This is a genomic window from Pseudoalteromonas sp. S2893, from assembly GCF_005887105.1.
Taxonomy (GTDB): domain Bacteria; phylum Pseudomonadota; class Gammaproteobacteria; order Enterobacterales; family Alteromonadaceae; genus Pseudoalteromonas; species Pseudoalteromonas atlantica.
The window spans coordinates 173,014-214,516 of sequence record NZ_PNCY01000029.1 but is presented as its reverse complement, the minus strand read 5'-3'; the positions used below and the strand labels follow the sequence as shown (position 1 = coordinate 214,516).

Sequence of the window (41,503 nt, the reverse complement as noted above, 5' to 3'; positions counted from 1 at the left end):
GACTGCTGCTGGTGGAATAAAAAACAGTTCAAACCAAGTCACCACCTAACTTGAACTGCTTTTTCACACTGACAACATCTTACACACACAATATAAGATTCTTTTCTTACCTTGTTAGAGCTATCACATCTAAAAAGGTTGCATTTATTTGGTGCAAAACAGTAAATAATGTCTAATTAGTAAATACGTTTAGCTGTTTGCTTGCGATGAGTTAACTTTAGAATAATCGTAAAAGTCAGACAAACGATAAAAATAAAACCAATAAGTGAAAAAAATTAAGCTATAGACTTTAGTCTAACCTGCAGTGTTATTTTATTGATTTTAAATATTAAATTTTTATTGATTAGCTTGTAGGGCAAAAACGAATGATTAAATAAAAATATTTAATTAATAATAAATCACTAAACGGTGTTGTTAAGCTGCAAGAAAGTAAAAAAGAAGGAGCTTTACAGTTTACTGTGTGCAGCTTTAGCACTTGCTACGTGCTGCACACATTAAAATTGGCGTTATTAAACCAAAATGTAAATTGCATTTACTAAGGCAACACTAACCTTGAATGTTGCTAAATGTAGATACAACCCATTTAGCAAATAAATCTAGCGCGGGATTTGGCGAATTAGCTTCATGCTGTACTAAATAGTATTTATCTTTGGTGGTAAGGGGCTGTTGAAATAATTTATAAAGCCATTTTTCATCAAACCAGCTTTGGCTAATAGGCAGCGGTATAAGTGAAATGCCAATGCCCTGTTGCGCTGCACGAGCGACCCCAAACATACTATCAATTTGTATAATTTGCGTAGGCGAAAAGTCATCTATACCCGCTTTTTCAGCCCATTGGTGCCATGCCCACGGCCTTGCTTTGTGAAGGATTAATGGTACTTGGTTTAATGCTTGGCAGTGATCGTCTTTCCACTGTTTTAACAGTTTTTCGTTACACGCCGGTATATATTCAAGGTTAAATAGCTCTGTAGTAAGGCCCTCAGTGGGTTTACTTGAGGATAAAACAATCGATAAATCACTGTGGCGGGTTAGCTCTTTACGGGTTTTGAGCGTATCCATTTGTAAATTTATATTAGGGTGCTCAGATGTCCACTCACTTAATTTAGGCATAAGTAGTTCACTGGCAAAAAATTCAGGCAGCGTAATAGTTATATTAGTATTTTGCTGCAATTGACTGAACTCGTTGATGGTGTTTTCAAGCGTATAGATAATAGGCGAAATGGCATCAAAAAAGTTTTTACCCGCAGCCGTTAAACTAATGGATCGGGTTTGGCGTTGAAAGAGTTCAATGCCTAGTTGTTCTTCAAGTTGTTTTATCTGATGGCTTACCGCAGAGGGCGTTAAGTACAGCTCTTTAGCTGCATGTTTAAAACTTAAGCTTTTTGCTGCAAAGCAAAAAGAGCGGAGGCCTCGAATAGGAGTTTGCATGTTTTCCAGAATTGTTTAATTAATTTAAGACGCCTTTAATAGGCAATAATCGAACCAATAATTTAATATAATAATATCAATAGTTTAATTTTAAATATAGCACTAGTTCACAAAAAAGGTGCAGACAATCCACAAATTAGTGCAAATAATATAAGCGCTTACATTAAAAGCTATTTGTATTATAGATAATATTTACTACAACTGTATTAAAACTGAAAAAAAGTTTATGGCAGGCAAAAAAAATCCCTCTTGCGAGGGATTTTGGGTAACTCAGCGCCATTGGCACTGGGAATGAGGTCGGTACATGGTAAAGCGTTAAAAAACCATTTCTGGTACTTCACCGTCAACAAGTAATTTACCTGCTGTTTTACTAATAATTTCATCAACCGATACGCCCGGAGCGCGCTCGAGTAAATGAAATGCGCCGTCTTTAACTTCAAGTACGGCCAAATCTGTTACTATTTTTTTAACGCAATTAACGCCCGTTAGCGGTAATGTGCACGACTCTAATAATTTAGAATCACCATGCTTACTGGCATGGGTCATAGTAACAATAATATTCTTTGCCCCAGCGACTAAATCCATTGCGCCCCCCATGCCTTTTATCAGCTTTTTGGGGATCATCCACGAGGCAATGTTGCCGCTTTGGTCTACTTCAAATGCACCCAGAACGGTTAAGTCTACATGACCACCCCGTATCATGGCAAAACTATCTGCACTATTAAATATGGCTGCACCTGTGGCAGCTGTCACGGTTTCTTTACCCGCGTTTATCATATCTGCGTCTAGCTCGGCTTTTGTTGGGTAGGGACCCATACCTAAAAGCCCATTTTCTGACTGTAACATAACTTCAATACCATCAGGTACATAGTTTGCGACGAGTGTCGGAATTCCTATGCCCAAATTAACGTAAAAGCCGTCTTGTAGTTCCTGTGCAACGCGCATTGCAACTTGTTCACGTGATAATGCCATAACCTATGCTCCTGCTTAATCTCGTGTTGTTACACGTTCAATGCGTTTTTCAAAGTCGCCTTTAATAACGCGATTTACAAAAATGCCGGGGGTATGAATTTGGCTTGGCTCAAGTTCACCGGGCTCTACTATTTCTTCTACTTCGGCAACGGTAATTTTGCCTGCTGTTGCGGCCATTGGGTTAAAGTTCATGGCAGTGTGCCTAAATACTAAATTACCGTATCGGTCGGCTTTCCACGCTTTTACAATGGCAAACTCACCGGTGATCGACTCTTCTAAAATATAAGGGCGACCATCAAACTCTTTTACATCTTTACCCTCTGCAACGGGCGTACCGTAACCTGTAGCGGTATAAAATGCAGGAATACCTGCACCGCCTGCACGCATTTTTTCAGCCAAGGTGCCTTGCGGGGTAAGCTCTACATCTATTTCACCGCTTAGTAATTGCTGCTCAAATAGGGCGTTTTCGCCCACGTAGGAGGCAATTACTTTTTTAATTTGTTTATCTTTAAGTAAAATTCCTAATCCAAAATCATCTACACCACAGTTGTTAGAAACCACGGTTAGCTCTTTGGTGTTCATTGCCTTAATTTGTTTAATTAAGCCCTCAGGAATACCGCATAAGCCAAAGCCGCCAGCAATAACGGTATCGCCGTCTTTCAACCCTGCCATTGCAGCTTCGTAACTAGAAACTACTTTATCAAAACCGGCCATGAGACTCTCCTCATTGTGTTAACTGCCATTTGGCAAGTTAAGCTATTATTTTTGTGTGTTGCCTAATGCAATTGAAACTTTGCTTACAGGCGTTTTGCCAAGTGCTTGTGTAATTTTCCAACCAGCGCTACTTAACCTTTGTAAATCAATTCCATGTTTAATGCCAAGCCCATTGAGTAAGTAAACCACATCTTCGGTGGCAACATTTCCTGACGCCCCTTTGGCATAAGGGCAGCCGCCAAGGCCTGCAACAGCGGCATCAACCGTTGCTATACCTAAGCTTAACGCTGCGTAAATATTTGTGAGCGCTTGCCCGTAGGTATCATGAAAATGCACCGCCAGTTTTGATTTATCAATATGCACAAGCAAAAGTGTTAAAAGCTGGGTAACTTTATTTGCAGTGCCAACACCTATGGTATCGCCAAGGCTTATTTCGTAGCAGCCTAAATCTAAAAGCTTTTGCGAAACGCTAAGTACTTTATGCGGGTCTATTTCTCCCTCATAAGGGCAACCGAGTACACAACTTACATAACCGCGTACACGTATGTTATTGGCTTTTGCAAATGCCATAACGTCGCTAAAACGCTCAATACTCTCATCAATACTGCAATTTATATTTTTTTGACAGAACGATTCGCTTGCCGCGGTAAATATGGCAAATTCTTTTATGCCAACGGCATGGGCTACTTGGGCGCCTTTTAAGTTGGGTGTAAGCGCACTTAAATTTACATGGGGTAAATTAAGCGCTGTTATCACCTCGGCTGAATCGGCCATTTGTGGCACCCATTTAGGCGATACAAAAGCACCGGCTTCAATATTTTTTAAGCCTGCGTCACTGAGTGCATTTATTAATGAAATTTTATCAGCTGCAGTGACTGATTTTTCGTTTTGTAGGCCATCACGCGCGCCTACTTCAACAATTTTAACTTCAGTTGGAAAAGCTGCCATCACGATGCCTCCTGCGCCGTGGTGTCTTCTACAATCGCTAATAAAGCGCCGTGCGAAACTAACTCGCCTTCATCAAAGCAGTAGCTTTGTAAAATACCATCGTGCGGGGCGTTGAGCGTGTATTCCATTTTCATGGCTTCAATAATCACTACGGCATCGCCTTTGGTAATGGTGCTGCCTACATCAACTAAATGCTTAACCACAGTGCCATTAAGTGGCGCCGCAAGGGGCAGGGCGTCGCTTTCATGGCTGCTAATGTAATGTTTAGTGTTTAAAGCAAGCTTAATTTGCAGCGCAGCAAACATCACGCTAATACTATTATCAACGTGGCTAACATGGGCGGTAAACTTTTCCCCATTAATAAACACATTACATACGTTTTGGTTTACAGAGCCTGCTATATCGAACGACTTATCATTATGCGTTACAACATAACCCGTTTTAGTTTTAACGGCGCTTATAGCTAAGTCTGTAAATGGTACATCCACTTTTTGTGGTGCGTTAAGCGTAAAACCACTGAGTTGTTGCCACGGGCTTACGCTTTGCTGAGTTGCCTTTTTAGCACCAAGCGATTCAAGGTAGGCAAAGGCTGCAATTAGTTGTGCTTTTTCAAGCGCGGCGCTATCAACACTTACCAACGCATCGCCTTGATCGGCAATAAAGTGGGTGCTTGGCGCACCTTGAGCAAATGTAGGGTGGCTTGCTAAGTTGTGTAAAAAGCCAATGTTAGTGCTAAAACCCGCTAAGTGAAATTGCTCAAGTGCTTGGCGTAAACGCGATAATGCCTGCTCTCTGGTATCATCATGTACTATAAGCTTTGCAATCATAGGGTCGTAAAACGGGCTTATTTCATCGCCTTGTGCAATACCGGTATCAATACGTACAAACTCACTGTTAAGTGGTGTGCTTAATGCTTCTATTGTGCCCGAGCAGGGAATAAAGTCGTTACTTGGATCTTCTGCGTAAATACGCGCTTCAAAGCTGTGGCCTTGGAGTTGTATATCTGATTGCGTTAACGGCAGTGTTTGCCCAGCGGCAATATTAATTTGCCAATTAACTAAATCTACGCCGGTTACCATTTCGGTTACAGGGTGCTCTACTTGTAGGCGCGTGTTCATTTCCATAAAGAAAAACTCATCGCCACACAGTAAAAACTCAACCGTACCTGCACCTCTGTAGTTTATTGCAAGGGCACAGCGTACTGCGGCTTCACCCATTTCTTTACGTAGTTCGTCAGACAAACCCGGCGCTGGGGCTTCTTCAATTACTTTTTGATGACGGCGCTGCAGGGAACAATCCCGATCACCTAAATAAACACAGTTACCGTGGTTATCGGCAAAAACTTGTACTTCAACATGGCGAGGCTGGTTAACATAGCGCTCAAGCAGTACTAAGTCGTTACCAAAGCCCGCAATTGCTTCGCGTTGTGCGCCTTCAAGCGCACTTATAAAGTCTTTGGCATGCTCAACGACGCGCATGCCTTTACCGCCACCACCAAAGGCCGCTTTAATGAGCACGGGGTAGCCAATTTTTTCAGCCTCAGATTGTAAAAAAGCAGGATCTTGGTTTTCACCGTAATAGCCTGGCACTAATGGTACATTTGCCGCGGCCATAATTTCTTTGGCGCAGGTTTTAGAGCCCATGGCTTCTATGCTGCTTGCAAGAGGGCCAATAAACGCAATGTTGTTAGCTTCACAGGCTTTAGCAAACTCACTGTTTTCAGATAAAAAACCGTACCCAGGGTGTATACAATCGGCACCGCTTGTTCTTGCAACCTGTAAAATTTTATCTGTTACAAGGTATGAGTCTTTACTTGGTGCAGGGCCAATGTGGTAAGCCTCATCAGCCATTTTTACATGTTGTGCGTGTTTGTCGGCCTCAGAGTAAACTGCCACCGTTGTTAAGCCCATTAGCTTTGCACTTCGCATTATACGGCATGCAATTTCACCACGGTTGGCAATGAGTATCTTTTTTAATGTGTGTGTGTTCATAATTAGTCCTACAGTTGCCAAGCGGGAGGGCGTTTATCAAAAAAGGCGCTTAGTCCTTCTTGGCCTTCGTCCGATACCCGAATATTTGCAATACGTTCGGCCGTGAGTTCAATAAGATCATCATTAATAGGCTTATTTGCTACATCGTTAATTAATGATTTAGCGGCTTTTACAGCTACTGGGCCGTTATCGATTAATGTTTGCAGCATGTTATCAAGGGCACAGTCTAAATTACCGGTCACCTGATGAACCAAACCAAGTTGTTTTGCTGTGTGGGCATCAAACACCTCGGCAGTTAAAAAGTAGCGGCGCGCGGCACGCTCACCAATGGCTTTAATTACATACGGGCTAATTACCGCAGGAATAAGCCCTAGCTTTACTTCGCTTAAACAAAACTGCGCATCGTCTTTACTTAGGGCAATATCGCAACATGCAATTAAGCCCAGAGCGCCACCAAATGCAGCGCCTTGTACAGCACATATAGTAGGATGAGGAGAGGCGGCTAGTACCTGCATTAATTTAGCGAGCTGCATAGAATCGGCAAGGTTATCGGCGTAGTTGTTATCAGCCATTGATTTCATCCAGGCTAAATCGGCACCGGCAGAAAAGTGCTTACCCTCAGTTTTTAAAACCAAAGCGCGAATGTCGAGCGTATTTGCATGCTCTATGCACTGAATTAGCTCGTGTATCACTTCACTATTAAATGCGTTACGTTTTTCAACTCGGCTTAAAACAAGTACAGCCACATTAGATTTTGTTATTTGTAGTGTTACTGACATTTTTGCGCTCCGGTTACATTCTAAATACGCCAAACTTAGAGTCTTGCTGTGGTGCATTTTTAGCTGCACTTAAGGCAAGACCTAATACGTTACGGGTATCGGCAGGGTCAATAATGCCGTCGTCCCACAAGCGTGCGCTTGCGTAATACGGATGGCCTTGCTCTTCGTACTGATCAATAATTGGCTTTTTAAAATCGCTAACTTCTTGCTCGCTCATACTATGGCCTTTACGTGCTAAGCCATCTTGCTTAACTTGTGCCATTACACCGGCGGCTTGCTCGCCGCCCATTACCGAAATACGGGCATTGGGCCACATCCACATCATGGTGGGTTCAAATGCGCGACCACACATACCGTAATTACCAGCGCCATAAGAGCCACCAATTAATACAGTAAATTTAGGTACATCGGCACACGAAACCGCCATTACCATTTTAGCGCCATGCTTTGCTATGCCCTCAGCTTCGTATTTTTTACCTACCATAAAGCCGGTAATATTTTGCAAAAACACTAAAGGGATATTGCGCTGTGCACATAGTTGAATAAAGTGCGCGCCTTTTTGCGCCGACTCACTAAATAAAATGCCGTTATTAGCCACTATGCCTACAGGGTTACCGTAAATGCTGGCAAAGCCTGTGACCAGTGTTTCACCAAAGTAGCGTTTAAATTCATCAAACGATGAATCATCCACCGTACGGGCAATAACTTCACGCACATCAAACGGCTTTTTAAGGTCGGTGCCTACAATACCGTAAAGCTCGTTTATATCGTATCGTGGTGGTTTTACATCCTCTAGCTCTTGTTTAAGTAACGGCGCTGTAGGGCGCGTGTAATTAATACGCTCAATACATTGGCGGGCAATAGAAAGCGCATGCTCGTCATTTTCTGCAAAGTGGTCAGCCACCCCCGATGTTTTACAATGCACATCGGCGCCGCCTAATTCTTCGGCGCTGACTACTTCACCCGTCGCTGCTTTTACAAGCGGTGGTCCGGCTAAAAATATAGTGCCTTGTTCTTTTACTATTATGCTTTCATCGGCCATAGCGGGTACGTATGCGCCGCCTGCGGTACATAACCCCATTACCACAGCAATTTGAGGAATACCTTTACCCGACATACGGGCTTGGTTATAAAAAATACGGCCAAAATGTAATTTATCAGGGAATACATCGTCTTGCTCGGGCAGGTTGGCACCGCCCGAATCAACCAAATAAATACACGGTAAGTGGCAGCGCTCGGCTATATCTTGCGCGCGTAAATGCTTTTTAACGGTAAGCGGAAAGTACGTACCGCCTTTTACCGTGGCATCATTTGCAATGATCATGCATTCAATACCTTTAACACGGCCAATACCAGCAACTACACCCGCACAGGCAATTTCTTGTTCGTACACACCAAAGGCTGCAAATTGCGAAATTTCTAAAAACGGTGAGCCTTCATCTAATAAAGTGCTAATACGGTCGCGTACAAATAACTTACCTCGGCCTTCGTGGCGCTCTTTTAACGCAGCGCCGCCGCCTAAGCTTATGGTGGCTACTTTACTATGTAAATCATCAACCAAAGCTGCCATGTTTTTGTGATTTTGCACAAAAGTAGGATCGTGAGGATTAACGCTCGATTTTAATATCGTCATAATTTAATCCTTAACGGCTTTCGGTAAAGAGTTCGCGGCCAATAAGCATGCGGCGTATTTCTGATGTACCAGCACCAATTTCGTATAGTTTGGCATCACGCAATAAGCGCCCTGTGGCGTATTCGTTTATGTAGCCGTTACCCCCTAAAATTTGAATAGCATCAAGCGCCATTTTAGTGGCAAGCTCAGCGGCATATAAAATGGCGCCGGCGGCATCTTTACGGGTGGTTTCGCCGCGGTCACAGGCTTTTGCAACAGTATAAACGTATGAGCGTGCGGCGTTCATTTGCGTATACATGTCGGCTACTTTGCCTTGAATTAACTGAAATTGGCCAATAGGGGTGTCGAACTGTTTACGTTCATGAATGTACGGTACAACAATATCCATACAGGCTTGCATTATGCCAAGCGGGCCTGCAGCAAGTACTACACGTTCGTAATCTAGGCCGCTCATAAGTACCTTAACGCCTTCGTTTAGGTTACCTAAAATGTTTTCTTCTGGTACTTCGCAGTTTTCAAACACCAGTTCACACGTGTTTGAGCCACGCATACCAAGCTTGTCTAGCTTTTGCGCGGTAGAAAAACCAGGGAAGTCTTTTTCAACAATAAATGCGGTAATGCCTTTAGCGCCGGCTTCTAAATCTGTTTTTGCATAAATAACAAATGTGTGTGCATCGGGGCCGTTGGTGATCCACATTTTATTGCCATTTAAAATGTACTTATCGCCTTTTTTTTCAGCTTTAAGTTTCATTGATACCACGTCAGAGCCTGCATTTGGTTCGCTCATGGCAAGGGCACCAATGTGTTCGCCGCTAATAAGCTTTGGTAGGTATTTTTCTTTTTGTGCTTGGTTACCGTTACGGTTAATTTGATTTACACACAAGTTTGAATGCGCACCATAGCTTAAGCCAATTGATGCACTCGCACGGCTAATTTCTTCCATTGCAATTACATGCTCTAAGTAACCTAAGCCTGCACCGCCAAAGTCTTCAGAAACGGTCATGCCTAGTACACCCATTTCGCCCATTTGCGGCCAAAGCTGATTAGGAAACGCGTTATCCATATCGGTTTGTTCAGCCAGTGGCGCAATTTCTTGGCTTGCAAAGCTATTTACGTGGTCGCGGATCATATCGGCGGTTTCGCCAAGGCCAAAGTTCATCTCTTTATAAAGTGAAATAGTGCTCATGATTCATTCCTGTGTGTGTTGTCAGTGTGTTTTTATTATTAAAATAGGCTACTCGTCTATTTTATTAAGTGTGTCTCTGCAGCGTCGCTCCGCTGTCACTAATTCCATAAGCACAACTTTTATGTCGTCCATTTGCTGAGAAAGGTCGGCTTTTTTCTCTGCTATTAAATCGAGCATAGTCACCAGCTGTTTAGCGCTTGATTTATCAGCGTCGTACAGTTCAAACAAACGGCCTGTTTCAGCCAACGTAAAGCCTAAGCGTTTGCCACGCAGTATTAGTTTTAAGCGAACTTTGTCGCGTTTTGAATAAATACGGGTTTGGCCATTGCGCTCAGGGCTTACTAAACCTTGGTCTTCGTAAAAACGAATAGAGCGGGTGGTAATATCAAACTCTTTAGCTAAATCGCTAATACTAAAGGTTTGATCGTTACTGCTTGGCGCTTTTGCAGAACTTGCAAAGTTTGTTTGGTTATCTGGTTTCATAGTTGTGTTTACCTCATTCGAATAACTCCAATATAAGTGAAGTTTACGTAAAGGTAAAGCTTGGTGTGGTATGAAACTATTTATAAAGGAGTGTTGATGTGAAATGTTAAATTATATTATTAATATTCAATAGTTTATTTTTATTAATTGTTCACTTCGCCGTTACTGGAAAATAATGCTTACACTTTTAAAACTAAAAATTAAACGCTTTTTAGTTGACGTTAGCGTAAACGTTAGTATTGTGTAAGGGTGTTAAACAATAAATGAATACTAAATTAATAGAGCAAATATTCTAACAACTATTTGCATATAAATACAACGGAGTTAATTATGACTTTAGAATCAGTGGTAATTGTAGCAGCAAAGCGTACGCCAATGGGCGGGTTTATGGGCGCATTGACCGATGCACAATCTACCGAGCTTGGCGCAACCGCCATTGCAAGTGCGCTTGCACAAACTGGTTTAGCAAATGATGCAATAGATGAAGTAATTATGGGCTGTGTATTGCCAGCGGGCCTTGGTCAAGCGCCAGCACGCCAAGCAATGTTAAAAGCAGGCCTTGCTCTGGGCACCGGTGCTACCACCATTAATAAAGTATGTGGCTCTGGTTTAAAAGCCGCTATGCTCGCAAACGACTTAATTAAAGCGGGCTCAATTAGCAGCGCAATTGCTGGTGGCATGGAAAGCATGAGTAATGCACCGTATTTTATACCTAAAGCACGTGGCGGTATGCGTATGGGCCACGGCGAAATTAAAGATCATATGATGAGCGATGGCCTAGAAGATGCTTACGATAACAAAGTAATGGGCTGTTTTGCACAAGATACTGCCGATGAGTACGGCATTGGCCGTGAGCAAATGGATGAGTTTGCACTTAGCTCGTTAAGTAAAGCCAATGCGGCAATCGAAAACGGCAGCTTTGAAAACGAAATTGCGCCGCACACCATAAAAACCCGCAAGGGCGATGTAACCGTATCGGTTGATGAGCAACCCGGTAATGCCCGCCCAGAAAAAATACCAAGCCTGCGTGCTGCCTTTAAAAAAGACGGCACCATCACTGCGGCTAATTCATCGTCAATTTCTGATGGTGGCGCAGCGCTTATATTAATGAGCGAATCAAAAGCTAAAGAGCAAGGCTTAACACCGCTTTGTAAAATTGTAGCGCACAGCACGCACTCTCAAAAACCAAGTGAATTTACAGTAGCACCTGTGGGCGCTATGAACAGTGTGCTTGAAAAAGCAGGCTGGACTACCGCTGATGTAGACCTGTGGGAAATTAACGAAGCCTTTGCCATGGTTACCATGCTTGCTATTAACGAATTAAAACTTGATGAAAGCAAAGTAAACGTAAACGGTGGGGCGTGTGCACTTGGCCACCCAATTGGTGCCAGCGGCGCGAGAATTTTAGTCACGCTTATTCACGCACTTAAAAACCGTGGCCTTAAAAAAGGAATTGCGTCTTTATGTATTGGTGGCGGCGAAGCTGTAGCCATGGCTGTAGAGGCTTACTAACAAAAAAGTTAATTAACTAACAGCAACTAAAATGCACCGTACTCATACTAATAACAAAACGGTGCCATTTTTTAAAAGAACACACTAACAACAGGATTTACCCATGCACCAAGTTCCACTACTTATAAATGGCGAATTTGTTCAGTCGGCTTCTGAAGAGCTTATTGATGTAATTAACCCAGCAAACCAAGAAGTACTTGCGCAAGTGCCATGCACTACCGACTCAGAAATGGATGCAGCGATTGCCTCGGCCTCAGAAACATTTAAAACATGGAAAGATGTGCCCATTACCGAGCGTGCCCGCATTATGATGAAATACGCGGCGCTGTTAAAAGAGCACCACGATGAGCTTGCGACCATTATTTGCCACGAACTAGGTAAAACGTTTGAAGATGCAAAAGGCGATGTATGGCGCGGTATTGAAGTAGTAGAACAAGCAGCTAACGCACCGTCACTAATGATGGGCGAAACAATGGAAAACGTTGCCCGTAAAATAGATACCTACTCTTACATGCAGCCCCTTGGCGTATGTGCAGGCATTACGCCGTTTAACTTTCCGGCGATGATCCCACTTTGGATGTTTCCGCTAGCTATTGTATGTGGTAACACCTTTATTTTAAAACCCTCTGAGCAAGACCCACTCACTCCAATGCATTTAGCTGAGCTATTTATTGAAGCCGGCGCACCAAAAGGCGTATTACAAGTGGTTCATGGTACAAAACCGCAAGTAGACCGCCTACTAGAAGACAAAGCAGTACGTGCAATTTCGTTTGTGGGCTCGTGTGGTGTAGGTGCATACATTTATTCTAAAGGCACACAAAACCTTAAGCGCGTACAAGCGTGTGTGGGTGCTAAAAATCACATGGTTATTATGCCAGATGCGAGCAAATCGCACGTGGTAAATAACCTAGTTGGCGCATCGGTTGGTGCTGCCGGCCAGCGTTGTATGGGTATTTCGGTGGCTGTGTTTGTAGGCCAAGCAAGTGAGTGGGTAGATGAAATAAAAGCAGGCTTTGAAAACGTACGCCCAGGCGTGTGGGATGACAAAGACGCAGCCTACGGCCCACAAACATCAAAAGCAGCAAAAGAGCGTATTTTATCGCTTATAGCAAGCGGTAAAGAGCAAGGCGCCACCTGTTTAATTGATGGCTCAAACTACACAGTAGAGGGCTTTGATCAAGGTAACTGGGTTGGCCCAACTCTATTTACCGATGTGACAAAAGACATGGACTTATACAAAGAAGAAATCTTTGGCCCTGTGCTTGCCTGTATGTTTGTAGATACGCTTGATGAGGCAATTGCCCTTATTAACGAAAGCCCGTACGGCAACGGTACCTCGTTATTTACCTCAAGTGGCGCTGTGGCTCGTAAATTTCAACATGAAATTGAAGTAGGGCAAGTGGGTATTAATGTGCCTATCCCGGTGCCGCTGCCGTTTTTCTCGTTTACGGGCTGGAAAGGCTCGTTTTACGGCGATACACACACTTATGGTAAGCAAGGTATACGTTTTTACACAGAAACTAAAACCATTACCTCACGTTGGTTTGAAGACGACATCGCTTCAGGTCCAAACATGAGCATTAATTTAAAATAAACACACTCAAAAATAATAATAAAGAAGGGCGCAAAGGCTAAACCCGCTGACAAGCAACTAGAACACACACATCAGCCTTTGCCGCTCTTCACTCATTTACCCTAATGGGACACACTAACAACACAATTAAAGAGGTCTACCATGGACTTTAACTTATCAGAAGATCAACAAGCCTTTGCAGAAACTGCACGCCAATTTGCAGAATCAGAACTTGCTCCACATGCAGCAAAGTGGGATCGCGAGCATATTTTTCCTAAAGATACGATTAAAGCGGCGGGCGAGCTTGGCTTTTGCGGTTTATACACGCCAGAGGAAGCCGGCGGCCTTGGTTTATCACGTTTAGATTCAAGCATTATATTTGAGCAGCTTGCGATGGGCTGTACAGCTACAACGGCCATGCTAACTATTCATAATATGGCCACGTGGATGGTAGCTAGTTTTGGTACAGATGCAGTTAAAGACACATACGTAGAGCAACTAGTAATGGGCGAGCTACTTGCCTCTTATTGTTTAACAGAGCCAGGGGCGGGCTCAGATGCGGCATCACTAAAAACAAAAGCCGTACTTGAAGGTGATGAGTACGTTATTAACGGCTCAAAAATGTTTATATCGGGTGCGGGTGAAACTGAAGTTTTAGTGGTAATGGCGCGTACAGGCGGCGAAGGCGCAGCGGGTATTTCGGCATTTGTAGTCCCGGCCGACGCACAAGGTGTTGAATACGGTAAAGCAGAAGAAAAAATGGGTTGGAACGCACAGCCAACACGCTTAATTAGTTTTGAAGATGTGCGTATTCCGGCGCATAACTTATTAGGTAAAGAGGGGGAAGGCTTTAAATTTGCCATGCAAGGCTTAGATGGCGGGCGTATTAATATTGCCACATGCTCAATTGGTACTGCACAAGCTGCGCTAAACACAGCAAAAGAGTACTTAAAAGAGCGCACTCAATTTGGTAAGCCCTTAGCTGCGTTTCAGGCGTTGCAGTTTAAAATTGCAGATATGAACACCGAACTTGTAGCTGCACGCCAAATGGTAAGGCTTGCGGCATTTAAACTTGATACCGGCGATAGTGAAAAAACTACCTACTGCGCCATGGCTAAACGTTTTGCCACCGATGTTGGCTTTAACGTGTGTAACGAGGCACTGCAAGTACATGGTGGTTACGGTTACATAAAAGAATACCCGCTTGAGCGCCATGTACGTGATGTACGCGTTCATCAAATTTTAGAAGGCACTAACGAAATTATGCGTGTAATTATAGCGCGCCGTATTTTAGCCGAGTCTGCAAGCGACGTTTTATAAGGAGCAAGTTATGTCACAATCTAACCCGAGTATTGAACTGACTACCGAAGGCCATGTTGCTATTTTAACTATGTCTAACCCACCAGCTAATACCTGGACAAAAGACACCTTAATTGATTTAAAAAACAAAGTTAACGAGCTTAATAGCAACAAAAACATTTATGCCTTAGTGCTTACCGGCGAAGGCGAGAAGTTTTTTAGCGCCGGTGCCGATTTAAACGTATTTGCTAGTGGCGATAAAGGCGTTGCCGCTGATATGTCGCGTGTATTTGGCGAAGCATTTGAAGCACTGACTAATTTTACAGGGGTGTCGGTTGCGGCCATTAACGGTTATGCCATGGGCGGCGGGTTAGAAGTAGCGCTTGCGTGTGATATTCGTATAGCAGAAGAGCAGGCACAAATGGCACTGCCAGAGGCAAAAGTGGGTTTATTACCGTGCGCGGGTGGCACACAAAATTTAGCATGGCTTGTAGGCGAAGGCTGGGCAAAACGCATGATTTTATGTGGCGAGCGCTTAAAAGCCGATAAAGCCCTGCAAATTGGTTTAGTAGAGGAAGTAGTCCCACAAGGGGAAAGCTTTGCAGCGGCGTTAAAACTTGCCAATCAAGTAAGCGAACAAAGCCCAAGCTCGGTAGCTGCATGTAAAACACTAATTCAAAAAGGCCGCCATCAACCTATGACAAGCGTATTGCCTCTTGAGCGTGAATTGTTTGTTGGGCTGTTTGATACACAAGATCAACAAGAGGGCGTTAATGCCTTTTTAGAAAAACGCCGCGCAAATTGGGTAAATGGGTAATGAGTAATTTAACGTTATTAAATAATGCCGACGACCCCGTGCTATTTGAAACGGCAAGTGCAGCAAACGGCAGCTTAATTGGGGTTATTACACTCAACGTACCTAAAGCATTAAACGCCCTTAATTTTGACATGATCAAATTACTTGAGCCGCAGCTGCGAGCTTGGCAAAGCGATGATGCAATTGCAATGGTATTGTTAAAAGGCGCAGGGGATAAAGCATTTTGCGCTGGTGGCGATGTAGTGAGTCTTCATCATGCAATGGCGCAAGGAAAACCAACAAGCTTAGTGGAAGACTTTTTTACCCTAGAGTACCAGCTTGACTACCTTATTCATTGCTACGAAAAACCACTTTTAGTATGGGGTAATGGCATTGTTATGGGCGGTGGTTTAGGCCTAATGGCCGGTGCTAGCCACCGCGTAGTAACCGAAACATCGCGCATTGCTATGCCAGAGCAAACCATAGGCTTATACCCAGATGTAGGCGGTAGTTACTTTTTACATAAAATGCCACAAGGTGTGGGGCTATTTTTAGGGCTAACATCGGCCTCTATTAATTGTGAAGATGCACGCTTTGTATCGCTTGCCGATCACTTTATCGACAGCACTAAATATGATGCCATGCTAGCGCAAATTTTAGCGGCTAAGTGGGGCAAAACCGCAAGTTTAAATCATGAGCGTTTGACTAAATTATTAACCGATTTAGATAACCAATCTGCGCGTATGCCCAAAGGCAATATTAAAGCTAACTTAGCAACCATTCAAAAATTAGCTGAACTTAATACGCTACAAGAGCAAGTTGATTATATTTTAGGCCTAGCTACAGACGATAAATGGCTGCAACGCGCCCAAAAGTCACTTAAGCATGGTTGCCCACTAAGTTGCGCGCTAGTAAGTGAGCAGCTAAAAGCCAGTAAAGGAAAAAGCTTACTAGCGTGTTTTAAAATGGAGCTGGGTATGTCGGTACGCGCTGGCGAAGTAGGTGAATTTCAAGAAGGCGTAAGAGCACTATTAATAGATAAAGACGGCGCGCCTAATTGGCAATACAAAACACTGAATGATGTACCACAAGCCATAATAGAGAGCTTTTTTGCTAACCGTTTTGGCGAAAATCACCCACTCAATGGCTTAGACACCCCAACACACATAAAGGAAAGACGATGACTAAACTCAATATTGGTTTTATCGGCTTAGGTAATATGGGCGGCCCTATGGCGGCTAACTTAATTAAAGCCGGCCATAATGTTACAGCATTTGATTTAAACCAGTCGGTCTTAAATGAACTTGCAAGTAAAGGCGCACACGCAGCTGAAAATGCAAATGCATGTGCAACCAATGCCGATATACTTATTAGTATGTTACCTGCGGGCAAACATGTTAAATCACTTTATTTAGGCAATAACGATGATAGCGGCTTAATTAAGGTACTTAGCAAAAACACCTTAGTGATAGATTGCTCAACAATAGATGCAGAGTCGGCCCGTGTGGTTGGCAGCGCACTTGGCGAGCAGGGTATTAGCTTTGTAGATGCACCGGTATCGGGCGGTGTTGCTGGAGCAACCGCAGGCACGCTTACGTTTATTGTTGGTGGTAGTAAAGCCGCGTTTAATACCGCACAACCTGTGCTTAATGATATGGGTAAAAACATATTTCATGCAGGCGATATTGGCGCAGGACAAGTTGCAAAAATATGCAACAACATGCTTCTCAGTATTTTAATGGCAGGTACGAGCGAAGCCCTGCAAATGGGTATTAATAATGGGCTAGATGCAAAAGTACTCAGCGACATTATGACTGCAAGCTCTGGCCGTAACTGGACCCTTGAACTTTACAACCCATGCCCAGGTGTAATGGATGCAGCCCCTGCAAGTAACGATTACAAACCTGGCTTTATGGTCGATTTAATGGCTAAAGATTTAGGGCTTGCCATGGAAGCCGCGCAGCAAAGTAATTCTTCAACCCCAATGGGTTCAATGGCTAAAAATTTATACACTATGCTACAGCACCAAGGTGCTGGCAGTGATGATTTTAGCGCCATTTTTAAACTGTTTTCTAAGTAGGAGCAAGGCGTGGAAATTAAAAATAACACGGTAGTAATAACCGGTGGCGCACAAGGCTTAGGCTTTGCAATGGCGCAAAAATTTGCCCTTATGGGCGCTAACATCGCACTTATAGATATGGCGCAAGAGTTATTAAACACAGCGTGCGAGAAACTAACACAGCTGGAAGGTGTATCTGGCACTATTAAAGGCTACGCCGCAAACGTAACGGTTGAGAGCGAAGTAGAAAACGTATTTAATACCATTAAAAGCGATTTTGGCCACATTGGCGTGCTTATAAACAACGCTGGTATTTTACGCGACGGCATGTTTATAAAAACAAAAGACGGCAAAGTGGTTAAAAAAATGTCACTTGAGCAATTTCAATCAGTGATTGATGTAAATCTCACTGGCGTATTTTTAGCAGGGCGCGAAGCTGCAAGCCACATGATTGAATCAGGCAAAGGCGGCGTAATAGTGAATATGTCGAGCGTAGCGCGCGCAGGTAACATAGGCCAAACAAACTACGCGGCATCAAAAGCAGGCGTAGTGGCACTTACCACCTCGTGGGCTAAAGAGCTTGGCCGTTTTGGTATACGCGTAGGCGCTATTGCACCAGGTGTAATAAGCACCGCTATGACCGACGCCATGAAACCCGAAGCCAAACAACGCATGCTGGCAGTAACACCCGTAGGGCGTTTAGGCGAAAGCGACGAAATTGCCCATACCGCACAATACATAATCGAAAACGACTTTTTTACAGGTCGCGTGGTAGAAATAGACGGCGGTATTCGTTTGTAAACCGAACTAGGTTAAGATTGATTTAAAAAGCATGGCGCTTGTGGGCTGTGCTTTTTTGTTTTAAAAAATACCTAATAAGAGTGGCTTTTGAATCACCTCTTTAAATAATAAGCTCAACGCATTTAAGGCTTGGTTTGAGTGTTAGGAGCCACTTTTTTTGGTTGACTAAGTGATTCAAAATAAGTTCGGCCTCATTATTTCCCATTGTTGTTGGGTGCCTCATAGAGTTAAATCGAATAAACGAAGCTATCCAGTATAAATACGCTTTGATGGTACTTTTAGCATAATGCTTTAGATACATTTGTTCGGCTATCATAGCTAAAAAAGGTGATTTCATGATATGAATCTCTAGCAAAATTTAACTGTATATATAGACAGTGCATATTGTTTTGTCCAATATTACTGATCTCTACCATTTCGGTGTATTTTCGCACTGATTATAAATAATTTTCAGTTAACTAATTGTTTACAGGTGTTTATTTGATGGTTAAGATAAATGCATTGTAATATATGGACATTTGTCGGTTTATAAAACGACAAATGTCGTAGACAAAATTGTTAGCTTTCAAGGATAGTATGCAGTCAAATTTAACCTTCGATGAAGTGAATCAAGAATTAGCTGAAGCCGATATTGCAATTAGCGACTCTGAATTTGAAACCCTGAAAACGTGGGTGAAGTGCAAAATCCAACCTGTGAAATGGAAACAGAAACAATACGATTTTGAACATGACTTTTGGGTTGTAGCGATTTTAAATGGCAGTTGTCTCTACTTTAACTTCGTAGAAGAAGGCTGGGGTTGGGGTAAATTCAGCGAAAGTGGTTCTATTGTAAAATATCACTGGGAACAAGAAGAGTTGGGTGAAGCTTTCATCAGGCGTTACAAAGACCAAACAATTGAAAGCTAACAAGAATTTAAAGCGGGACTGCTAACAGTTTGCTCGGTTTCGCTTCGCTACACATTATAGCAAACAATTATCAGCCCCTTAAATGGGCGTTAGAGCTAAGGAAAGTCATGAATATCACATTGGAAGAGATTACAAGTTCAAATTATGAAGACGTATGTGACTTAGATGTCACGGATGAGCAACAGGAATATGTTGCGAGCAATATGTGGTCTTTGGTTGAATCACATTACTGCCAAGGGCATACCTGCAGAGCTATCTATCAGAACGATAAGCCTGTCGGTTTTTTCATGTGGGTATCTGAAACGCCTGAAAAAGTTTCTATCTGGCGCTTTATGGTGGATCAACGCTATCAACAATCTGGTATTGGCAGAGTTGCACTAAATTTGGCGCTCAATGAAATCAAAGCCAGTGACAAAGTAAAAGAAATAGAAATTTGCTATGACCCTGAAAACCCAGTGGCCAAAAATTTTTATTCAAGTTTTGGCTTTCAGGAAGTGGGGTTGGATGAAGATGGTGAAGATATGTTGGCAGTCATCAAGCTGTGAGCTCTAACAATCGCCTTAAACATCGCGGCCTACGGCCGCTGGACTCGCAACAAGTTGCTCGCCGTTTAGGCGAGCGTTAGGCTACTTTCATATACGGAGTTCAAATGTCAGAGTATTTTGCCAAAATCAATTGGGTTAGAGGTAGCACTGAAAGTTATGTTGATAACAAATATAGCCGAGGCCATGAATGGATTTTTGATGGTGGTGTAACCGTTCAAGCCTCTTCTTCACCTCACGTAGTTCCTTTACCTTATTCCGTTGAAGCAAATGTAGACCCAGAAGAAGCATTTGTTGCGTCTCTTTCTAGTTGCCACATGTTGTTTTTCTTATCAATCGCAGCCAAAAGAAGATATGTTGTAGATTCATATGTAGACGATGCTGTAGGTATTATGGAGAAAGATAGCGATGGTAAAATTTCAATGACTAAAGTTACACTTAGACCACATGTTCAGTTTTCGGGTGATAAAAAACCAACGATGGAGCAACTTGAAAAAATGCACCATCAATCACATGACCAATGTTTTATTGCTAACTCAGTAAAAACTGAAATTGTTACGGAAATCGTAGCCTAACAAGTCATTTCAAAGTACAAAAAACAGTTGGTTTTTGCTCCTGCGTCGCTAATTTTAACCAACTATTTTTTGCCTCTGAATGAGGCGTTAGCAACACACCACAATCCTACGGGGTAGTAATTTGAGAAAAGTATTAATGAGTGCCTGCCTTTTAGGGAGAAAGGTTAGATATGACGGTGGAAGCCTTTCGGTGCATGATCAACTTGTTGAGAAATGGGTATCCGAAGGGTGGGTCGTTCCAGTCTGCCCGGAAGTTGAGGCCGGGATGAGTATCCCCAGGAAACCTGCGGAGATTTTCCGAGGTAACGGTAACATGGTGTTAGATGGTGAAACCGACGTTGTTGAAAAAGGCGGAAATGTCGTCACCGAAGATTTCATTGCAGGTGCCTCTATTGCCTTGGAGCTGTGCAAAAAGTTCAACATTGAGATAGCGGTACTGGCTGAGTCTAGCCCTTCTTGTGGTAGTTCTTTTATCTACGATGGTAGCTTTTCAGGTAACCGGTCTCCGGGTATTGGGGTTACAGTCGCGTTGCTGCGCAGGCATGGAGTTCAAGTGTTTAGCCAACATGAGGTAACGGATGCTAACAAGGCCATCCACGCGACGAGCGCGTGATGGCTGGCGTTAGGCATTTAAAAGGATTTGGCATATGTCGAATAATTACACGGTTAAATTGAAGCATGGGGATATTTCAATTACTCCAGAGCAACTAGCGGACTTTAAAAGCTTACTGAGATTTGATGATGATTTAAAAAGTCGAGTAAGTGAACTCTTTTATTTAGATCTGTATATTTATGCTACTGAGTTTGGTGTTAACCCTATGATGGTTGCTGAAGAAGTGATTAATTTAGAAAATGGGGATGGAACAACTAACACAAAATTAGCGACTAAATTCAGAAAAATGCCTTTAAAAGGTTTGTGGCATAAACTCTGTAAAGGCACATTGTTAACGCAAAAATACATACAAGGCGAGAAGCTAAGTAAAGTTGAGCTCATCTTTTTCAATCAAACGGTAAAACAATACCGAGAACGTTTAGCAAGTATCAGCTGGTTTATGCGCCTATTAAATGAAAATATAGCGCGTAGAGCAAATAAAGAAGATAACTGCACAGGGAGGTTTTGGGAGGGTAGATTCAAATCGCAAGCTTTACTTGATGAAGCCGCAATTGCAGCGTGTATGGCCTATGTCGATTTAAACCCCATTAGAGCCAAGATGGCTAACAAATAAACAAGACACCCATCTTAAATTTTGCTCTTTGCGTACGCCAGATTCAAGGTCGAAGTGCACCACCTTTACTAAACTATAAGTTCAGGAGGTGTGCCATGGGTACCCAATATTCACATTTATCTAACTTTGAACGTTGTCGTTTATTTGAGTGGTATCATTACCAAAAAAAATCAATACGTGAGGTGAGCCGATTACTAAATCGCTCACATAGCACTATTAGCCGAGAGCTAAAGCGTAATAAATATGATTATTACGTACCAACTTATTACCCTCATCCAGCTCAAATGTATTATGAAGTAAGGGTAAGGGAGAGAGCTAAGCGAGTTAAGCTTAAGTCTGTTGAAGCTCAACGCTATGTGGCAGATAAACTCAAACTTGGGTGGAGTCCTGAGATCATAGCTGGACGAATAAAATTTGATAAAACCTTACCCAGCGTATCTCACGAGGCCATTTATCAATATATATACAAGAATGAAACATCACTTATTGTATATTTAGCTAGGCAACATAAAAAGCGTAAGAAAAAATATCCAACCCGTAAAACGAAAACAGTTTGGGGTCAAAGATGTAGTATTTTAGACAGACCAGATGACATTAATCTCAGAAAAAACGTTGGGCATTGGGAAAGTGACTCTGTTGAATCTAGCGACAGAAAATGTGCGCTGAATGTGTTACTTGAACGAGTTTCTAGAGTGTGTCACATCACTAAATTATCATCTAAAAAAGCTCTAGCGACATCGAATGCAATATGTAAAAAACTATCTATTTACCCACCAAGCTCTTGTTTATCGATAACTTATGACAATGGCTCTGAAAATACGGAGTTTAAAAAAGTAGAAGCCATTTTGAAAAATAAATCTTATTTTTGTGAGCCTTATCACAGTTGGGAAAAAGGTGCTGTAGAGCAAATAAATGGGTTAATTAGAAGGTATTATCCGAAGAAAACAAACTTTAGCAAAGTAAGCCATCAGCAATTAAAAAAGGTAGAGGAGCAACTAAATAATCGCCCTAGAAAATGTTTAGGATTTAAAACACCAAATGAAGTCTATAATGAATTAGGTGGTGCACTTCCAATTAGAATCTAGGCATAGTTCAGTTCGCTGATTTATAGTGGGTGTCAAATTTAATAATTCTCTCTCGGAGGGGAGCATGAGTGAGCCAGATTATTCAACATATTCAATGGAAGAGCTTCTTGATTGCCAAGAAATGATCGACCGAGAAAAGTGGCCTGAACGTTACCGAAGCATTAACGCTGCTATAGATGCAAAGATGAGCTCAAGCCCAGAGGAAAAAGCCACAAATAAGCAGATTAGGTTTACTAAATTTTGCTATGAAATATCAGGCGAGCTCTACTGGAGCCTAAGCGACGAATTCCTTGCATTTTGTTCAGCTTTTTCTCGTAAAAGCAGTGGGCAATTACCGAGCGCTGTTGCAGATGAAAAATGCCCAATTTGTCAAGGAAACATTGTCGGCAAAAAAGCATTGTTGGGCTGGATAGTTAGGTGTGAGGCCTGTGAAGTGGCTGGTAGGATCCTTGATTACAGGAAGTACATTTGGTAACGAGAGCTAACAAGCAAATTAACACGACGCTCAGCGCTAAGCCAGTGTGTGCCTGGCTCGCAAGCTCGCAGTTTGGCACACACAGTCAGCGCGCTGTGCGCGCATTATTTGGGCGTAGGCATACAAGGAGGTTCAGTGAAATCTTTAGAGTGTTTACAAAGAGGTTTGAACCATGATGATCCAATGGATTGCTTGAGCAATTGTTGGATGGGCTTCAATAATTTATACAGTGCTCATCAATCAAATTCAGAAATTCAAGCAATCAAACAATTCATTGATGCTAATGTTGATGTGGGTACAGCTCAGAAATTAATCGACAACCACCAAACAGAAATCACATATTTCATGTCTAGACCAATTATAGATATGCGCGGTAACGGAAGAAACTCTCAAAGAGATATAGATAGTTATAATTCTTCAGACTGTCCATTAGCCAAACTTAAATCTATATTGATGTTCATTTATCAAGTACGTTGTAATCTCATGCATGGACAAAAGTCTCCATCTAGAGATCGCGATGTTGAGCTATGTAAGCATTCTTGGCCTTTTGTTGCAGAGCTAGTCGATAAGTATGCCTGACAAGCGCTTCCAGTCTGACGCCAAAACCTCCGCGTTATAGCGATAATGGAGTATGCAATTTGATGCGAAAGTTTGATCCTAAAACTATATCCGATGACTTACTTAAAAGAGCTGGGTTAAAGTATTTATCTCCTATTGCAATTGAAAGGCAAGAATACTCGAAAGAGTTAAATTGCTTAAAAAATACTACAAAGTACATTGAAAATCATGGTGATGAACTTCAGTTTGGTTGGTTAATAACTGTTATAGGTAATGTAGCGATACAACTTACCGCACATGCTTTAGTTAAAAAAAGTGACAACTCTTTTTTATGTGTAACTTTAAATGAAAATAGGAAAAATACTGCTAAGTTTTCTCCTGACAATTCAATAGATCAACTTATTCAAAATGAATATTTGCCTAGCAGGTTCATTCCGTTGGTAGACGATGAAGTTTTAGATAATTACCTAGACCTACATAAAAGACACGATGAGCTTAGGTTAATGGGCTTTGATAATTCATGCTCAGAAATTCAAGATATTAATGGCAGTTGTCAGGCTTTATACCCACAAATCCAAGCACTTGCTGTTAAAAACACAGGGCGCAATGATTATTGCTATTGTGGCTCTAGTAAAAAACATAAAAAATGTTGTGGCTGAAATTGCTATAAAAAGGCGTTTAAACGTAACAAAAACAGTGGGTTATGTTTCGCTTCGATTCGCTACACATTTCAACCCACAATTTTTGTCCGCTTTACGATCTTAGAGTGATTGCTGAAGGTGTTGAAACCGAAGCACAAATGACTTACCTCAAAGAACTTGGTTGTGATTGGGCACAAGGCTACTATTTATCGCGGCCATTACCGTGGGATGACTTTTGCGTGTTACTTAAATCCTAAAATAATTAACTCAACCAGCGCACTTAATTTTAAAATAAGTGCGCTGGTTTTAATTACATAGCTAGTTTTTAAAGCAAGCTTTACTGCACTAATAGCTCTTTTCTTACTATTTCCGCCCCTTTACTCAATGCATTAAGCTTAGCGTTTGCAACTTCGCGCGAAAGCGGGGCCATGCCGCAGTTTGTGCAGGGGTAGAGTTTATCGGCATATACAAACTGCAGGGCTTGGCGTAAAGTAGCGGCTACTTGACGCAACATATTTAGGGACACAGTTCGGTTCGTTAAATTATAGTGGGTGTCGAGTCTAATTTGTGCCTAGAGTCTAATTTGTGCCGCTACAACTTATGAAGTAAATGGTCTCACTTTGGACAACTCAGAATACTTAATAACTGATTCTTAGCATACTCATGCTATTTTTGTAGTTTTAGATGAACGGCTATAAATACATGAAATAAATGGCGCTGCTGCAGTTGGCTTATTTGAGTCATGGTGTTGAAAGAAACAAGAAAGCGTCATAGGTTAGTCTTACACAGAATTCTGTACGCTCTCAATAAACTCGTTAATTTCGCTAAAGCCTCAAATATCTTTTTTTGAGTCCGGCTTTCCAAACTGTCGAGTAGTATATTTTTCTTGTTTTTATTGGGTTAAGCAGGGCCCACCAAGGCTCAGTTACTTTAGCAAAGTATCTATCATAATTTTTTGTTCCTATGTATTCAGTATGTGTTAGGTTACCAAAATACACTGCTTCGTTATAAGTAGGGGAGTTTAATAGTCTTGAAATTGGACTTAAAGCCGACTTTGCATCAATATCAACCTCAATAGTGGCTGCTTCAACCTCTGTAAAATCTCTTACAAAGTCCTCAGCCCCTTTTTGTAGCTCACTTATCATCTGAGATTTTTTGGCTGATATATTTGCGCTTTCGAATACAGGTTTGATGGCTCCATTATTCTCTTCAAAGTTAATAACTGAACCGTGTGGCGCAGAAAAAATAAATTCAAACATCTCTACGCAGTTATTCAAAACATCATAATTCCACTTTGGAAGAGATAAATTGCAGCTATAGCCAGACATGGCTAGACCTTTATCAACAAACTCTTTCGCTTTGCTAAATGTTCCTAAGTAATACCCCACTATTTCTGGTGACTTATCCATGAAGGACATTAACTTCTCTAACGAGTGTTGAGTTGTTCCTCGCCACCCTATATCAACAATGGCGATTTTTTCAGTTTTAGTAAAACCTATTTTGTCTAAATACTTTACTAAAACATCTCTTTCGATGGCGGTGTTTTTACACACTTCAGCTGATAAACTTTGAAAAAGTGTAGCTAACTTTACTTTGTCATCTTCAGTTTTAATTATATGCTTTTTATCTATAAATCCAGCACGTTGTATTTTCTCTATATGTCTGTCAGCCTTAAGATGAACTCTATTAAGGTAGTCTTCTACATTTAAATTAGGAATAAAATTACAAAGTATATTCATTGAAAATGAATCTAAACTATCCTGTATAGTCGGTATGTTAATTGCTCTACGTGAGGCATACATATATTCACTAGGGGGCACATGGCTTGATTTATTAATCATATTATATATTTTATGCATCATGTAACCATCACGAGCGAGAAAAAACACCTTTTTAATACCCTGTTCATTAACTTGCTTCGTTAACCATTTTATGTAACCTAAATAGAGTATCCCGCAATATGTGTAACCAAACTCATAAGAGGTAATTTCTTTTTTAGTCGCTCTATGTGTAAAGTGTTTATTGAATATGGTTGCAAAGTAAATCGAATCGGAAATTGATAATTCTTTATCATAAAGTTTCCTTAGAATGTTGAACTCATTTTTTTTAAAGCCCAATTCGCTAGTTTTTTGATAAAAATATGGAGTTATACCAAATTTAGAAGAGTTTATTACATCCGCATAGAAGTAATCTCCAATATGTAGAATCTGAGATGCTCTACAGGAGAGAGAGTTGATGATATGAGGGTATATTGCACCTTGTGACTTTGACTTACCTATAACAGATGAAACAAAGAGTGAGTGGTATTTTGTGTAGCCGTTTTTATGAAGGATTTCACCTATAACGGTCTCGGGAAGGTACATGTCAGAAGTGAAAATGATTTGTTTATTACATTCAATGCAGTACTGATAGAATGAGAATATATATTCATTTTTCGTACATAGCTTTAGCTCAATATCTATTTCTAATAACTTTAGCTTGTTGATCGTTTCTATATCTAAGTCATAAGAAGACCTAATATATTCGTATATTTCAGATAATCCTATACAAATTTTATCTAGTTTTATTTTCGCTTTTGATTCAGCTTTACTTCTTATTTCTGAGAAGTTAAAACTAAGCTCTCCATATTTTTTTCTATATATACTTTCAACTATCCTAAATATATCACTGGGGCTAAGTATTTTTCGAACAATAACAGTGTCAAAAATATCAAAAGAAATGACATCCTTACTATCAATTAATTTTTTAAGATCTTTTTCAGCATTTAACGTGTTTAAAGTTTTTGCGTACTTATGATGTATTCTAGTTTTAATTTTTTTTAGATTTTTAACATTATTCAGCATAACTAGTCCTTTAATCATGTTTTATGTAAAAATATACTTACTTTGTACTGCTTAAAGTAGAGACTTAATGTTACATACTAAGTATTACAGTATGATTATTTGTAATTCAAGTGTAGAAATTTGAAATGATGTAGTAGTGGGGGGGCGATAGTGTAGCTCTTTATATTATATTTTGTTTTATTAAATAGTTAGAAGTGATTTTTAGTAATTAATGCAGTTTTTTATAAATATGAGTTAAGCGCATTATTTATAAAATTTAATAATGCGCTATAACTAAATTTACTACTGCACTAATAGCTCTTTTCTTACTATTTCCGCGCCTTTACTCAATGCATTAAGCTTAGCGTTTGCAACTTCGCGTGAAAGCGGGGCCATGCCGCAGTTTGTGCAGGGGTAGAGTTTGTCTGCATCTACAAATTGTAGGGCTTTGCGTAAAGTAGTGGCTACTTCTTCGGGTGTTTCTATTTCATTGGTGGCTACATCAATAGCGCCTACCATTACTTTTTTACCTCTGATCAGTTCAAGTAAGTCCATAGGTACGTGTGAGTTGTGACACTCAAGTGAGATAATATCAATATTTGATTGCTGTAATTTAGGAAAAGCTTCTTCGTACTGGCGCCATTCATTGCCGAGTGTTTTTTTCCAATCGGTGTTGGCTTTAATGCCGTAGCCATAACAAATATGCACAGCAGTTTCGCATTTTAACCCTTCAATTGCGCGTTCTAAACAGGCAATGCCCCAATCGTTTACTTCATCAAAAAATACATTAAACGCGGGCTCATCAAATTGGATAATATCTACGCCTGCGGCTTCTAGTTCTTTGGCCTCTTGGTTGAGTATTTTGGCAAATTCCCAGGCTAGTTTTTCGCGGCTTTTGTAGTGGTCGTCATAAAGTGTATCTATCATGGTCATTGGGCCGGGTAGTGCCCACTTTATAGGTTGGTTAGTTTGCGAGCGCAAAAACTTAGCGTCTTCTACAAATACAGGTTTTTGGCGGCTAACAGGGCCCACTACGCTTGGGACACTTGCATCGTAACGGTCGCGTATTTTTACGGTTTTTCGTTTTTCAAAATCAACACCGTTAAGGTGCTCTATAAATGTAGTTACAAAATGTTGGCGTGTTTGCTCGCCATCGCTCACTATATCAATACCAGCGAGTTGTTGTGAGTGAAGTGCAATACGCAGGGCGTCTTTTTTGCCTTCAATAAGCTCGTTGTTTTGAAGCTTCCACGGCGACCAAAGGGTTTCTGGCTCTGCAAGCCATAAGGGCTTTGGTAAACTGCCTGCGGTAGAGGTAGGTAATAATGTTTTCATAATAAGAGTGACCCTTTATTAAAATAAGGTTAAACGTTTGCTGTTGTAAATTGCTCAAGCACTGATTTATACGGTTTTATAAAATGCTCTTCAGCAAACTTGCCTTGCTCGGCGGCTAATTTACTGCGCTCATCTCTGTCGTAAATAATTTGCGTGAGTGAGTGGTCGACATTTTTTAAATTAGGCTTAAAGGCATTACCCGCTTTGGCATTGGCGTTATAAATTTCTGGGCGATAAATTTTTTGAAAGGTTTCCATAGTGCTAATGGTGCTTATTAGCTCAAGGTTGGTGTAATCGTTTAGTAAGTCACCAAAGAAAAACAAGGCAAAAGGTGCGGCACTATTTGCAGGCATAAAGTAACGCACTTGTAGGCCCATTTTTTTAAAGTATTGCTCTGTTAACGAAGATTCGTTTGGTTGGTATTCAATGCCTAAAATAGGATGCTCGTTGGCAGTGCGATGATAGGTTTTGTTATCTGACACACTGAGGCATATTACCGGTGGTTTTTTAAAGTGTTGCTTATAGGTGTTTGAGCTTACAAACGATTGAAATAATTTACCATGCAGCTCACCAAAATTATCGGGAATACTAAATTGTGGTTTATTTTTATTATGTTGCTGAAGTAACACGCTAAAGTCGTAGTCGCGAACGTACGATGAAAAGTTATTACCAACAATACCTTCTATGCGCTTGTTTGTTTTGGTATCAATAATATTTGTTTTTAATATTTCTATAGAAGGAAAGCTTTGGCTGTTTTCATCTAAACCAATATCTACAGAAATAATCTCAAGCTCTACACTGTAGCGCTCAGCGGTTGGGTTATCCCAATTAGCAAGGGTGTTAAAGCGGTTGTTGATCATATTTAGCGCTTTTCTTAAGTTTTGTTGGCGGTGTTCACCTCGTGCTAAGTTTGCAAAATTAGTGGTAATACGGGTGTTTTCAGCGGGTTGGTAGTTTTCATCAAGGCGCTGACTTTTAATATTAAATGTAATGTTTTTACTCATGGTGACTCTATCCATATTGTATATTTAAAACCTGAGCCTTTAGCGTGCTCAAAGGGTGGTTTTGTAATAAACAGGCTTAATGCTTATAAGCGCTGGCCGATGGATAATTTATACGTTGATTGGTGCTTTAATAAAAACGGTTTAATTTCACATAAAACATGAGTTTGATTCATTTATATAAATTAAATGTGTTACTCAGAGAACATAAACCTGTGTTTGGGCATGTAAAAAAATAGTGCAGTGTATAATTTATAGGTATTTAGACGTCTAGATGTGTTTGTTGTGGTAATTTCACGTTACGCATTAATAAAATTCAGGCACGGCTGTAGCCCTTATTTTAATTAACGCTTAAAGTTACAGTTTTAAAAATTACTGTAGTTTTACGGCGAGTTATAGGCACTTATTTATTAAAATAGCGGTTAAAAGGGAGTGGTTTTTAATGCAACAACTAAAAATAATACCTGCAGGCATCTATGTGTTGTTCATCTACGCTTAGTTACACTGACTTAACTAACTTGATAATAATAAAGTACATTATGTACGGACACTAAAATAAATGAACAAACTAAAAAACCTCATTACTCAATTTATAGTGGCAATGCAAAAGCGACCAGGGCTATTGGCTGTATTGGCGTTTTGCTCAGGTGTTGCAAGCTATGTAATGGTCGATAGAAAAGAGTCGTTCTCGCAGGTTATTGCCATTGTTTTACTGGTGAGCTGGTTTTGGTTGATCATCGACAACTGGCTACGCGATAAAGTACAAGAGCGCTTTGGGGTAGCCGTATCTCCCAATGTAATGCGCTTTGCACTGCAAATGGTGCAGCAAGAAAGCCTATTTTTTGCGTTACCGTTTTTTTTAGCGGTTACCCAGTGGGATCACCCACAAGCATTATTTACATCGCTGATTATTATATGTGCCTTTATATCGGTAATAGATCCATTTTACTATAAAAAGTTAGCTAAAAACCGCACGCTGTTTACAGTATTTCATAACTTTGCCTTATTTGTGGTTTTGCTTGTTACTTTACCTATTTTATTAAACCTAACTACGAGCCAAAGCTTAGCAATTGCGCTTGTAACCTCAGTGCTTATTACTTTACCTAGCTTAACAAACTTAATGCCTGATGCGCGCTGGTGGCGTTTTCCTATTTTAGTTTTAATTTTATGCGCAATAAGCGCCGGGGTTTGGCAGCTTCGCAGTTATGTTCCGCCAGCAGCACTGCGTTTAACCGATATTACCTTGGCGCACAAAGTAGATGTTGAGCATAAAAAACCACTAGGTAGCATTGATACTCTTGATTTATATACACTTCATCATGAAGGATTATACACATGGACCGCAGTAAAAGCGCCAAGAGGCCTAAACGAAAAAATATTTCATGTATGGATACACAATAAAAAAGAGGTCGACAGAATTACGCTCAATATTAATGGCGGGCGAAAACAAGGCTACAGAGCATGGACTCATAAAGTAAATTTTCCGCATGATGCTAAAGGTAAGTGGCAAGTAAAAGTGGTAACTGAGTCGGGGCAATTAATAGGACTTACGAAATTTATTGTTACACCTTAACGCTATAAATACGCTGATAATCAACTATAGATTTGATACGCTGTTTTTACATTACTTAATGGATGAGTGTTATGAGCATTGCTTTAGATATTGTTATGTGGCTAATGATAGAAACCATTTTAGGGTTTATTTTGTACTCTACCGGCTGTGCAATTTTAAACGTATTCACCTTTGGTCAGTTTAAAGCTGACATTAAAGATTATATGAGCTTTAAGGCAAATAAAGCTAAAAACGTTTACCTAATATGTTTGCTTGGTTTTAGTTTTTACGCAGCGTTAATTGGTTTTGTTGCTTACCTAAGCCAATAACTTAGGTCTATAAGTATATGAAGTTTAATAAGCTATTGGTTATAGCAGGGGTTTTAAGTTTTATAGCGTCACTTTTACATATTGCCTGTATTTTTGGCGGCCCTGATTGGTATCGCTTTTTTGGTGCTGGCGAACACATGGCGCAGTTGGCTGAGCAGGGAAGTACGTATCCTACCTTTGTTACTTTAATTATATCAGCCATACTGGCTATATGGGGCATGTATGCGCTCTCTGGCGCGGGTGTTATTATAAAGCTGCCTTTATTAAAAACGGCTTTAGTATTAATAACAGGTGTTTATTTACTAAGGGGGGTAGCAGGATTAATCGCTCCTTTTGTAACAACCAGTCAGTTCATTCATCACAACTCAATTGTATTTTGGATTGTAAGCTCAATTGTATGCAGTATTTATGGGCTGTTTTATTTATTAGGTACACTTAAACTTTTCCGAACACATACCTCATTAACCTTATAAATTAAAAACAGTGAGCGCTAAAAATAGATTTTCCACAGCTCAGGTTAATCAAGTTATTTACTATGTAAGGAGCAACATGAGTCACGATCACAGCCATCATATTAGTCACTATAATCGCGCGTTTGCTATAGGCGTTTTACTCAATCTTATATTTGTCGTGATAGAAGCAGGGTACGGTTTTTTTGCCAACTCCCTCGCGCTTTTAGCCGACGCAGGGCATAACCTAAGCGATGTGGTTAGTTTATTACTTGCGTGGGGGGCAAATGTTTTGGCAAGTAAAGCAGCTACCGACAAGCGCACCTTTGGCTATAAAAAATCAACGGTGTTAGCGTCTTTAATGAGCTCTGTTTTACTTATGGCTGCCCTTGCTAGCATAGCCTGGCATGCCATAGAGCGTTTTGAAAACCCTCAGCCGGTTACAGGCATGACGGTTATAGTGGTTTCGCTTATTGGTGTGGTAATTAACACCTTAACTGCGTTGTTGTTTGTGCAAGGGCAAAAGCACGATTTAAATATTAGAGGTGCCTTTTTACATATGGCGGCCGATGCAGCGGTGTCTTTAGGTGTGGTAATTGCCGGCATTGTTATTTTATTTAAAAACTGGCAATGGGTAGACCCTGTTGTAAGTTTGAGTATTGTCGTGATTGTGTTTATTGGCACGTGGGGATTATTTAAAGACTCGCTTAATTACGCCACAGACGCCGTACCCAAAAATATTAGTATAGAAAAACTAAAGCAGTATTTTTTAAGCATTGAGCATGTAACAGGTGTGCATGGGCTACATGTGTGGCCACTAAGTACCACAGAGTCTGCGCTTATTGTGCACTTAGTAACTGACAACAACGCATTAAATAACGACTTTTTAATTGAAGTACAGAGCCATTTACATGACCACTTTGACATTGAACACGCCACCATTCAAGTTGAAAGCAGCCAAGGCAGCGCAGGTTGTATGTTTAACCATGGGCATGCCCATGGTTAAACGTAATTGGTTTTAAAAAATTAACCCTGATAGCTTGTAACAACTTAACGAAAAAATGAGTAGTAGCACGGGTAATATAACCACATTTAAAAGTGTTGAGTTGGTGTATTTTCCCATGACTGATTTTTGATTCACTAACCACACCAAGTACGCGGTGATTATGGGTAGTAGTAATCCATTTGCAGCTTGTGCAAATATAATTACTGCAACAGGGTCAAGCCCCAGTGAGGCCACAAATGCACCAAAAGCTAAAATTGTAATGGCGACTGTTTTAAAACGGGTGTTACTCATTTCGCTTGACCAACCAAGCATGCCACATACCGCATACGCGCCTGCTAATGGGGCTGTTATTGCGCTGGTTAATCCTGCGGCAAATAAGCCAATAGCAAAAAAGTAATGCGCTGCTTCGCCAAGTAATGGCTCAAGTTGCACGGCCATATTTGCTGCACTAATTTTACCGGCATCGGTGCCATAAAAGGCAACAGATGCGGTTGATAAAATGGCAAGGGTGATCACCCCACCTAGCGTAATTGATAAACCTGTATCTAAGTTAGTTTGTTTAATAACAGTGTCTTTATCACTTTTAGAATGATCTTGCGCTGCCAAAACACCAGAGTGCAAAAATAAGTTATACGGAACAATGGTTGTGCCAATGAGGGCCAATACCGTTGTAATTGAGCCACTTGGCATTGTAGGTATAAACCCAGCGAGTACTTTAGCCATTGGTGGCGCAGCCATAATTAGGGTAGATATAAATACCAGGCTCATAAGGATCACCAGCAGTATTAATGCATTTTCAACCACTTTGTGCTTACCACTGTATAAAAGAATAGCGCTACATACGGCAATTAAAGGCGTCCATATTTGTGCACTTACCCCCGGGAAAATACCAACTAGCCCCATACTTGCACCACTGAGGTTTCCGGCTTCATATGCAGCGCTACCCACACCAATAGCACTTATTACTAAAAAACTAGCAAGCGCTTTAAGATAAGGGGTTTTAATGTGTGCACGTAACGCTTGTGCTAAATCTTGCCCTGTTGCTACTCCTAATCGAGCAGCCATAGACTGCAACAAAATAGTGGCAATAACCGAAAAGAGTAATGTCCAAATTAATGCAAACCCAAAGTTTGCACCGGCAACACTTGCCGTTGTGATTGTTCCGGGGCCAATAAATGCGGCTGTTACAAGTAATCCTGGGCCAAATCGCATACTGTTACCTTAATATTTGCTTTTAAATTTAGAACAACGTTTTATTACGTTGAACCTAGATTGCTGCCACTTTACGTGCCATGCAGCGAGAGCCCCACCTTGGCTAATTAACCTTAAACTCTGGGTAATTATTTTAATATGACTATCAAAAAGCCGCGTAGGATACCAACTTATATATAGATTTAAAGAGCCAAACGATTACCTGCTTGTTAAATGCACAATACGCGCGAGTTATATTTATAAATCAGCCATGTGCGTTGTTGGTTTCTCATTTTTATCCTACCTTATAGATTATAAAATGAGCAAGTTACTTAGTTTTTTAATGATGTGAGCCATTTTTTAAATAAATTGTTTAAAAAGGCATCTTTTTATTGCTGAGCTTCGTTATATAGCACTACTATGCGCAACTTTTTGGTTTTGGACCTTTTAATGAAAACTAATTTAAATATCTCTCACTTGCTCTGCATTATGTCGCTGGCTTTAGGTACGAGTAAAAGCGCTGCGAATGAATCGCCACACGAGCTTGAGGTAGGTGTAGGCGGGAATATAAAAAGCGTTGCACACACTGACCACGAAAATGAAAAATTAAATTTTCATATTCATCCTTTATGGGAAAGCCATTATGTGACAGAAGGGCGCGATAACTTGCCCGGTAGCGCTTTAGCCTCTATTGCGGGCGAAATAAATTACAATGACTTTACGTTTATCCCTTGGTTAGCAACAGGCACTGATAATGACTACGATGAGCTAAATTTAAATGCTATTTATTCAACTGAGCTTGCAGAACACCTAACTTTGTATGCAGGTTACAACCATATAAAAGCACGCGAGGAAGGAGTAAATTCCCATGATAATGAGCTTAGCCTAGATATAAACTATGCATATGATTGGGATATACATGCAATGGCGAGTATTTACCACTCGTTATCGCTCAGCGGCTCTTTTATAGAGCTGGCAATTACAAAAGAATATGCATTTAGTGATTTAATGCGATTGGAGCTGCAAACTGCGGCGGGTTTTAATAGTGGTTATGTAAGCGATGGCCACAATGGCCTTAATAACGTAAAACTTGCTGCTAATTTATCTTATCAACTATTAAATAATGTCATGCTATCTGGCTATGCCAGTTACAGCGTTGCAATAAGCAAAGATGCTGCACACTATAGCGGTGATGAGCATTTGCGCTCCTTATTTTGGGCAGGGTTTGGTGTTAGTTATCAATTTAATTGAGGGTAGGCTTGGCGTTAGCATTAAAGCGTAAGTGATGGGTGCCACCCTTATTAATTTTTGTTTAGAGTGCTAAAAATTGTGCAAACAAATAAAAGCCTCGCATTTTTAATATGTTTTAGGTTTAAGGTATAGTGGGTACAACACTCAATTAAGGAGGCTTTTATGAAATTTTTAGTTTTTTTAGGCACCGTTAGAGATAGCACACCCCCTAAGCCAGCACGATTAGGAGAGCGAGTGGCTGAGTCATGCCTCAAATGTTTAAACGAGTGCTACAGCGAGCACGAGTTTGAACTTATAGACGCGCTCGACTTTCCTTCAGAGGATGTATTTAAACCTCATTTTGCCTATGCAAAAAGCCAAGCTCCAGCACATTTAACAGCCTTAGCAGATAAAATTACCCAAGCCGATGGCTATATAATGGTAAGCCCAGAGTACAATCATAGTATGAGCCCGGCATTAGCTGATTTGCTAAACCATTTTGGCAGCTCGTTGTTCTCGTACAAGCCAAGCGCTATTGTCACCTATTCGGCAGGGCAATGGGGAGGATTACGTGCGGCAATTAGTTTACGTACCTTTTTATCTGAACTAGGGTGTTTGCCAGTCTCTGCAATGGTTCATGTACCAAAGGCGCAAGAGGTGCTAAATAGCGATGGTTCAATGCAAGAGGGCGAAGAAGAAAAATCGTGGTTTAATTATTATTCACGTACTTTTAGCCAACTGATGTGGTGGGCACAGGCGAGCAGCCAGCATAGTAAAAACGTAGATCCCCACGCTATGTTAAAAAGTTTTAAAACAGCACCATCTCAGCGAAATGCACCTTAAAAAATGTATTAAGGTGCGCTTTTATATGTGCACTGTTTTTATATAGAGTATTTTGCTCGGTTAAAACAATAAGCTAATTGATAAGCGGGCTGTGCGAGGCTCAATAGGATGAAAGTGGTTATCTTCTACACCTTGTGCAGGCTCGCCCGGTAAGCGCGAAGCGTAGTAGTAATCTATATCGTGATCGGTACTATCAAATAAGTTCAGTAGTTCAAAATCGACTTTCCAGTGAGTTTGTTTATAGCTAATAGCACTATTAACTACCGTTAATGGTTCAGATCGAATAGCACCAGAGTCAGAAAGCGTACGTTTACCTATGTGGCGTACTCTAAATGATGATTGCCACATTTTACTCATATGCCAATTTAAACCTGCACTTGCAACAACAGGTACTGCGCCTTCTATATAGTTTTTGTCAGAGTTTATATTTAATCTTGAATGAGTAAACGAGGCTTCCATGTCTAGGCTAAAGCGTTCATTAATCCAATAATACGCGCTTAGCTCTAGACCATAACGTTTTGATGCATCACTGGGCTCTGTATTACCCGCATCACCTACAAATAAAAGCTCTGAGTCGAGTGTAAGCCACCATAAAGCGGCTGATAAATTAACGTTTTGATCATCGGCAAAACGCAGGCCTAGTTCAGCACCCTCACTTTTTACCAGTAAATCTACTTTTTCGGCATTTTGTTGGCTAACAGGGTCAATATTAATGGTAGTGCCGCGGGCATCGTTTGAATGAAAAGACTGCCCCCAGTTTGCATAAGCGACTAACAAATCGGTAAATTTATAATTTAAACTGCCTTTAAAGCTTACTAAGTCATCGTTTTCTTTTCCCGAGTTTACCCGTGTGATACTGCTTACATCGGTATCAAAATAGTCGTACCGCACGCCTGCTGTTGCCTCTAATTTAGGTGTGAAAAGTATTTTTGTTTGCCAATAACTCGAATAGCTTGTTTGTTCTATGGCATCTTGTCTTATTGTATTGAGTCTCTCTCGCGCTTTAGTGTTATAAAGTCCTACCTTGTCTATATCGTCATGGCGAACCTCAAGCCCTGCAGTGTGCTGCATATTTAAACCTGCAGTAAGGGAGTCAAATTGATAACTTAGCTCACCACCATAAATAGTGCGGCTATCTTGTTGGTTAAACTGATCGCCATTTATAGGGTCGTTTAAAAAATAGCTAAAGTTAGAAAACAGCGTTAAATCGTAATTTATGGTATACATACTGGTTTTTATATGCTTGCCTTGCCAAACACTTGATAGGCTATAGCGACTCGAACTCCCCCCAAGGGTGGTATCAAGCGACCCTAAGGGTGACGTTATATTTTGTGACACTGCGCGCTGTGGAATTTGATCGGCTGATTGCCATGTGTTGTCGTAGGCCATTGCTGTAATAGATAAATCTCCATTTAAAGCTTTGCCAACATAACGAAGTAGGGCATTTTTTTTATTTACGTTTTCGTTTATATCATCCCATGGGCCATCGTAGCCTTGCCACTCAGCTGCTGCTATTAACTTGGCATTAGATACATCAACTGCACTAAGCACTACTGCATGTTTATAGTTATCTTCACCAATGCTTAGCTCTATTTGCTTGTGCTTTAAGTTATTAGCTAAATTAAATTGCGCACTACCAGCACTTGAAAAGTCCCCTTGTGTAGCGCTGTATGATCCTTTTTGGTAATTTATAGTTGAAATAGCTTCTGGAATAATAAAATTAAGATCGGTATAACCTTGCCCGTGTCCATGGCTTCGCATATTTATGGGCATGCCCTCAATGCTGGTGGCAAAGTCGGTGCCATGATCTAAATTAAAGCCTCTAATAAAGTATTGATTAGCCTTACCCGAGCCACTGTGTTGTGTAACCGCCATGCCTGGAATAAGCTCTAACATTTCGGCGCTTCTGAGCATGGGGCGCTGCTGTATTTCTCTTTGACCAATAATACCGCTTGAGGCACTGATAGACTCGCCAATTAAACCATCTCTATGCCCATAAACAGTAATGGTCTCTATATTAGCGTAGGTGGTAATGCTATATAACGTGCTCAGTGTAAGTAAAGCTAATCTCTTCATCGCTAAATCCCTATGTATTTACTATCTAAAATAAGCAGATAGTTTAAGTACGGCTTAGCTAATCGATTGGATGCAACATTTGTTAGCAAGGTGTAATAGCGCATATTAAACACTAAGCTAGTGAGCTTTTTAGGTATGAGTAAAAACTACTTAGTGAGTATTGTAATCTGCCTATATAACACTAATAATCATGTGGCTAACTCACTATTAAACCTATAAAACAAAGAGCCTGTATTGAAAGCCAAAGAAATTCGCAATTTTTATATTAACGAAGAGCAATCTGTTTATTTGCTGTCACATAGAGATGCCAAAAAACACCGTCAATGGCTTAATATTTGTATTAAACAACTGAGTGCGCTTGGCTATAAAAATGTAGAGATGATTGGCTCAGGCGCGTTTGGGTTTGTGTTTGCTGGCAATGACGAAAATGCCTTACCTTGGGTGTTTAAGTTCTCGCGTATTACGCTTGCCCAAAGCGTGCGCGACCGCCTAGAAGACGAAGCGTATATGCTCTCGCAAATTAATAACCCGCTAGTGCCTACCTTTTATGCTTTTGAGCGTATAAAAAAGCAAGGTATTTTAATGATGGCCCGCGCCATTGGTGAAGACCTTGAAAAAGTATCGCTAAAAAAAGGGCGTTTTAGTGCCGCCCATATTATGCAATTAGCGGTGCGGCTGCGTAATGTATTAATAGATTTGCGTAATCATAAAAATGGTTTAACCCCTCAACCTATAGTGCATGGCGATATTAAACCTTCTAACTTGGTATGGGATGAGCAAAGCGATGCGCTGTCTTTAGTTGATTGGGGAAGTTCTGTTTACGCACAGGTTGATAGTAAGGGTGAGCCTATAGCCAGTAATTTTATGGATTTAATGTCGGGAGATTTAAGTACTACTAATGCCAGAATGGGCGATGTGTATTTTATAGGTGATGCGCAAATGTCCGGTGAGCAGTCATCGCCACGCTTTGATGAACAAGGTGTGGCTTCTACTTTATATGCACTTGCCTCCGCTCAGTCGTGTCGTTTTGGTGCGCAAGCCATTCCTGCAAGCTCGCTTGGCTTACCCAGAGAGCTTGCCAATGTTATTGATGGCATGCTGTCTAAAAATAAAACCATACGTGATGGCGCAGGCGATTACTTTATCCGTAACATTACTAAAATGGCTAAGGCGTATTTACCCGAGCTTAAAAAAGCGGAGCCTCGTCCTGTTATTCCGTATTGGTTTGGCAAAGGTGATAAGCCCGACACCGTAGTTTATAGCTCGCGAAAACAGTTTTTACGACAAGCTGATCATAATCAGCAATTGCTTGATGTAAACGATGCTCAATTAGACCGTTACTATAAAGAGTTTTTGTTTGATACCGGCGATACCGAAAAAGCCTTTTTGGCCTCAATTAGCCGCCTAGCTAAATACCCGGTAGTGGGTGGATTGAGTTTTCATTGGAAAGATGAGTCGTTGTTTGTTGAGTCATCGCTTATTATGCATGATGAAAGTTTAAAAACAGCCTTTACCGATGCCATTAATAATACCGTGATGCTTGCTCAAGCAATAAGTCAAAAAGGTTTATTTAAGTGTTGTTTATTTGATGCGCGTAAAACCATTCAATTAGAGCGAGATGGAACCGGAGCGTTTAAGTTTGATAACCTCCCTGAGCTTGATTATGAAGTTGTTAGCATGAAGGCAAACGAAATTGCACGTCCACATTCTTACTTTGAAGACGGTAAAGACCCTGATGAGCAGCTACAACTTCCTAAAAAAGTGATTAGATGTGTGTTTGAGCTAAACCAAATTCATCATACTGGCTGTATTATATTTGAAGCCCTGCCAGATAGAATGAAAATACACCATTACTATCGCTTACTCGATGAAAGCAAAGAAGTAGAGTTTAAACGGTTACTTAATAAATTAATGCAGTATGCAGTTAATATTACTGATGTGGGGGTAGCAGGATTTATGAAGCTTCCTTATAAAAACACCCGCGAATTTTCGCTTTGCAAAAAACAACCAGAGAATTTTTTTCCTAAAAATCCAAAATTATTAGCGCAGTAAAAATAAAAAAGGGCAGCTTAATATTAAGTCTGCCCTTGGCTACTTAATTGTTAGTTTAAAACACTGTGCTAAAAGGCGTACGCGGTGTTAAAGCAAACTGATGAGTCATTTTTTGCTGCTTGTTAGTGGCGGTAATGTGGTACTTATTAAAATCAGAATTTTGACTAAATAACCTAACGTTTAATTTTAGCTGTGCGCTTATATCGGGCACTGTATATCGGCCCGTAATGGTTATGTACTCAATGTTATTAGTATCAGTATGCGACACTTCAGGGTTTAGTAATAAACCCTCTAAAGAAAACTTATAATGATGATCGTTTAAATAAACCCCTCGCATTATGGTTTTGCTGATTTGCTTTTTATGGGCGTTAAATTCATCCATAGATACTTTTTTATTTAAATCATCATCAAGGTTATTAAATGCAGAAATAGGCAGCGAGAGCACAATAAAGGCATGGTTATCAATCACGTTTAATGTTCCGTGTTGAGCCACCATTAAATGTGCATAAACAACCGGTGCTATAACAATGTTGGCTACTAAAATAAGCGCAACAAGTGCTTTTTTATGTAATTTCATCATGCTCACTTTGCCTATAAGTAAATTTATAGCTCGCCTTTAACACAGCGTTGAAAAAACGGATAAGTATCGGTTGCATAGTAATGGTATATGCCTTGTGGAAATTCAGGGGTAACACCAAAGCGTCCGTTACACTCATCTAAATCGCCAGAACCAGCTATATACTCCCAATCTTGTGCAAAAGTTCCCAGTGGATAAATATCGGTAGAAGGGCGGTTATCGCTTACAGTACTAATATGTTGGTAGCTACCTGTCATCACTTTAAGTGACGAACTTGCATCATCCGCGGTGCTATAGCCATAGCGCGCATAAATAGGAAACCCATCAGCCGCCCATGCGATTAGGGTCATTGTTGAGCTGTTGCCGCCTCTAAGGGAGATAAATCCCTCAGGCATGCCATGATAATGATATGTGCCATCGGGCTGTACGTGTGCGTTGTTATCGTCAGTACCAAAACTAAAGGTATCTTGGCTTAGTGCTTCAATACTCCAGTTGCCACTGTTATCACCCAGCGAGCAATTATCGCCAGAGTCATCACAACTGCCGCCGGTACCAGCATCAATTTTAACGCCATTTAGTACTATGCCTAACACGCCTCGAGGGCCGCCCATTAAGGTTGCGGTATCGCTTTGTTCAGGCGTTAACGTAAAGCTCTCACTCACTGTTTGCTCATAAATGGTGTTTGGATTATCGGGGTTAGGAAACGTGCCCACATCATGATCGGGAATGCCATTAGCAACTACATCGCGTGTTGTACCTGTGCATGCCCAATCAGCAGAGCTGGTGGTTTGCACTGATGTTGAGTCGTTGTATTCATTGTAACTGTATTCACATAGCACTTGTTCGGTTGAGCTGGTG

General features: G+C 40.8%; 39 protein-coding genes and 3 pseudogenes (1 of these 42 cut by a window edge). 24 read left to right on the top strand and 18 right to left on the bottom strand.

What is annotated here, in order from left to right; all coding sequences use genetic code 11:
- Positions 1–546: 546 nt before the first annotated feature.
- From CWC04_RS14220 to CWC04_RS14180, 9 genes are all read right to left on the bottom strand, one after another.
- Positions 547–1,428: a LysR family transcriptional regulator gene (locus CWC04_RS14220; RefSeq protein WP_004587893.1), complete on the bottom strand. Its 882-nt coding sequence runs from the start codon at positions 1,426–1,428 to the stop codon at positions 547–549.
- Positions 1,429–1,743: 315 nt separating this feature from the next.
- The gene (locus CWC04_RS14215) at positions 1,744–2,400 is read right to left on the bottom strand and encodes a 3-oxoacid CoA-transferase subunit B (protein ID WP_004587894.1); all 657 of its coding nucleotides are present in this window, start codon (positions 2,398–2,400) and stop codon (positions 1,744–1,746) included.
- 15 nt (positions 2,401–2,415) lie between these two features.
- Complete coding sequence (locus CWC04_RS14210) at positions 2,416–3,114, bottom strand: CoA transferase subunit A (RefSeq protein WP_004587895.1); 699 nt, start codon at positions 3,112–3,114, stop codon at positions 2,416–2,418.
- A gap of 45 nt (positions 3,115–3,159) precedes the next feature.
- The gene (locus tag CWC04_RS14205) at positions 3,160–4,062 is read right to left on the bottom strand and encodes a hydroxymethylglutaryl-CoA lyase (protein WP_138685746.1); all 903 of its coding nucleotides are present in this window, start codon (positions 4,060–4,062) and stop codon (positions 3,160–3,162) included.
- Entirely contained in the window at positions 4,062–6,053 is a 1,992-nt protein-coding gene (locus CWC04_RS14200) for an acetyl/propionyl/methylcrotonyl-CoA carboxylase subunit alpha (RefSeq protein WP_138685745.1), read from the bottom strand. Before CWC04_RS14200 ends, CWC04_RS14205 begins: the two co-directional genes overlap by 1 nt.
- 8 nt (positions 6,054–6,061) lie before the next feature.
- Positions 6,062–6,832: an enoyl-CoA hydratase/isomerase family protein gene (locus CWC04_RS14195; RefSeq protein ID WP_004587898.1), complete on the bottom strand. Its 771-nt coding sequence runs from the start codon at positions 6,830–6,832 to the stop codon at positions 6,062–6,064.
- Between the two features lie 13 nt (positions 6,833–6,845).
- Positions 6,846–8,465, bottom strand: coding sequence for a carboxyl transferase domain-containing protein (locus tag CWC04_RS14190; RefSeq protein WP_138685744.1), 1,620 nt, complete (start codon positions 8,463–8,465; stop codon positions 6,846–6,848).
- A 10-nt stretch (positions 8,466–8,475) separates the two neighbouring features.
- On the bottom strand, positions 8,476–9,651 hold the full coding sequence (locus tag CWC04_RS14185; protein WP_024034119.1) for an isovaleryl-CoA dehydrogenase: 1,176 nt from the start codon (positions 9,649–9,651) through the stop codon (positions 8,476–8,478).
- A 48-nt stretch (positions 9,652–9,699) separates the two neighbouring features.
- Positions 9,700–10,134 (bottom strand): MerR family transcriptional regulator, encoded by a 435-nt coding sequence (locus CWC04_RS14180; protein WP_004587901.1) that lies wholly within the window; start codon positions 10,132–10,134, stop codon positions 9,700–9,702.
- Positions 10,135–10,464: 330 nt separating this feature from the next.
- On the opposite strand from CWC04_RS14180, the gene CWC04_RS14175 reads away from it, so the two are divergent.
- The 7 genes from CWC04_RS14175 to CWC04_RS14145 all read left to right on the top strand — a co-directional run bounded on the left by CWC04_RS14175 (position 10,465) and on the right by CWC04_RS14145 (position 18,174).
- Positions 10,465–11,646 (top strand): thiolase family protein, encoded by a 1,182-nt coding sequence (locus tag CWC04_RS14175; protein ID WP_138685743.1) that lies wholly within the window; start codon positions 10,465–10,467, stop codon positions 11,644–11,646.
- Between the two features lie 103 nt (positions 11,647–11,749).
- On the top strand, positions 11,750–13,240 hold the full coding sequence (locus tag CWC04_RS14170) for a CoA-acylating methylmalonate-semialdehyde dehydrogenase (protein WP_138685742.1): 1,491 nt from the start codon (positions 11,750–11,752) through the stop codon (positions 13,238–13,240).
- 141 nt (positions 13,241–13,381) lie between these two features.
- Entirely contained in the window at positions 13,382–14,539 is a 1,158-nt protein-coding gene (locus CWC04_RS14165) for an acyl-CoA dehydrogenase family protein (protein WP_138685741.1), read from the top strand.
- A 10-nt stretch (positions 14,540–14,549) separates the two neighbouring features.
- Entirely contained in the window at positions 14,550–15,335 is a 786-nt protein-coding gene (locus tag CWC04_RS14160) for an enoyl-CoA hydratase (protein ID WP_138685740.1), read from the top strand.
- A complete protein-coding gene (locus CWC04_RS14155) occupies positions 15,335–16,498 on the top strand; it encodes an enoyl-CoA hydratase/isomerase family protein (RefSeq protein ID WP_138685739.1) in 1,164 nt (387 codons plus the stop codon). Before CWC04_RS14160 ends, CWC04_RS14155 begins: the two co-directional genes overlap by 1 nt.
- Positions 16,495–17,394 carry a 3-hydroxyisobutyrate dehydrogenase gene (mmsB, locus tag CWC04_RS14150; protein ID WP_138685738.1) on the top strand — a complete coding sequence of 300 codons (900 nt, stop codon included), beginning with the start codon at positions 16,495–16,497 and terminating at the stop codon, positions 17,392–17,394. Before CWC04_RS14155 ends, mmsB begins: the two co-directional genes overlap by 4 nt.
- Before the next feature lie 9 nt (positions 17,395–17,403).
- Positions 17,404–18,174 carry an SDR family oxidoreductase gene (locus CWC04_RS14145; RefSeq protein WP_138685737.1) on the top strand — a complete coding sequence of 257 codons (771 nt, stop codon included), beginning with the start codon at positions 17,404–17,406 and terminating at the stop codon, positions 18,172–18,174.
- A gap of 100 nt (positions 18,175–18,274) precedes the next feature.
- On the opposite strand, the gene CWC04_RS14140 is transcribed toward CWC04_RS14145, so the two are convergent.
- Positions 18,275–18,475 carry a phage integrase N-terminal SAM-like domain-containing protein gene (locus CWC04_RS14140; protein ID WP_249326155.1) on the bottom strand — a complete coding sequence of 67 codons (201 nt, stop codon included), beginning with the start codon at positions 18,473–18,475 and terminating at the stop codon, positions 18,275–18,277.
- A 275-nt stretch (positions 18,476–18,750) separates the two neighbouring features.
- On the opposite strand from CWC04_RS14140, the gene CWC04_RS14135 reads away from it, so the two are divergent.
- The 10 genes and pseudogenes from CWC04_RS14135 to CWC04_RS14090 form a co-directional block, all read left to right on the top strand.
- Positions 18,751–19,080, top strand: a complete 330-nt coding sequence (locus tag CWC04_RS14135) for a hypothetical protein (RefSeq protein WP_138685736.1) — start codon at positions 18,751–18,753, stop codon at positions 19,078–19,080.
- Positions 19,081–19,187: 107 nt separating this feature from the next.
- Positions 19,188–19,625 (top strand): GNAT family N-acetyltransferase, encoded by a 438-nt coding sequence (locus CWC04_RS14130; RefSeq protein WP_011789173.1) that lies wholly within the window; start codon positions 19,188–19,190, stop codon positions 19,623–19,625.
- A gap of 104 nt (positions 19,626–19,729) precedes the next feature.
- A complete protein-coding gene (locus CWC04_RS14125) occupies positions 19,730–20,197 on the top strand; it encodes an OsmC family protein (RefSeq protein ID WP_121638379.1) in 468 nt (155 codons plus the stop codon).
- 121 nt (positions 20,198–20,318) lie between these two features.
- Entirely contained in the window at positions 20,319–20,810 is a 492-nt protein-coding gene (locus tag CWC04_RS14120) for a 2-thiouracil desulfurase family protein (RefSeq protein WP_212747130.1), read from the top strand.
- 286 nt (positions 20,811–21,096) lie between these two features.
- Positions 21,097–21,417: pseudogene (locus CWC04_RS14115) on the top strand (transposase); the annotation flags it as partial.
- A 101-nt stretch (positions 21,418–21,518) separates the two neighbouring features.
- Positions 21,519–22,508 carry an IS30 family transposase gene (locus CWC04_RS14110; protein ID WP_039972569.1) on the top strand — a complete coding sequence of 330 codons (990 nt, stop codon included), beginning with the start codon at positions 21,519–21,521 and terminating at the stop codon, positions 22,506–22,508.
- A gap of 64 nt (positions 22,509–22,572) precedes the next feature.
- Positions 22,573–22,983 carry a hypothetical protein gene (locus CWC04_RS14105; protein WP_138685735.1) on the top strand — a complete coding sequence of 137 codons (411 nt, stop codon included), beginning with the start codon at positions 22,573–22,575 and terminating at the stop codon, positions 22,981–22,983.
- A gap of 135 nt (positions 22,984–23,118) precedes the next feature.
- Positions 23,119–23,562 carry a HEPN domain-containing protein gene (locus CWC04_RS14100; protein WP_138685734.1) on the top strand — a complete coding sequence of 148 codons (444 nt, stop codon included), beginning with the start codon at positions 23,119–23,121 and terminating at the stop codon, positions 23,560–23,562.
- Positions 23,563–23,624: 62 nt separating this feature from the next.
- On the top strand, positions 23,625–24,200 hold the full coding sequence (locus CWC04_RS14095) for a hypothetical protein (RefSeq protein ID WP_126007002.1): 576 nt from the start codon (positions 23,625–23,627) through the stop codon (positions 24,198–24,200).
- A 101-nt stretch (positions 24,201–24,301) separates the two neighbouring features.
- A pseudogene (locus tag CWC04_RS14090) lies at positions 24,302–24,439 on the top strand (EAL domain-containing protein); the annotation flags it as partial.
- Between the two features lie 80 nt (positions 24,440–24,519).
- Here the strand turns inward: CWC04_RS14090 and CWC04_RS14085 are convergent.
- The 4 genes and pseudogenes from CWC04_RS14085 to CWC04_RS14070 form a co-directional block, all read right to left on the bottom strand.
- Positions 24,520–24,684 (bottom strand): annotated as a pseudogene (locus CWC04_RS14085) (methionine synthase); the annotation flags it as partial.
- 322 nt (positions 24,685–25,006) lie between these two features.
- Entirely contained in the window at positions 25,007–27,025 is a 2,019-nt protein-coding gene (locus tag CWC04_RS14080) for an HAD family hydrolase (RefSeq protein WP_138685733.1), read from the bottom strand.
- Between the two features lie 282 nt (positions 27,026–27,307).
- Positions 27,308–28,339 (bottom strand): methionine synthase, encoded by a 1,032-nt coding sequence (locus tag CWC04_RS14075; protein WP_138685732.1) that lies wholly within the window; start codon positions 28,337–28,339, stop codon positions 27,308–27,310.
- Positions 28,340–28,368: 29 nt separating this feature from the next.
- A complete protein-coding gene (locus tag CWC04_RS14070) occupies positions 28,369–29,343 on the bottom strand; it encodes a DUF1852 domain-containing protein (protein ID WP_138685731.1) in 975 nt (324 codons plus the stop codon).
- A 556-nt stretch (positions 29,344–29,899) separates the two neighbouring features.
- Between CWC04_RS14070 and CWC04_RS14065 the strand changes: the two genes are divergently transcribed.
- The 4 genes from CWC04_RS14065 (at position 29,900) to CWC04_RS14050 (ending at position 32,676) form a co-directional block, all read left to right on the top strand.
- The gene (locus CWC04_RS14065; protein WP_126007008.1) at positions 29,900–30,913 is read left to right on the top strand and encodes a DUF5924 family protein; all 1,014 of its coding nucleotides are present in this window, start codon (positions 29,900–29,902) and stop codon (positions 30,911–30,913) included.
- Positions 30,914–30,984: 71 nt separating this feature from the next.
- The gene (locus CWC04_RS14060) at positions 30,985–31,221 is read left to right on the top strand and encodes a hypothetical protein (protein ID WP_004586508.1); all 237 of its coding nucleotides are present in this window, start codon (positions 30,985–30,987) and stop codon (positions 31,219–31,221) included.
- A gap of 17 nt (positions 31,222–31,238) precedes the next feature.
- Entirely contained in the window at positions 31,239–31,694 is a 456-nt protein-coding gene (locus CWC04_RS14055; RefSeq protein WP_138685730.1) for a hypothetical protein, read from the top strand.
- A gap of 76 nt (positions 31,695–31,770) precedes the next feature.
- Positions 31,771–32,676 carry a cation diffusion facilitator family transporter gene (locus tag CWC04_RS14050; protein WP_138685729.1) on the top strand — a complete coding sequence of 302 codons (906 nt, stop codon included), beginning with the start codon at positions 31,771–31,773 and terminating at the stop codon, positions 32,674–32,676.
- Positions 32,677–32,688: 12 nt separating this feature from the next.
- On the opposite strand, the gene CWC04_RS14045 is transcribed toward CWC04_RS14050, so the two are convergent.
- Positions 32,689–33,888 (bottom strand): Nramp family divalent metal transporter, encoded by a 1,200-nt coding sequence (locus CWC04_RS14045; RefSeq protein ID WP_024032231.1) that lies wholly within the window; start codon positions 33,886–33,888, stop codon positions 32,689–32,691.
- A gap of 429 nt (positions 33,889–34,317) precedes the next feature.
- Between CWC04_RS14045 and CWC04_RS14040 the strand changes: the two genes are divergently transcribed.
- Together CWC04_RS14040 and CWC04_RS14035 are read left to right on the top strand one after the other, a co-directional pair.
- On the top strand, positions 34,318–35,118 hold the full coding sequence (locus tag CWC04_RS14040) for a hypothetical protein (protein WP_138685728.1): 801 nt from the start codon (positions 34,318–34,320) through the stop codon (positions 35,116–35,118).
- Between the two features lie 162 nt (positions 35,119–35,280).
- Positions 35,281–35,940, top strand: a complete 660-nt coding sequence (locus CWC04_RS14035) for an NADPH-dependent FMN reductase (RefSeq protein WP_138685727.1) — start codon at positions 35,281–35,283, stop codon at positions 35,938–35,940.
- Positions 35,941–36,000: 60 nt separating this feature from the next.
- Here CWC04_RS14035 and CWC04_RS14030 read toward each other — a convergent pair whose 3' ends face one another.
- Positions 36,001–38,016, bottom strand: coding sequence for a TonB-dependent receptor (locus tag CWC04_RS14030; protein WP_138685726.1), 2,016 nt, complete (start codon positions 38,014–38,016; stop codon positions 36,001–36,003).
- 234 nt (positions 38,017–38,250) lie between these two features.
- Between CWC04_RS14030 and CWC04_RS14025 the strand changes: the two genes are divergently transcribed.
- Positions 38,251–40,068 carry a protein kinase domain-containing protein gene (locus CWC04_RS14025; RefSeq protein WP_138685725.1) on the top strand — a complete coding sequence of 606 codons (1,818 nt, stop codon included), beginning with the start codon at positions 38,251–38,253 and terminating at the stop codon, positions 40,066–40,068.
- A gap of 55 nt (positions 40,069–40,123) precedes the next feature.
- Here the strand turns inward: CWC04_RS14025 and CWC04_RS14020 are convergent, their stop codons facing one another.
- The gene (locus CWC04_RS14020; protein WP_126007026.1) at positions 40,124–40,648 is read right to left on the bottom strand and encodes a hypothetical protein; all 525 of its coding nucleotides are present in this window, start codon (positions 40,646–40,648) and stop codon (positions 40,124–40,126) included.
- 23 nt (positions 40,649–40,671) lie between these two features.
- Positions 40,672–41,503: the 3' portion of a YHYH protein gene (locus CWC04_RS14015; protein ID WP_138685724.1), read on the bottom strand. 164 nt of this gene lie beyond the right edge of the window; 832 of the gene's 996 nt are visible here — the last part of the coding sequence; the start codon falls outside the window, past its right edge; its stop codon occupies positions 40,672–40,674.

Coding starts and splice junctions, on each gene's coding strand:
- CWC04_RS14190 (WP_138685744.1), bottom strand. CDS start 8,465: ATGACGATATTAAAATCGAGCGTTAATCCTCACGATCCTACTTTTGTG.
- CWC04_RS14065 (WP_126007008.1), top strand. CDS start 29,900: ATGAACAAACTAAAAAACCTCATTACTCAATTTATAGTGGCAATGCAA.
- CWC04_RS14055 (WP_138685730.1), top strand. CDS start 31,239: ATGAAGTTTAATAAGCTATTGGTTATAGCAGGGGTTTTAAGTTTTATA.
- CWC04_RS14220 (WP_004587893.1), bottom strand. CDS start 1,428: ATGCAAACTCCTATTCGAGGCCTCCGCTCTTTTTGCTTTGCAGCAAAA.
- CWC04_RS14125 (WP_121638379.1), top strand. CDS start 19,730: ATGTCAGAGTATTTTGCCAAAATCAATTGGGTTAGAGGTAGCACTGAA.
- CWC04_RS14040 (WP_138685728.1), top strand. CDS start 34,318: ATGAAAACTAATTTAAATATCTCTCACTTGCTCTGCATTATGTCGCTG.
- CWC04_RS14080 (WP_138685733.1), bottom strand. CDS start 27,025: ATGCTGAATAATGTTAAAAATCTAAAAAAAATTAAAACTAGAATACAT.
- CWC04_RS14110 (WP_039972569.1), top strand. CDS start 21,519: ATGGGTACCCAATATTCACATTTATCTAACTTTGAACGTTGTCGTTTA.
- CWC04_RS14175 (WP_138685743.1), top strand. CDS start 10,465: ATGACTTTAGAATCAGTGGTAATTGTAGCAGCAAAGCGTACGCCAATG.
- CWC04_RS14030 (WP_138685726.1), bottom strand. CDS start 38,016: ATGAAGAGATTAGCTTTACTTACACTGAGCACGTTATATAGCATTACC.
- CWC04_RS14130 (WP_011789173.1), top strand. CDS start 19,188: ATGAATATCACATTGGAAGAGATTACAAGTTCAAATTATGAAGACGTA.
- CWC04_RS14050 (WP_138685729.1), top strand. CDS start 31,771: ATGAGTCACGATCACAGCCATCATATTAGTCACTATAATCGCGCGTTT.
- CWC04_RS14165 (WP_138685741.1), top strand. CDS start 13,382: ATGGACTTTAACTTATCAGAAGATCAACAAGCCTTTGCAGAAACTGCA.
- CWC04_RS14140 (WP_249326155.1), bottom strand. CDS start 18,475: ATGTATCTAAAGCATTATGCTAAAAGTACCATCAAAGCGTATTTATAC.
- CWC04_RS14185 (WP_024034119.1), bottom strand. CDS start 9,651: ATGAGCACTATTTCACTTTATAAAGAGATGAACTTTGGCCTTGGCGAA.
- CWC04_RS14075 (WP_138685732.1), bottom strand. CDS start 28,339: ATGAAAACATTATTACCTACCTCTACCGCAGGCAGTTTACCAAAGCCC.
- CWC04_RS14160 (WP_138685740.1), top strand. CDS start 14,550: ATGTCACAATCTAACCCGAGTATTGAACTGACTACCGAAGGCCATGTT.
- CWC04_RS14035 (WP_138685727.1), top strand. CDS start 35,281: ATGAAATTTTTAGTTTTTTTAGGCACCGTTAGAGATAGCACACCCCCT.
- CWC04_RS14170 (WP_138685742.1), top strand. CDS start 11,750: ATGCACCAAGTTCCACTACTTATAAATGGCGAATTTGTTCAGTCGGCT.
- CWC04_RS14155 (WP_138685739.1), top strand. CDS start 15,335: ATGAGTAATTTAACGTTATTAAATAATGCCGACGACCCCGTGCTATTT.
- CWC04_RS14045 (WP_024032231.1), bottom strand. CDS start 33,888: ATGCGATTTGGCCCAGGATTACTTGTAACAGCCGCATTTATTGGCCCC.
- CWC04_RS14095 (WP_126007002.1), top strand. CDS start 23,625: ATGCGAAAGTTTGATCCTAAAACTATATCCGATGACTTACTTAAAAGA.
- mmsB (WP_138685738.1), top strand. CDS start 16,495: ATGACTAAACTCAATATTGGTTTTATCGGCTTAGGTAATATGGGCGGC.
- CWC04_RS14205 (WP_138685746.1), bottom strand. CDS start 4,062: ATGGCAGCTTTTCCAACTGAAGTTAAAATTGTTGAAGTAGGCGCGCGT.
- CWC04_RS14210 (WP_004587895.1), bottom strand. CDS start 3,114: ATGGCCGGTTTTGATAAAGTAGTTTCTAGTTACGAAGCTGCAATGGCA.
- CWC04_RS14060 (WP_004586508.1), top strand. CDS start 30,985: ATGAGCATTGCTTTAGATATTGTTATGTGGCTAATGATAGAAACCATT.
- CWC04_RS14180 (WP_004587901.1), bottom strand. CDS start 10,134: ATGAAACCAGATAACCAAACAAACTTTGCAAGTTCTGCAAAAGCGCCA.
- CWC04_RS14105 (WP_138685735.1), top strand. CDS start 22,573: ATGAGTGAGCCAGATTATTCAACATATTCAATGGAAGAGCTTCTTGAT.
- CWC04_RS14070 (WP_138685731.1), bottom strand. CDS start 29,343: ATGAGTAAAAACATTACATTTAATATTAAAAGTCAGCGCCTTGATGAA.
- CWC04_RS14200 (WP_138685745.1), bottom strand. CDS start 6,053: ATGAACACACACACATTAAAAAAGATACTCATTGCCAACCGTGGTGAA.
- CWC04_RS14195 (WP_004587898.1), bottom strand. CDS start 6,832: ATGTCAGTAACACTACAAATAACAAAATCTAATGTGGCTGTACTTGTT.
- CWC04_RS14135 (WP_138685736.1), top strand. CDS start 18,751: ATGCAGTCAAATTTAACCTTCGATGAAGTGAATCAAGAATTAGCTGAA.
- CWC04_RS14215 (WP_004587894.1), bottom strand. CDS start 2,400: ATGGCATTATCACGTGAACAAGTTGCAATGCGCGTTGCACAGGAACTA.
- CWC04_RS14020 (WP_126007026.1), bottom strand. CDS start 40,648: ATGATGAAATTACATAAAAAAGCACTTGTTGCGCTTATTTTAGTAGCC.